53 protein-coding genes, 1 tRNA gene and 1 pseudogene (1 of these 55 cut by a window edge) are annotated in these 57,235 nt (G+C 68.8%); 27 read left to right on the forward strand and 28 right to left on the reverse strand.

Annotated features, from left to right (window positions below):
- Positions 1–74 precede the first annotated feature (74 nt).
- The 12 genes from B3S45_RS10905 to B3S45_RS10960 all read right to left on the reverse strand — a co-directional run bounded on the left by B3S45_RS10905 (position 75) and on the right by B3S45_RS10960 (position 13,156).
- On the reverse strand, positions 75–1,322 hold the full coding sequence (locus B3S45_RS10905; RefSeq protein ID WP_286720611.1) for an IS256 family transposase: 1,248 nt from the start codon (positions 1,320–1,322) through the stop codon (positions 75–77).
- Between the two features lie 188 nt (positions 1,323–1,510).
- Positions 1,511–2,278 carry a VOC family protein gene (locus B3S45_RS10910; RefSeq protein ID WP_286720613.1) on the reverse strand — a complete coding sequence of 256 codons (768 nt, stop codon included), beginning with the start codon at positions 2,276–2,278 and terminating at the stop codon, positions 1,511–1,513.
- Positions 2,275–2,862 (reverse strand): hypothetical protein, encoded by a 588-nt coding sequence (locus B3S45_RS10915; RefSeq protein ID WP_188550612.1) that lies wholly within the window; start codon positions 2,860–2,862, stop codon positions 2,275–2,277. Before B3S45_RS10915 ends, B3S45_RS10910 begins: the two co-directional genes overlap by 4 nt.
- Positions 2,859–3,686, reverse strand: a complete 828-nt coding sequence (locus tag B3S45_RS10920; RefSeq protein WP_188550613.1) for an NAD(P)H-binding protein — start codon at positions 3,684–3,686, stop codon at positions 2,859–2,861. The genes B3S45_RS10915 and B3S45_RS10920 overlap by 4 nt, the downstream gene beginning before the upstream one ends.
- Positions 3,683–4,237 (reverse strand): TetR/AcrR family transcriptional regulator, encoded by a 555-nt coding sequence (locus tag B3S45_RS10925; RefSeq protein ID WP_286720616.1) that lies wholly within the window; start codon positions 4,235–4,237, stop codon positions 3,683–3,685. Before B3S45_RS10925 ends, B3S45_RS10920 begins: the two co-directional genes overlap by 4 nt.
- A gap of 100 nt (positions 4,238–4,337) precedes the next feature.
- The gene (locus B3S45_RS10930) at positions 4,338–5,231 is read right to left on the reverse strand and encodes a hypothetical protein (protein ID WP_188550615.1); all 894 of its coding nucleotides are present in this window, start codon (positions 5,229–5,231) and stop codon (positions 4,338–4,340) included.
- 95 nt (positions 5,232–5,326) lie between these two features.
- Positions 5,327–6,010 (reverse strand): helix-turn-helix domain-containing protein, encoded by a 684-nt coding sequence (locus tag B3S45_RS10935; protein WP_188550616.1) that lies wholly within the window; start codon positions 6,008–6,010, stop codon positions 5,327–5,329.
- Positions 6,011–6,055: 45 nt separating this feature from the next.
- Positions 6,056–6,532 carry a hypothetical protein gene (locus tag B3S45_RS10940; RefSeq protein WP_188550617.1) on the reverse strand — a complete coding sequence of 159 codons (477 nt, stop codon included), beginning with the start codon at positions 6,530–6,532 and terminating at the stop codon, positions 6,056–6,058.
- Between the two features lie 32 nt (positions 6,533–6,564).
- A complete protein-coding gene (gene mobF, locus B3S45_RS10945) occupies positions 6,565–10,134 on the reverse strand; it encodes a MobF family relaxase (RefSeq protein WP_268235185.1) in 3,570 nt (1,189 codons plus the stop codon).
- Between the two features lie 216 nt (positions 10,135–10,350).
- Positions 10,351–10,914, reverse strand: coding sequence for a hypothetical protein (locus B3S45_RS10950; protein ID WP_286720621.1), 564 nt, complete (start codon positions 10,912–10,914; stop codon positions 10,351–10,353).
- Complete coding sequence (locus B3S45_RS10955) at positions 10,911–12,689, reverse strand: DEAD/DEAH box helicase (RefSeq protein ID WP_188550619.1); 1,779 nt, start codon at positions 12,687–12,689, stop codon at positions 10,911–10,913. Before B3S45_RS10955 ends, B3S45_RS10950 begins: the two co-directional genes overlap by 4 nt.
- Positions 12,686–13,156, reverse strand: a complete 471-nt coding sequence (locus tag B3S45_RS10960; protein ID WP_188550620.1) for a MarR family winged helix-turn-helix transcriptional regulator — start codon at positions 13,154–13,156, stop codon at positions 12,686–12,688. The genes B3S45_RS10955 and B3S45_RS10960 overlap by 4 nt, the downstream gene beginning before the upstream one ends.
- 55 nt (positions 13,157–13,211) lie before the next feature.
- Here B3S45_RS10960 and B3S45_RS10965 point away from each other — a divergent pair, with 55 nt between their 5' ends.
- The 10 genes from B3S45_RS10965 to B3S45_RS11005 all read left to right on the forward strand — a co-directional run bounded on the left by B3S45_RS10965 (position 13,212) and on the right by B3S45_RS11005 (position 21,870).
- A complete protein-coding gene (locus B3S45_RS10965) occupies positions 13,212–14,651 on the forward strand; it encodes an MFS transporter (protein ID WP_188550621.1) in 1,440 nt (479 codons plus the stop codon).
- Between the two features lie 452 nt (positions 14,652–15,103).
- Positions 15,104–16,012 carry a bifunctional DNA primase/polymerase gene (locus B3S45_RS10970; RefSeq protein ID WP_188550623.1) on the forward strand — a complete coding sequence of 303 codons (909 nt, stop codon included), beginning with the start codon at positions 15,104–15,106 and terminating at the stop codon, positions 16,010–16,012.
- Positions 16,009–16,710, forward strand: a complete 702-nt coding sequence (locus B3S45_RS10975) for a DUF2637 domain-containing protein (RefSeq protein WP_229745045.1) — start codon at positions 16,009–16,011, stop codon at positions 16,708–16,710. The genes B3S45_RS10970 and B3S45_RS10975 overlap by 4 nt, the downstream gene beginning before the upstream one ends.
- Positions 16,707–17,180, forward strand: a complete 474-nt coding sequence (locus B3S45_RS10980; RefSeq protein WP_286720626.1) for a hypothetical protein — start codon at positions 16,707–16,709, stop codon at positions 17,178–17,180. Before B3S45_RS10975 ends, B3S45_RS10980 begins: the two co-directional genes overlap by 4 nt.
- Positions 17,181–17,267: 87 nt before the next feature.
- A complete protein-coding gene (locus tag B3S45_RS10985; RefSeq protein WP_188550625.1) occupies positions 17,268–18,131 on the forward strand; it encodes a hypothetical protein in 864 nt (287 codons plus the stop codon).
- On the forward strand, positions 18,124–18,495 hold the full coding sequence (locus B3S45_RS14655) for a ParB N-terminal domain-containing protein (protein WP_349675999.1): 372 nt from the start codon (positions 18,124–18,126) through the stop codon (positions 18,493–18,495). Before B3S45_RS10985 ends, B3S45_RS14655 begins: the two co-directional genes overlap by 8 nt.
- A gap of 111 nt (positions 18,496–18,606) precedes the next feature.
- Entirely contained in the window at positions 18,607–19,245 is a 639-nt protein-coding gene (locus tag B3S45_RS14660) for a hypothetical protein (protein ID WP_349676000.1), read from the forward strand.
- 91 nt (positions 19,246–19,336) lie between these two features.
- Positions 19,337–19,978 carry a hypothetical protein gene (locus B3S45_RS10995; protein WP_286720629.1) on the forward strand — a complete coding sequence of 214 codons (642 nt, stop codon included), beginning with the start codon at positions 19,337–19,339 and terminating at the stop codon, positions 19,976–19,978.
- Between the two features lie 18 nt (positions 19,979–19,996).
- Positions 19,997–21,598: a M23 family metallopeptidase gene (locus B3S45_RS11000; RefSeq protein ID WP_188550628.1), complete on the forward strand. Its 1,602-nt coding sequence runs from the start codon at positions 19,997–19,999 to the stop codon at positions 21,596–21,598.
- A gap of 5 nt (positions 21,599–21,603) precedes the next feature.
- Entirely contained in the window at positions 21,604–21,870 is a 267-nt protein-coding gene (locus B3S45_RS11005; protein WP_188550734.1) for a DUF6112 family protein, read from the forward strand.
- A gap of 34 nt (positions 21,871–21,904) precedes the next feature.
- Here B3S45_RS11005 and B3S45_RS11010 read toward each other — a convergent pair whose 3' ends face one another.
- The gene (locus B3S45_RS11010; RefSeq protein WP_229745046.1) at positions 21,905–22,924 is read right to left on the reverse strand and encodes a hypothetical protein; all 1,020 of its coding nucleotides are present in this window, start codon (positions 22,922–22,924) and stop codon (positions 21,905–21,907) included.
- 270 nt (positions 22,925–23,194) lie between these two features.
- Here B3S45_RS11010 and B3S45_RS11015 point away from each other — a divergent pair, with 270 nt between their 5' ends.
- From B3S45_RS11015 to B3S45_RS14685, 15 genes and pseudogenes are all read left to right on the forward strand, one after another.
- A complete protein-coding gene (locus B3S45_RS11015) occupies positions 23,195–23,467 on the forward strand; it encodes a DUF6112 family protein (RefSeq protein WP_188550736.1) in 273 nt (90 codons plus the stop codon).
- A 42-nt stretch (positions 23,468–23,509) separates the two neighbouring features.
- Positions 23,510–24,922, forward strand: coding sequence for a conjugal transfer protein TrbL (locus B3S45_RS11020; RefSeq protein ID WP_188550629.1), 1,413 nt, complete (start codon positions 23,510–23,512; stop codon positions 24,920–24,922).
- A 7-nt stretch (positions 24,923–24,929) separates the two neighbouring features.
- Positions 24,930–26,405: a PrgI family protein gene (locus B3S45_RS11025; protein ID WP_188550630.1), complete on the forward strand. Its 1,476-nt coding sequence runs from the start codon at positions 24,930–24,932 to the stop codon at positions 26,403–26,405.
- Between the two features lie 61 nt (positions 26,406–26,466).
- Positions 26,467–27,396: a hypothetical protein gene (locus tag B3S45_RS11030; protein WP_286720634.1), complete on the forward strand. Its 930-nt coding sequence runs from the start codon at positions 26,467–26,469 to the stop codon at positions 27,394–27,396.
- Between the two features lie 63 nt (positions 27,397–27,459).
- Complete coding sequence (locus B3S45_RS11035; RefSeq protein WP_188550632.1) at positions 27,460–28,290, forward strand: hypothetical protein; 831 nt, start codon at positions 27,460–27,462, stop codon at positions 28,288–28,290.
- Positions 28,287–29,777 carry an ATP-binding protein gene (locus B3S45_RS11040; protein WP_188550633.1) on the forward strand — a complete coding sequence of 497 codons (1,491 nt, stop codon included), beginning with the start codon at positions 28,287–28,289 and terminating at the stop codon, positions 29,775–29,777. The genes B3S45_RS11035 and B3S45_RS11040 overlap by 4 nt, the downstream gene beginning before the upstream one ends.
- A complete protein-coding gene (locus B3S45_RS11045; protein ID WP_229745047.1) occupies positions 29,774–30,358 on the forward strand; it encodes a hypothetical protein in 585 nt (194 codons plus the stop codon). The genes B3S45_RS11040 and B3S45_RS11045 overlap by 4 nt, the downstream gene beginning before the upstream one ends.
- Entirely contained in the window at positions 30,355–32,130 is a 1,776-nt protein-coding gene (locus tag B3S45_RS11050) for a type IV secretory system conjugative DNA transfer family protein (RefSeq protein WP_188550634.1), read from the forward strand. The genes B3S45_RS11045 and B3S45_RS11050 overlap by 4 nt, the downstream gene beginning before the upstream one ends.
- A 182-nt stretch (positions 32,131–32,312) precedes the next feature.
- Positions 32,313–32,864 carry a hypothetical protein gene (locus B3S45_RS11055; protein ID WP_188550635.1) on the forward strand — a complete coding sequence of 184 codons (552 nt, stop codon included), beginning with the start codon at positions 32,313–32,315 and terminating at the stop codon, positions 32,862–32,864.
- Positions 32,865–32,902: 38 nt separating this feature from the next.
- A complete protein-coding gene (locus B3S45_RS11060; protein WP_229745048.1) occupies positions 32,903–37,930 on the forward strand; it encodes a helicase-related protein in 5,028 nt (1,675 codons plus the stop codon).
- Positions 37,931–38,047: 117 nt separating this feature from the next.
- Positions 38,048–39,085, forward strand: coding sequence for a DUF4238 domain-containing protein (locus tag B3S45_RS11065; protein WP_188550636.1), 1,038 nt, complete (start codon positions 38,048–38,050; stop codon positions 39,083–39,085).
- Positions 39,086–39,290: 205 nt separating this feature from the next.
- Positions 39,291–39,764: a single-stranded DNA-binding protein gene (locus tag B3S45_RS11070; RefSeq protein WP_286720636.1), complete on the forward strand. Its 474-nt coding sequence runs from the start codon at positions 39,291–39,293 to the stop codon at positions 39,762–39,764.
- A 15-nt stretch (positions 39,765–39,779) separates the two neighbouring features.
- Positions 39,780–40,415: a hypothetical protein gene (locus B3S45_RS11075; protein WP_229745049.1), complete on the forward strand. Its 636-nt coding sequence runs from the start codon at positions 39,780–39,782 to the stop codon at positions 40,413–40,415.
- Between the two features lie 11 nt (positions 40,416–40,426).
- Positions 40,427–40,627, forward strand: coding sequence for a hypothetical protein (locus B3S45_RS11080; RefSeq protein WP_188550638.1), 201 nt, complete (start codon positions 40,427–40,429; stop codon positions 40,625–40,627).
- Positions 40,628–40,779: 152 nt separating this feature from the next.
- A pseudogene (locus tag B3S45_RS14685) lies at positions 40,780–41,859 on the forward strand (recombinase family protein); the annotation flags it as partial.
- Positions 41,860–42,469: 610 nt separating this feature from the next.
- Here B3S45_RS14685 and B3S45_RS11095 read toward each other — a convergent pair.
- From B3S45_RS11095 to rplU, 10 genes are all read right to left on the reverse strand, one after another.
- Positions 42,470–42,542: transfer RNA gene (locus B3S45_RS11095), tRNA-Ala, on the reverse strand.
- A 103-nt stretch (positions 42,543–42,645) separates the two neighbouring features.
- A complete protein-coding gene (gene rsfS / locus B3S45_RS11100) occupies positions 42,646–43,023 on the reverse strand; it encodes a ribosome silencing factor (protein WP_071043331.1) in 378 nt (125 codons plus the stop codon).
- Positions 43,023–44,012 carry a hypothetical protein gene (locus B3S45_RS11105; RefSeq protein ID WP_286720642.1) on the reverse strand — a complete coding sequence of 330 codons (990 nt, stop codon included), beginning with the start codon at positions 44,010–44,012 and terminating at the stop codon, positions 43,023–43,025. The genes rsfS and B3S45_RS11105 overlap by 1 nt, the downstream gene beginning before the upstream one ends.
- Entirely contained in the window at positions 44,009–44,605 is a 597-nt protein-coding gene (gene nadD, locus B3S45_RS11110; protein WP_071043329.1) for a nicotinate-nucleotide adenylyltransferase, read from the reverse strand. Before nadD ends, B3S45_RS11105 begins: the two co-directional genes overlap by 4 nt.
- 9 nt (positions 44,606–44,614) lie before the next feature.
- The gene (locus tag B3S45_RS11115) at positions 44,615–44,839 is read right to left on the reverse strand and encodes a hypothetical protein (protein ID WP_071043328.1); all 225 of its coding nucleotides are present in this window, start codon (positions 44,837–44,839) and stop codon (positions 44,615–44,617) included.
- 57 nt (positions 44,840–44,896) lie between these two features.
- The gene (locus B3S45_RS11120) at positions 44,897–46,156 is read right to left on the reverse strand and encodes a glutamate-5-semialdehyde dehydrogenase (protein ID WP_286720645.1); all 1,260 of its coding nucleotides are present in this window, start codon (positions 46,154–46,156) and stop codon (positions 44,897–44,899) included.
- Positions 46,157–46,165: 9 nt separating this feature from the next.
- Complete coding sequence (gene proB / locus B3S45_RS11125) at positions 46,166–46,999, reverse strand: glutamate 5-kinase (RefSeq protein WP_071043326.1); 834 nt, start codon at positions 46,997–46,999, stop codon at positions 46,166–46,168.
- Entirely contained in the window at positions 46,996–48,504 is a 1,509-nt protein-coding gene (gene obgE / locus B3S45_RS11130) for a GTPase ObgE (RefSeq protein ID WP_071043325.1), read from the reverse strand. The genes proB and obgE overlap by 4 nt, the downstream gene beginning before the upstream one ends.
- Positions 48,505–48,585: 81 nt before the next feature.
- Complete coding sequence (gene rpmA, locus B3S45_RS11135; protein ID WP_286720648.1) at positions 48,586–48,843, reverse strand: 50S ribosomal protein L27; 258 nt, start codon at positions 48,841–48,843, stop codon at positions 48,586–48,588.
- 18 nt (positions 48,844–48,861) lie between these two features.
- Positions 48,862–49,170 (reverse strand): 50S ribosomal protein L21, encoded by a 309-nt coding sequence (rplU, locus tag B3S45_RS11140; protein WP_071043323.1) that lies wholly within the window; start codon positions 49,168–49,170, stop codon positions 48,862–48,864.
- Between the two features lie 190 nt (positions 49,171–49,360).
- Between rplU and B3S45_RS11145 the strand changes: the two genes are divergently transcribed.
- On the forward strand, positions 49,361–49,633 hold the full coding sequence (locus B3S45_RS11145) for a DUF4031 domain-containing protein (RefSeq protein WP_286720650.1): 273 nt from the start codon (positions 49,361–49,363) through the stop codon (positions 49,631–49,633).
- Between the two features lie 18 nt (positions 49,634–49,651).
- On the opposite strand, the gene B3S45_RS11150 is transcribed toward B3S45_RS11145, so the two are convergent.
- A complete protein-coding gene (locus B3S45_RS11150) occupies positions 49,652–52,027 on the reverse strand; it encodes an Rne/Rng family ribonuclease (protein WP_286720652.1) in 2,376 nt (791 codons plus the stop codon).
- 294 nt (positions 52,028–52,321) lie between these two features.
- Here B3S45_RS11150 and B3S45_RS11155 point away from each other — a divergent pair, with 294 nt between their 5' ends.
- Positions 52,322–52,939, forward strand: coding sequence for a vitamin K epoxide reductase family protein (locus tag B3S45_RS11155; protein ID WP_286720654.1), 618 nt, complete (start codon positions 52,322–52,324; stop codon positions 52,937–52,939).
- Between the two features lie 63 nt (positions 52,940–53,002).
- Here B3S45_RS11155 and ndk read toward each other — a convergent pair whose 3' ends face one another.
- The 4 genes in view from ndk to ileS are tightly spaced (each overlapping or abutting the next) and all read right to left on the reverse strand, a layout consistent with a single transcriptional unit that may run on beyond the window.
- The gene (gene ndk, locus B3S45_RS11160; RefSeq protein WP_071043319.1) at positions 53,003–53,416 is read right to left on the reverse strand and encodes a nucleoside-diphosphate kinase; all 414 of its coding nucleotides are present in this window, start codon (positions 53,414–53,416) and stop codon (positions 53,003–53,005) included.
- A complete protein-coding gene (locus tag B3S45_RS11165; protein ID WP_286720657.1) occupies positions 53,417–53,815 on the reverse strand; it encodes a DUF4233 domain-containing protein in 399 nt (132 codons plus the stop codon).
- Positions 53,808–55,163, reverse strand: coding sequence for a bifunctional folylpolyglutamate synthase/dihydrofolate synthase (locus B3S45_RS11170; protein ID WP_286720659.1), 1,356 nt, complete (start codon positions 55,161–55,163; stop codon positions 53,808–53,810). The genes B3S45_RS11165 and B3S45_RS11170 overlap by 8 nt, the downstream gene beginning before the upstream one ends.
- Positions 55,160–57,235, reverse strand: partial view of an isoleucine--tRNA ligase gene (gene ileS / locus B3S45_RS11175; RefSeq protein ID WP_286720661.1) — the 3' portion only. 1,257 nt of this gene lie beyond the right edge of the window; the window shows 2,076 of its 3,333 coding nt (coding positions 1,258–3,333); the start codon falls outside the window, past its right edge; the stop codon is at positions 55,160–55,162. Before ileS ends, B3S45_RS11170 begins: the two co-directional genes overlap by 4 nt.

Consider the following 57,235-nt stretch of genomic DNA (forward strand, 5'->3'; position numbering starts at 1 on the left):
CAACCTTTGTCAGACACGCCCTAGGTCAAGTCCCTCGTAGTGGTGTAGCGGTGCGTTCCTCTTCGTGGGGTTGATTAGGCGGTCAGTGCTGGCAGGTCATCAGCTCCGATCTCGGGTTCGGTGCCTGCGACGATGTGGACGCGGGAGCGGGCGAGGACATCGAGTCCGAGGTAGCGGCGTCCTTCGGCCCATTCGTCGGTCTGCTCGGCCAGGACGGCGCCGACCAGGCGGATGATGGCGTCGCGGGTGGGGAAGATCCCGACGGCGTCGGTGCGTCGGCGGATCTCGCGGTTGAGGCGTTCGGCAGGGTTGTTGGACCAGATCTGGGTCCAGACGTCCTTGGGGAACTCGGTGAAGGCGAGGATGTCGGCCCGAGCCGCGTCGAGGTGATCGTGGACGGCGGGCAACTTCTGCTCGACATAGTCGAGCAGCCGGTCGAACTGGGCGTGCACCGAGGGCCGGTCGGGCTGGTCATAGACCGAGTGCAGCATCGCCTTGACCGCCGGCCACATCGTCTTCGGCGTCACGCTCATCAGGTTCGCGGCGTAGTGGGTGCGGCATCGCTGCCAGGACGCGCCGGGCAGGTTCGCCGCGACGGCCTCGACCAGTCCGGCGTGGGCGTCGGAGGTGACGAGTCGGACCCCGTCCAGGCCTCGGGCGACCAGGTCGGCGAAGAACTCGTTCCAGGCCGCGCCGGTCTCGCACGTTGCGACACGCATGCCTAACACTTCGCGGCGCCCGTCGCCGTTGACGCCGGTGGCGAGCAGGACGACGGCGTTGATCACGCGGCCGCCTTCGCGGACCTTCATCGTGAGCGCGTCGGCCGCGACGAACGTGAAAGGGCCAGCTTCTGCGAGGGGTCGGTGGCGGAACTCATCGACGATCTGATCCAGATCGGCCGCCATCCGCGAGACCTGCGACTTCGACAGGCTGTCGATGCCCAGGGTCTTGACGAGCTTGTCCATCCGACGGGTCGAAACACCGGCCAGGTAGCAGTCCGCCACGACCGTGATCAGCGCAGTCTCAGCGCGCTTGCGGCGCTCGAGCAGCCACTCCGGGAAGTAGGTGCCGGTGCGCAGCTTCGGGATCGCGACATCGATCGTCCCGACCCGCGTGTCCAAGGGGCGGTGCCGGTAGCCGTTGCGCTGCGCCGTGCGATCCGGGCTGGGGCGGCCGTACTCGGCGCCGACCACGGCATCGGCGTCGGCCGAGAGCAGCGCGTTGATCATCGTCTGCAGCAGCTGCCGCATCAGATCGGGACTGGCCTCGGCGAGGGCTTCACCGAGCAGGCCAGCAGGGTCGACAATGTGTGGAGCGGTCATCGTGTGTCCTCTTCAAGTTGGTTGTGAGAGATCTCTTGAAGAATCACGCGGTGGCCGCGTTCACGTCCACCTCAGGGACGATCTCGACGACCGCGCTACACCACTATCAGGGACTCAACTCGCGACTATCACCGGTTGCGGTTTCCTCGATCGACGACACACGCTCGGGCTACTTGCACGTGTGCCGGTTAGGTTCGCGGTGCCGGTGTCAGCAGAGCGAACTGTGCTCCAGCGGGGTCGGCCAGCACGGCGACGCGTCCGGCTGGGATGTCGCTGGGTTCGGCGACGAGGGTCGCTCCGAGCCGTAGCGCGTTCGTCAGGACTTGGTCGGTGCCGATGGCTGGGTCGACGGTGAAGTAGACGCGCCAGTGCGCCGGACCACCGTCGTGGGCAACGATCTGGTGGCGTCCGGCCACGGGTGCCTGATGTCCGGTCGGCGTCCAGACTGCGTAGTCGTAGGTGTCTGCGTTTCCGATCTGTGTCGAGCCGAGTCCGACGAGCCGAGCGTAGAAGTCGTCGGCGACGCTGCCTCTAGGGGTCAGAAGCTCGGCCCACGCGAACGCGCCGGGGGTGTGACTGGCGAAGCGCCAGCCCGGTCGCGGCTGCCAGAGGCCGGTGATCGCGCCCGTGGGATCAGCGATGAGTGCGACTTCTCCCTGGCCGGGGACGTCTACGGGACCGTACAGAATGCGGGCATCGCTTTCGGCTGTGTGCCTCGTGGCGCGGGCGATGTCGTTCGTGGTCAGGTAGACCGTCCACGCTGCGGGCTGGTCGCCGTCTGTTTGGCGGAGCCCCGCGATCACGGCGCCGTCGAGCGTGCGAGAGTAGCGGTAGCCGGCCGGCGCCTTGTCCTCGATGCGCCAGCCGAACAGTTCGACGTAGAACTGGGCGGCTGCATCGGAGTCGGGGGTTTGGAGGTCGATGAGGTTCGGGACACCGGCGGTGGTCTCGGTCATGGGGCGGGCCTTTCGGGACTGGTAGCTGACAGGTAGGCCCGGCCGCGGGCGGAGAGTTCGTAGCCGGTGGGCAGGCTGCGGGTCAGGCCGTGCTCTTTGAGGGTGCGGATGCGGCGTTTGAGGGAGTCCTTGCCGAGCGGCAGTCCATCGACGAGCTGCCCGGCGGTGATGCCCGGCTGGCCTGCGATCCGGTTCAGCGTGGTGCGTGCCCACGGGGTGCGGGCGTCGAGGCGGTCCAGCAGGGCGTCGATGTCGGCGATATCGGAGGGCGAGAGCACTGCGTTCTCCGCGAGCGCTTCTCGGGCATCGGAGCCGACCCACGCCACAGCGATCCGCCACAGCGGGATGCTGTCGTCCCCGCGGAAGGTGGTGAGCAGCTCCTCGAGGGTGGCGTAGCCGGCGTCCCGCGCGGCAGTGGCGTCGAGCTGTTCGGGGTCGGCTCGGTCGATCGCCTCGATGCGCACGATGCCGGCCACGGTGCGGAACGTCGATCCGGGTGTCACGCGAGGCGTCGTCCAGCGGCGATAAGCGATAGCGACCTTCCCGGTGGCGACATCGTGGGCGATCCGGTTGGTGAGGATCATCGGGCTGCCCTGACGAACTCGGTGACCGGTCGTGGTGCGCGACCCAGAACCTCGGCGGTGTCGGGAAGCACGGGCGCGGCATGGCCGGCGTCGATCGTCGCGAACAGGCTGGTGAGGGTGTTGACGTAGTCGGGGTGCCACCCCAGGTCGAGCGCTGCGCGGCGAAACTCCTCCTCCGAGACCGGCTGATACTGCTCGATCGGAATCGTGGAGTCTCGACAGGCGGCGGCGAGGTCGGTGAAGGTCAGGCTCTGTGGTCCGGTCAGTGCGTACTCGCGGCCGTCGTGATCGCCGAGGAGGGCTTCGACGGCGACGGCGGCGATGTCGCGGGTGTCGATGAAGCTGACCGCGGCATCGCTGGTCGGCAGGCGCAGCAAGCCGTCGTGTGCGTCGGCGAGGGCGCGCAAGGGGCCGTCGGTCAGGTTCTGGAAGAACCAGTTCGGCCGCAGGATCGTCCAGGCCAGGTCACTGCGTTGCAGGTGCAGTTCAACGGCGCGCTGCTCGACATCGGCCGGAGCGTATTCCATGCCCAGGGCGGTCATCAGCACCACGCGCTCGGCACCTCGGCGCTGGGCGAGGTCGAGGAACTCGACCACCGCTGTCCCCAGCCCGGTGACCGAGCGGTGGCCGTCGTCGCCTCCGGGGACGATCAGGAAGACCCGGTCCACGCCCTCCAGTGCCGCCGGCCACGTTGCTGGGTCGCTCCAGTCCAGCGGGATGGCGCTGCGGCGGGACGCTGCCCGCACGTCGACGTCCCGAGATTGAAGCTGTGCCAGCGCTTCGCGGCCGACTTTCCCGCTGGAGGCGGTGACCAGGGCCGTCATGGGTTGGTCCCGAGGACGAAGGCGAGCTGGGCGAGCACCACATCGCGGTAGTCCAGATCGGCCGAGGCTCGGTGCCCTAGCACGAGGGGGTAGAGCAGGCCGTCCATTGTCGCGACCACCACGTCCACGATCGCGGTGACCGCGAACCGGGGAGAGAACGAGCCAGACTCCACCCCACGCTCCATCGCGTCTAAGAACGGTTGTCGGTACTGTTCGGCCAACGCGGCGGCGTGGGCGCGCAGCTCGGCATCGTGAGCGGCGGCGGTCCAGAACTCCATCAGCATCCGCCACGTCGGCACCGGCGTGGACAAGCCGCGGTCGACCAGCGCGACCAACTGCTGCCACGGGTCCTCGAACCCTGCGGCCAGCTCGGCCAAGGCCTCGACCTCGCCCGAGGTCGCACCTTGAAGTGCCTCGATGAGCATGTCCTCACGGGACCCGAAGTAGCCCTGCAATGTCGACACCGCGACACCCGACGCCTGCGACACGTCGGCGAACCGGGTCGCGGCATACCCACGCTCGGACAACACCTCCACGACCTGCTCCAGCACCTGTGCTCGTCTGGTCCCGCCAGCACGCCGCGTCCGCGTCAACCTATTCTCGCTCATGCTCATACCGTATCACCATACGGTATGAGCATGAGCGGTCCTGCTATCGGCCGTTGGCTCGGAGGATCGCCACCGCCGAGACGGTGGCATAGCCGCGCCATTCGAGGGCTGCGGCCTCGGAGTAGCTGGTGAAGTCCACGATCCACCCACCATCGCTCTGCTGCCCGTTCTCCAGACGATCCAGGTCAGCGACGACTGCGGCCTCGTCGACAAGGCTGCGGACCGGACGTCCCGGCTCGGGCGCGAAATCGAGGAGATGGAGCGTCTCACCTGCGGCCCCTCCTTCGACCGGGATCGCACCGTCAGCAGGCACGTATTTGCCAAGGCGCTGCAGGAATTCGTGGGCTTCGGGGTGGCTGTCAGCGGCCGCATCAAGGAGCTGAAGGGCGAACGACAGGACGTAGGCGAAAGGCTTCTCGTCCATCTGGTCAATCGCGTCGAAGCAGTAGCGGGTGACCCGTGCCAGCCAGGGATGCTCGCGCGCTTTCTGAGTGTCGCGGGCGAGGCGATGAGCCTGGGCGGCGACGCCGGCAGTGATCTGCAACGACGACTCCTCCGGGTCGGACTCGACCCAGAAGGGAGCGCAGGCCGCGGGGTTGGCGATCGGCAGTGCGAACGGGAGGCCGCCGTCGGGAAGAGTCACGGAGTCGAGCCAGTCGAACAGTTGGGTCGTCGCCGATGTCGTCTCCGCACCAGCGTCACCGATCGCCTCCAGCGCGTGAAGGGCACCGGCTGGTTGGCTCTCGGGCGCGCGAAGATCGGGCTCGATGCCCCAGCTGTAGCCGCCGTCACCGTTGCGGTAGCCGTCGACCGCAGCCAGCACCGCGGCACGATCGGTCGCGGTCGTCCCTCCGGTGAGCAGGGCAAAGCGTCGTCGATCCAGTACGCGTCCGTGGGCTGCCAGGAACGATGCCGCTCGCCCGATGTCGTAACTCATGCTTCCCACGGTGTCACGGGGGATGCGCTGTGGTCTTGGACGAATCGGTCAGCCCTGAGGATGCTGCCAAACACGGTGGTCGCTTGCAGCGGTCCTTATGCGGCGAGCGCGCCGGGAGTGGTTCCGGCCAGACGTTGGGCGTCGCGGTTCAGGTGGGATTGATCGACATATCCGGCCATCGTGGCGGCCTCGGCGAGCGGGGTGCCCGATCGGGCCAGGTGGAGAGCGTACTGAAAACGGTGGATCGCGGTGAGCGTCTTCGGGCCGTACCCGAACAGCTTGTCGCTGACGCGACGCAGGGTGCGTTCCGAGAGACCGTGACGGTATGCCATGTCCGTCACGCTGAGGCCCGCCCTTGCGGTCTTGTCCAACGACTCGGCGAGTCGAAGCGCAGACGCTTCGGGCGCGGCCTTCTCCCAACGCGTGACAAGAAGGCGCTCCAGCGCCGCCGCGGGATCAGCGTGGGCGCTCTCCGTCACCATGTTCGGCACCGTGATCAGCTCACTCAGATCGAACCGCTGATCGGTCAGCTCGTGTGCGGGAATGCCCATCAGAACATGCGCGGCGCCCGGTGGCAGCCTCAACCCCCACGTCACCCCGCCGGTCTCGGACGACGAGATCATGGCGGTGGTGTCCGCGCCGGCGAACAAGAAGCGACCCTCGGACCACATGAGGTCCATGACTCCATCAGGCAGAATGCGTAGATCGCCGGGCTCGGCCTCGACTCGCCACAGCAACGCCCCGGTGCGGGGGCCACGCCGAGCTGTATAGCTGCCCATTGTCCGCACCTCCCCGCGTAGACAAGATTCTACCGTCGGCCATAGTCAGGAGTCGGTCTCAGTCGAGTTCGCGAGAACTGGCATCGGGCCACTGCGGACGAAGCGGAACCGCGGGGTGCTGTCGTTGACTCGGGTCGCGACGTCCGAGTCGTAGGCGGCAAGAGAGCCGTCTGCGGTGACGACGTGCTGGCCGTAGCGGGCGCCGACGGCGATGAGGATGGTGCCCTCGATGTCGGCCGCTGGCCAGCGGACGGGGTTGAGATGTCCGGCCACGTCGAGGAAGCCTCCTTCGGCGACTTTCGGGATCGCGCGGATGTAGCCGGAGGCATAGCAGGCCCCACCAGCTTCGACGACAAGGCGCTGGCTGATGATCCCGGAGACGATGAGCCTGCCGCCGGTGCGGACGTGGACGCCGCCGTAGGCGGCACCCAGGAGCCGGGTGGGTCCGCTGACGCGCAGGAGCGTCCGTTGGTCGTCGTAGAAGACCACCTCGTCGCCGCTGTCATGGACGCGCTCCGTCATGCTTCTTCACGCTAGCCCGTCTGGCCGGACGTTCACAGGCGGCGGCTCTGGTCGACCCGCTGCGCGTCCCTGCGCGGGATGGGCTGGGCGGAACGCTCGGCGGCGGACTGGGCGCGGCGCAGCGCGGCAGACGCTGCCCGGTACTCGTCCGACTGTTGCGCTCTGGTGATGTCCTTCGGGTTGCCCAGCGGCGCCGGCCCGATGATGTCGTAGCGGTGCCGGTACAAGGCGATGGTCGTGGCGGCGGTGAGCCAGGCATTGCGAGCGCGCAGGTTCGCGCTGGGACGCCCAATGTGCGCGGTCCAGTCCTCCCCCGCATTGATCGCATGGTGGAGAGCCTGTTGGGCGGCGGCCTCGATGAGGGCGGCTCGTTCGTTGAGTGCGGCTCGCATGTCGTTCGGGATCGGTTCGGCGGGAGTCGCGATGAGCCCGGCTGCCCGTCGCGCCCGTGTGCTCCGACCTTCCGGCAAGCGCGTCGTGGCCTGGTCGATACTCGTGGCGAGTTGGGCCGCGGGGTCGGTTGGGTCTTCGCCGGGAGTGAGGGACGGGGCCAGGGCGGTCAGGATCGCGGTGACGTCGTGGCCGGCAGCTTCGTGGCGGGCGAGTGCGCCTTCGAGGTGGTCGTAGTAGGGGCTGGTGAACACGTCATCGGCGACGTCCTCGGGGAACGGTGCGACATCGAGCAGTGCCGCCCACCGGTCGACTTGGGCTTCGCGGGCCAGGACGTCGTACTCGTCCAGCAGCGTGGACAAGGAGGCGTGACGGTCGGCCTCGAGCTTGAGTGTCTCGGTCGCCGACAACTCGGCGTCGCTGCGCGCGAGCACACGTGCCAGTTGCTCGGTCACGGTCGCGGTGTCGGGCTGGTCGAGGTGGGGTTCGACCTCGTGCGGGTCGGGCTGGACGACGTAGGCGTGATTGCTCTCGCGTCCTCGGGTGAGGGCGACGTAGAGCAGCTCCCGCGACGCCTTCTCAGGATCGATGAGTGCATGGGCGGTGTCCACGGTCGAGCCCTGAGCCCGGTGAACCGTCGAGGCGTAGCCAAGCTCCAAGTCCTCGCGCACGTATCCGGCAGGCAGCACGAGCGCCTTCCCGCGCGGAATGTCACCTTTGCCGAGCCGACGCACGGCGCAGGAGCCGTCGTCGTAGCGGTAGGTGATCTGCCAGCGGTCACCGTTCTTCACCCACGATCGCCCGGTGCTCAGGCGCCGGTCGTTGCGACGGGTGACAACGAGATCCCCAACGCCAGCGGCCGTCCCGTCGTGCAACCGCACGCCGTCGGCCTCGACGACGCCCGCCTCGATAAAGTCGGCGCGGGCGCGTTGGTTCAGCTCGGCCACCGTGTCGCCGTTGCCCGCGATCATCAACGTCGAGCGGCCCGCAGCCCGGTCTGCCCGCCAAGCGTCGTAGACGGCATCGAGCATCGCGTCGAGTTCGCCGTCGTGAAGTCGTCCGTGCGTGTCGTAGGTCTCCAGGATACCCGCGTTCCCGTGGCGTAGACCGAGGCTGGCGCTCTTCTCCCACTCGTTCGCGAAGCGGCGCACGTCGGTCAGCTCGGGCACCTTGTGGCGGTGGCGCACGAGCATCCCGAACGCTCCCCCGGTCTCGATCGCCGAGAGCTGCGCCCAGTCACCGATGAGCAGGACCTTGGCGCCGACCTCAGCGGCGTGGGTGGTGATGCGGTCCAGGGCGAGGGTCCCGGCGAGCGAGGCTTCGTCGACGAGCACGAGCTGCCCGGGCTGGAGGTTCCACCGGTCGCGGTGGTGTTCGTAGAGGAACTTAGCCGTGTTCTCGGCCCGGACGCCGAGGGAGTCTCCGAGAACTTCGGCGGCGGCCGCGGACGGGGCCAGACCGATCACGGAGTCCTTGCCGTGCGCGGCCGTCCATGCCCGGTGCAGGGCGCGCAGCGCCGTGGTCTTCCCGGCCCCGGCAGGCCCAACGAGCAGATCGAGGGTGAGTCCGGAGCCTGCGATCACGGTGATCGCCGCCGCCTGGTCCGCCGCGAGCTGGACGCCCTTGATCTTGCGTGAGATGTGCCTGGCGAGCAGCCGTCCGGACAGTTGCGGCGCGTCCGCGGTCTGGGAGTGATGAAGGAGCCGGGTTTCGGCGTCCAGGATGTCTTGGCTCGAGTACGCCACCTGATCGGCGGGCTGGAAGCGAGTCGAGCCGTCCATGCTCCGGTAGTGGTCGGGCACCGCGCGGTCATAGTCGGGTGTGAGCCGCAGGGATGCTTCCTCGGCGCGGGCGACGATCTGGTCGAGCACCGCCGTACGGTCGTCGGTCGTGGCGAACCGCACGCCCATGATCTGGCGCATCGCCTCGGCGTGCAGATTCCACCGTGTCCATGTCGCCCGCCGGTTGCCGACCTCCATCAGCACCACGGCCGCGATGTCTTGCACCTGTTCCAGGCCCACGTCGTCGGCGCGCAACCGCGCCTCCGTCGAGCCCTGCGCCAGGAGAAGTCCTGCCCAGGTCGTCGCGTCCTCACCCAGTACGACGGTTGCGCGCTCGCGCCACTCGGCGGTCAGCTCGGCCAGGGAATGCAACTCCTTGTCCGGCCGCGTCTCCAAGGTCGCTTGCTGGCGCAGCCGCGCAATCGTCGCCGCCGAGGGCTGGCGTCCATGCTCGGCGACGTACTCGGCGATGAGCCGGTTCTTGACCTGCTCGATCCCATCGGCCCCGTCGCTGGTGCCGGTGGTGCGGCGGGAGAACTCTGCGATCAGCTCGGCGGGTACGCCCTCGATCTCCCAGCCAGTGTTGCGGTCCTTCCCGCGGTCCACCGGAGCCCAGGAGACACCGAGCAGGCGAGCGGTGTGATCGGTGAGGAAGGCGTTGTACGACGCCGACATCGCGACCGTGGCGCGGTGCAGGGTGCGCGAATCCAGAGTGCGCCAACGTCCGTCTTCGCCCTGGACCTTATTCGAGACGACCACATGGGTGTGGAGCTGCGGGTCCGCCGCGCGGGAGTCGTAGTGATCGAACGCGCTGGCGATCACCCCGGCGACGGGCATCCGCGCGATCCCACCGCGCCCGACCCTGGTGGCCGCGACGCGCTCCTCCAGCATGGTCATCGTGTCGCGCAGCGCAGAGTGATGGGCCTGCGCAAGCAGCGCTTGCGTCCCGGCGTCGGCGACGCCCCACACTACGCTGAGCGACTTCGGCGGCGAGAACGTCAGATCGAAGCCTGCAACCGCGGTGCGCGGCTTCTTCGCAACCTCTTCCTCACGGATGCGCTCGATGGCTTCCTGCCGTTGCGCACCGGTCAGCGACGCATCCAGCCGCGCAACCCTCGCCGCAATCCGCTCCCGCGGGGGAAGCAGCCGCGGATACGGCGACCCGAGCTTCTTGCCGGTCACCGGATGCACGCCCTCGCCGAGCAGCCTGGCGAGGTGCTCCTCGGTCACCGTGTCGCCGTCCGCGAGCGCTGGACCCTGGCCGGTGTCGAGACTGGACAGGCCCGTGCCAAGCCACGTTCCTGGAGGACAGCCGGACTCGGTGTAGTACCGGGTCAGCGGAGTGCCCATGTCCCGGTCGCCGTCGCCCGCGGCGACTGACCTCAACAGGTATTCGTACCCGCGGCCCGACGACATCACGCGGATCGTCATCACCACGGCCGGCCCCTTCCGAGACGATCTCGGAAGGGGCCGCCTCAGCGGTCAGGTGCGCCCCGCGCGCCCGCTCTGCACCCTTGGTGCCAACCGTGTGGAGGAAATCTACGGGCCTCTGATCAAGCCAGCTGAGCGGACCACCGTCAGGTGGTCCGAAGAGTTCAGCGATGCGTCAGCAAGCAACGCTATGTACTAGCCGGCGCTGGCCCTCGCCTACAGAATGATGGTGGCGTAGAAGGTCCGCGGATCGATGTCGGCTAGCGCGAGCATGTCGTCGGACGCTGATCCCCCCGAGTGCGGCGCGGTCACTCTCGGCATCCGAAGCCGGACGGCGACGACAGGTTCTTCGTCGACCTTCTGGACGAGGGCGTAACAGATAGCGAGGACGTGCCGTCGACTCGCTTCGCCGGTGTCGCTGGTAGCGGTGATCTCACCAATGGGCGGCGTAATCGATACTCCGGCGGAGGTCAGTTCGGTGACGAGGTGGTCGGGCAGGTCGCTGCTCCACGACGACGCGGCTTGGCCGATGGTCCGGGCGACCACGTTCTGTTCTTCACGGTTCCAGGTCGGGATGTTCAGAGTGATCTTGTGCTCGTGGCCGCGTTCGGTGAGCCGAACGGTGACCTGGTTTGTCTCGATGGCCAGGTCTTCGATGGCGCGGCGGGCCAGGGCGCGGGCGCGGGGTAGGTCGCGGTCGGGTGGTCCGGTGATGAGGACGGGTTCGATCATCTTGAGCCAGGCGCGTCCCCATGCGGTGGCGCCGAACTCACGGGTCATGGGGTGGCCCCCAGATTGAGCCGCAGCACCTCATACAGCTCGTCGTCGCCGAGGGTCAGCAGGTCGGCGTCGCTGCCTGTGAGGGCTGCGTCGGCGAGTCCGCGTTTGCGGGCCTGCATGGTGGCGATGTGGTCTTCGACGGTGCCGGCGGCGCGCAGGGTGTAGACCGTGACGGGCTGGTCTTGTCCGATGCGGTGGGCGCGATCGGATGCCTGGTCCTCGACGGCGGGGTTCCACCAGCGGTCGTAGTGGATGACAGTCGTGGCGCGGGTGAGGTTGAGGCCGAACCCGGCCGCGCGCAGCGAGAGCACGAGGATGCTCGGTCCGGTGCCGTCCTGGAAGTCGCTCACGATGCGGTCGCGGCTGGTCGGGCGTAGTCCGCCATGCAGGAACGGGACCGTGATGCCGTGACGCTCGGCGAGGTCGCCGGCCAGGAGCCGGCCCATCGCGGTGTATTGGGTGAAGACCAGGCAACCGGTGCCGGTGGTCAGGGTCTCGTCGAGCATGTCGCTCACGCGGTCGAACTTGCCCGACCGCTTTGCCAGCGGCCCGTCCTGGCCGAGGACCTGGGCAGGGTGATTGCAGACCTGCTTGAGTCGGGTCAGCAATGCCAGGACGTTGGTGCGGCGGGTGGCGCCGAAGCCCAGGCCCGTGTCGAAGCTCTCGGCCAAGGCCCTGTCGTAGAGGCGGCGTTGCTCGTCTGTGATGGTGCAGGCGATGTCGATGACCTGGCGGGCCGGGAGTTCGGGCGCGACCTCGGCCTTGGTCCGTCGAAGCACCAGGTCGCGGGTGTGGGTGGCGAGCCGCTCGGCCGCGGTCGTTGAGCCGCGGCGTTGGATCGGGATCACGTAGCGGTCGCGGAAGCGACTGCGGGTGCCCAAGAAGCCGGGTCGGACGAGGTCACCGAGTGCCCACAGGTCTCCCAGCTCGTTCTCCACCGGGGTGCCGGTGATCGCCAGCCGATAGTCGGCCCGGATGGCCGTGGCGGTGCGGTAGGCGAGGGTGCGAGGGTTCTTGATCTGCTGGGCCTCATCGAACGCCACCACACCCCACGAACACTCGGTGAACCTCGCGGGGTCACGGCGCAGGCGCGCATAGGTCGTCACGGTCACGGTGCCAGACCCGGGCTCGCAGCGGTCGCCGACAATGCGTAGTCCGGGGGCGTGGCGGGTGATCTCGCGTTCCCAGTTCGTGCTCACCGAGGTCGGGCAGATCACCAGATGCGCCTCCTCAGACTTGCCGAGCATGAGGGCGAGGGTCTGGATGGTCTTGCCCAGCCCCATGTCGTCCGCCAGCACCGCGCCGCCCTCGTGACCGGTGAGCCATTGCACGCCTGCGAGCTGATAACCACGCAGCCTCGCCGCCAGCCCCGCACCGACGAGCGTGTCAGTGAGCCGCAGAGCGCTGTGGAGGTGCAGTGTGGTGGCCCCGGCGGTGTGAATGTGAGCGCCGTCGACGGCTACAGCACAGTGCGCCGCCACCGGTAGGAGCGCCGTATCGGCATCGGGGTCTCGCGCCAGGTGTGTCCAGGCCCGCAGCGAGTCACTGTCGGTCTGCGCTGGCTCACGATCACGGAGCCAGCGCCATCCCTCGTGCAGGCTCATCTCTTGGCCGGAGACGTCACGGGCCACGATCTTGTCGCCGTCAGGGATCGCCAGTCGCATCGTCGCCGTGGTGTCGGCGGGTACGCCGGAGTCGAGCGTGGCCGGGTCAGGCGTCCAGAGGAACCAGCTCGCACGCTCGGGCAGGTAGGTCAGTTGTGAATCGGCGGTCACGGACTCTCGTCCAGCAGGGCGCGGGTGTTGTGCAGGCTGGTCTCGATGAATCGTGCGATCACCTCCTGCTCGCGTGCGGTGAACCCGGCCAGGGTCGCGCGGGTCTGCGCATCCAGGCGCCCGTAACGGTCCAGCATCTGCTCACGCACCGCCGGGACGGCTTCGATCAGCACGCGGCGCCGGTCAGCGCCATCGCGGACCCGCTGCACCAGCCCGGTTTCGGTCAGCCGGTCGATCATGTGCGTGATCGCCCCGGTGGTCAGCCGCAGCCTGCGTGACAGCTCGCCGGCCGGCAGTGGTCCGTCCACGATCACTTCGTGCAGACACGCTAGATCAGAGGGACCGATGCCTGCCTCACGGGCGACCGCCTCGTTCACCGCATCGACCGCCGACAGCCACGGGGGCAGGGCGCGTGCGATCCGCTCTACCGCATCGGGCTCCGCCGGGGTCTTGCCGTCACTCGCCATCCCACCAGTGTACCTGAACTACTCATTATCTTAGTCATTCAGGTATTATGTGGGCATGCGCACTCGAACTCTTGGCCTCGTCGCGATCCTGCTGGCAGTCTTCGTCGACCTGCTCGGCGTGACGATCGTGACTGTTGCCCTGCCCTCCATCACCACCGATCTGGACGCCAGTGCCGCCCAAGCCCAAGCGGTGCTGTCCGGCTACACGCTGACCTTCGCGGTCGGGCTCATCACTGGCGCCCGGCTGGGCAGACTGCTCGGCCTACGGCGCGCGTTCGTCATCGGCGTGGTCGGCTTTACCCTCGCCTCCCTAGCCTGCGGACTCGCCGATGCCGCGTGGCTGCTCGTGGCCGCCCGCGTCATTCAAGGACTGTTCGCGGCGCTCATGGTCCCGCAGGTCCTGGCGTTCATCCAGCTCATGTACGAACCGAGCGAGCGAGCCAAGCCAATGGCCGCGTTCTCCGCTCTGCTGGGCATCGCCGCCGCCGCGGGTCCGATCCTCGGCGGCGTGCTCATCGCCCTGGACTTGTTCGGCACGAGTTGGCGGGGCGTGTTCCTGGTCAACGTGCCCATCGGCATCGCCGTCATCATCCTGGCGCTGCGGACCCTGCCGGCGGCACGCTCCGAGACTCGGGTTCAGCTCGACCTGCTCGGCCTGGTGCTCTCGGCCGCGTCCTTGTTCCTGATCCTGCGGGGGCTGGCGGGCCTGGCCGACACCGACACTCCGCTCATCGAAGCCGCCGCCATTGCCGGTGGCGCGGTGCTATTCGTGGTGTTCTTGATCCAGCAGCGCGCCAGCGACCGCCGTGGCGGTCAGCCGTTGGTGCCGTTGGCGTTGCAGCAGCGCAGCACCTTCCGGTCCGCGATGGCGGTCCAGGTGTTGTTCTTCATCCCTGTGATGGGCTTCTCCCTGGTCATGACCCAGTACGTCCAGAGCCATCTCGACTACAGCGCCCTCATGGCCGGCCTCGTCGTGCTGCCCTGGGCGATCCTCACCGGAGTCGGCGCGGGCATCGGCACCACTGCACTCCTGCCACGCCTGGGACGCCTCGTCGTCCAAATCGGCCTTCTCACCATGAGCCTGGGCATGGCGCTGGTGATCGTCGCCGTCCTTCTGGCCTCCGACCAGCCCGCCTTCGCCTCGTTCCTGCCCGGCGCCGCCATCGGCGGGCTCGGCATGGGGCTGGTCGTCGGACCGCTGACCGAGACCGCCCTGGCCCGAGTGAGTCGCGACCACGCCTCGGAGGCATCTGGCCTGTTCAACAGCGTCGGTCAACTCTCAGCCAGCTTCGGCTTCGCCACTGTCGGCAGCACCTACTTCGCCATCACGGCAACCGCAACCGGCCCCTCCGATTCCGCCTACGACCAAGCACTCAGTTTCGCGCTAGGTGTTGGCATCGCTGTCGCCCTCATCGCCACCGTGGTCGCCTTCCGCCTACCCCGGCATCACATCGCCGGCAGCACCCCGACCACAGAACCAGATGCGTATCGGTGACAGGAGCATCACGTGTCCGGGGTGCCTCTCCGATGTGACGCACGCGCGGTGGGATGGTCGAGTCGCAACCACGCGGCGCGACTGTTTCGCCAGTGCGTGGGCGTCAGCCCCGGCCAATACCGGCGCGTTGCGCGGCAAGCCGCGTGAGCTGATGCTCACGATCTGCTCGTCTCCTGGTCTCGATTCCTTCACTCTCAACCGTCGGCGACGCCGGGGCGAAGGGCGGGCTGGTAGTCCGGTAGGGACTCGTCGGGTTCACCGCCGCACCTGACGGTCACTGTCCTTGTCCGTCTCGTTGTCCCGGTGGTCCCGGCGTACCTGAAGGTCATCGAGCCCGATCGGCTCGGTGCCCAGGGGATCGGGAGGAGACCACGATGACAACGAGGGCATGGGAGACAATCGCGACGGCGCATAGGGCGCTGGGGACACGTCTGGTGTTGTGAGGCCGTGCCATGTCTGCCGCCTTCGACGTCCTCGAGCAAGCCAGCCACCTGCGCCTGCCGGAAGCCGCTCGCGTCTATGCGACCGCGGGTGTGCCGGTGTTCCCGTGCGTTCCGGGTGAGAAGCGGCCCCTGACGGAGCAGGGCTTCCACGACGCCACCACCGACCTCACGCAGATCGAAGCGTGGTGGTCGCGCTGGCCGGAGGCGAACGTCGCCCTGCCCACCGGACCTGTCTCGGGCGTCGAGGTGGTCGATGTCGATGTCCACGACAGCGGTTCTGGCTACAGCGCGTGGGAGCGCGCCAGAGACGGCGGGCTGGTCGAGGGGTGGGGTGCGCTGGTGCGCACGCCGTCGGGTGGACTGCACGCCTACTACCCGGCGGGCGGGCGGGAGCAGCGTTCGTGGCAGGCCCCGAGGGCGCATGTGGACTTCCGCGGGACCGGTGGCTATGTCGTCGTCCCGCCGTCCAGGGCCAGCTTTGGCATGGATCAGGTCGGTGTCTACGAGCTGATCGCGACCACAGCCTCTGCGCCGATGCCGGTCGATGCGGTACGTCTTCGGGACTTCCTCGATCCGCGCCCGCCAGTCGCTTCGTCTTCGGTAATGCCGGTGCGTGGGGTGGACGCCGGTCGGCTGTCGCGGTGGGTGTCCGCTCTCTCTGAGGGTGAGCGAAACCAGGGTCTGTTCTGGGCGGCTTGCCGTCTGGCCGAGTCGGGCACCGCGCCGGGTGAGGCCCTGGCGGCGCTCGGGCCTGCTGCCGAGCAGGCTGGGCTCGGCTCGCGGGAGGTCTCGGCCACGATCCGCTCCGCGTTCCGCACCACCGCCCCGCACGCAGGCGGTCAGGGCTCCTCGGCGGGCAAGCAGCACGACGCTCCGCGACGCGCGTCACGGTCTGTCATTGGGCAGGTGCTCTCATGAACCCCGGATCGTCGCCGGTGGTGCGTCGTCGCGGAGGACGCCTGGCCGTGATGACCGCGGTGGCCGGGACGGTGCTGATCGCGTTGGGGGCGTTCTGGCTGTCCTTCACCGCTCTGGCCGATCTGGCCCGGCGTTCGGGCATAGAGGCGGGGCAGGCGTGGGCATGGCCGCTGATCGTGGACGGCATCATCGTCGTCGCGACCGTCTCGGTCGTCGCGCTGGCCGGACAGCGGGGTGCGTGGTATCCGTGGATGCTGCTGGCCGCTGGGGCGATCGTCTCGGTCACGGCCAATGCCCTGCACGCCATCGTCGCCGCGGATGCCGATGTGCCCGGCGTACTGGCTGCCTCGGTCGCTGCCGTGCCGCCGTTGGTGCTGTTGGCAATCACCCATCTGACCGTGATCCTCACCCGGCCCCTTCCCGAACCCGCACGCAGCGGAGTGTCCGTCGAGGACGACGCGGTGCTCCCGCGCGCGGCGGTCCGCGAGCTGGTCACTCCCGATTCGACCGAGACCGGCGCTGAGCCTGCGCCGGTGGAGCGGGACCGGCGTGAGGTCGCCGCCGAACTGCGAGATGCGGGCTGGTCGAACAAAGCCATCGCATCCCGCGTGGGAGTGCACGCGTCCACGGTGGGTCGGTGGTTCGCCGAGCCCACCTCCCTGGAGAACAGCCGCGAAGGCCAGGAGACGCGACCATGAGCGAACAGGACCGAGACGACCAGCAGGTGCCCAAACGGGCGACGCCACCGGACGGCCCTGCCCGACCGGACGTTCAGGAGTCGACGACCGAGGAGTCGAGGGCTACGGCGTCCGAGCAGACGACGGCCCGCGAGCGAGAGGTCTCCGAACTGGCTCGCCGCCGCGACCCCTCGCTGGACGGGAAGGATCCCGCCACGGCGCGTGATGCCGCCCGGTGGGATGCGCGCGGTGTGGCGTGGGTGCGCCCGACCGATCTGGTGGCGCAGTCCAGCGCCCGGTGGGCGGGCCGTGGCATCAGCTTCGAGACCGAGCTGGCCCGACGCATGCGCCGCCTTCCCCTCGAAGCGACCGCCGCGACTCGGACGGCGATCAGCGAGCGTGCGCGCCGGTTGCCGCCGTTGTCGGCGTTCGGCCGCAGCCGCGGGTCCGGCCACTCGGGGACCAGCCGGTCGGAAATCGGGTTGGGGTGACACAGGCCCATGACCACTCCCGGGAGAGCGACGAGCGAGGTTCCTGGGGAGCGCGTGCGCACCTACCGTCCAGGAGGTGCCACCACCATGACCACGACCAACGTCCCATCACGAACGGACTTCACCACCGGCGAAGGCCTGCGCGCCTTGCTGCACCGGCTCCACCAGGGTGGTCCGCGGGCATGGCGCGCCGACGCGGAAGCTGCCGCGCTGATGCACTACGCGGCGGAGAAGTACGCGCCCTTGGCTCGCAAGCACGGTCTGGATGCGTGGGAGGCGGCGTCGGCGGCGTTCGAGGCGATGCGCACCCCGGCAACAAGGCGGGCCGATGACCCGTGGGCGGTGGTCACGCGCGCGGTGCAGGTGACCTGCATCGCCGAGGAACGCGGCAACGGACTGTTGTGCTCGCCGCATCAGGCCAGGCGGGTGCAGTTCTCGGTGTTCCACGACGCGGAGCGCTTCAGCGACCGCGAGAACCCGCTGGCCGACTTCCATCCCGCGTTCCACCATCACGACCCGACCGGCACCGACCTCGCATCAGGACCGGAGCCCACGACGGAGTCGTCCACTGCGGCTTCCAGCGCGGCCGAGGACACGATCGCGCTGTTCACCATGCTCGGCTGGCCCCCACACACCGCCCGCGGCGCGATCGAGTACGTGTGCGAGCGTCTCGCCCGTGCCGGGTCCCGGCACACGGCGTTCGAGGCGCTGCGCCGCGACAAGTCTGCCCGGGCGCTGCTCGACCTGCCTGCGCCCTCGTGGCACGGGCTGCTGCGGACCGTGCTCGGCAACCCCGAACCCACCTATACGGGAACGTCGCTGGGACGGGGTGTGCTGGTGCGGTTGCTGATCGGTGAGCCGTTGCGGGTGCTGCTGCGCGATGACGACCTGGTGCTGACCATCACCGTCGCGGCCCCGAGTTCACCCTCTGGGGGCGAGGGCCGTGGGTAACCGAGACGGGCACATCGAGCTGGAACGCACCGTCGCCTCGATCATCGTCGGACGCCGGCACCGCACGGCATTCGGAGACATCGACCAGCTCGCCGTCTCCATCGACCGCGACGGGATCTTGCAACCGATCACCGTCACCCCCGACGGTGTGCTGGTGTGCGGGGCCAGGCGCCTGGCGGCGATCAAGAAACTCGGGTGGCGGACCGTGAAGGTGTGGGTGCGCGCCGGGATCACCGACCGTCTCGGGCAGCTGCTGGCTGAGCAGGACGACAACCAGCTGCACAAGCCCCTCACCCAGACCGAGCAAGCTGCGCTCTACCAGGAGCTGAAGGCGCTGATGGCCGAAGACGCCGCCAGCCGCTAAGAAGCCTCACGGTTCACCGCCGAAGGACAAAAGCCCAGGTCACACGGTGGGGCCACGGTGGCCCCACCGCCCCGCCCCGGGTCTGGGAAGACACGCGAGCAGGCCGCCCTGATGGTCACGGGCCGCAATTCCTACACGAGTCTGGAGCGCATCTCTCGACTCCAAGACCTCGCGAACGATCCAGCCCAGCCCGCGCGTGTGCGCGAGCGTGCGGCCGCCGAGCTGGAGGCTGTCGACGCTGGTGCGTCTATCACCGCGGCCGTCCAGAACACCAACGCTGAGCTGTCGTGGGCCGAGCTGGACCGGCTCGCTGCCGATGAGTCCCAGCCGGTCATGGTGCGCCGCCGCGCCGAGAGTGAGGCGGCACGGGTGCGTGAGCAGGCCGCACGCGACGCGAAGGCCGCCGAACTGGAGGCTCTCGCCAAGGAAGCCCTCGCCCGGGCCAAGGCGGCCAGCAAGAAGCGTCCTTCCCAGCGCCGCACCCCGGCGACGCCGCTGGAGGGAGTGGTGTTGCCGCCGCGGGCGTTCGTGCACGTCTGGGCCGAGCTGGGCGGCTGGTGGCACCACTACGACCCGGCACAGATCGCCGCCGAAGTGACCGATGAGGACTGGGAACGGTTCGAGGTCACCGTGGCCGGGACGATCGCGTTCGCCGAGCACGTCCGCACCCTGCGCACCCCCGAGACCGACACCGCGGACGAGGACAGCGAAGAGACCGCAACCCATCCGCGTGAGCCGATAGCCGTCTGACACGGCCGCGCGATCCTGCGCCCCTCCTGCCCTGGGTGGCGGTGTGCACCTGTGAGGCATGAACCCCTCTGACCTGACTTCCCGTCGCCGGGTGCTGATTGCCGTGATCGCCGCCGCCGTGGTGCTACTGGTGATCGTCGGCGTCGGCGCCTACGGCCTCATCCGCGGAACCCAGCCCACCGGCCCCAGCGGCGACGACGCGGTGACGCTCGCGCCCGGCCCTACCGGACCGTCCGGAACCTCGGCCACGCCTCGCCCCCTGTACGACACCACCGATGCAGAGGCGTTCGCCCGCTCCGTGGCGGTGTCGTTGTTCACCTGGGACACCACCGGCAGCCACGGACCCTCGGACTACGCCCAGGTGCTCGTCGACGTCGGCGACCCCACCGGGACCGAGACCTCCGGGCTGGCCTCTGACGTCCGCTCCTACCTCCCGGCCACCGACGCCTGGGCACAGCTACGGACGCATCAGACCAAGCAGTGGATCACCATCGAGACCGTCGAGATCCCCGACGCCTGGGCCGATGCCGAAACGCAGGCAGCCCCAGGGCAACTGCTGCCCGGCACCACCGCCTACACGATCACCGGCACCCGCCACCGGGCCGGCATCTGGGGCACCGAACCCATGCAGACCGAACGCCCGGTCTCGTTCACGGTCTTCATCGCGTGTGAGCCCTCGTTCGATGCGTGCCGGTTGCTGCGGCTCTCCCAAGTCGACAACCCCCTGCGTTGAGAGACGGGGTGATCCGGGATGCGTAAGATCCTCACCACCTTCGTTCTCGCCGCGTTTTTCCTTGGCCCCTCGGTGGTGCTGCTGGGTCTGGGGGTGCTGATGAACCCGGCCGCCCGCGCCGAGGCGATCTGCCTACCGGGCACCACTCTGACGGTCGGGCCGATCCCGGACTCCCTGACTGCGACCACCCGCAACGGCGAGGCGGTCACGCTGAACCGGGCCCAGCTCACCCACGCCGCCACGATCATCACCATCGGCGGGCAGACCGAGGGCATCGACGACCGCGGCGTCGTGATCGCGCTCATGGCCGCGTTGACCGAGTCCCACCTGCGGATGCTGTCCAACACCAGCGCCTACCCGGAGTCGGGTGACTATCCCAATGACGGCAACGGGTCCGATCATGACTCGCTGGGCTTGTTCCAGATGCGCCCCGCCACCGGGTGGGGCACCGTCGCGGAGTTGATGGACCCCACCTATCAGGCGCACGCGTTCTACGGCGGACCCGAAGGCCCGAACCACCCGAGCCCGCGGGGTCTACTGGACATCCCCGGCTGGGAACAGATGGACCCCGGCGAGGCCGCCCAAGCGGTCGAGGTCTCCGCCTACCCGGATCGGTATCAGAACTACCAGCCGGTCGCTGAGACCATCCTCGCCACCCTCACACGCCCGGCAGGCGGTGGGGACTCCGGTGTAGTGCCCGAGACATCCCGGGTGCTGTTCCCGCTGCCCGAAGGGACGTGGACCAAGACATCAGACTTCGGGTGGCGCACCCACCCCATCACCGGAGAACGGTCCTTCCACACCGGCACCGACTACGCCGCCGCGGACGGCACACCGTTGTTCGCGGTCGCCGATGGCCGCGTCACCACCGCGGAGTTCTCCGGCGGATATGGCGGGCTGATCGTCATCGACCACACCGTCGCCGGGCAGCGGGTCGCCACCGCCTATGCGCACATGTGGTCCCACGGCATTCACGTCCAAGCCGGTGACACCGTGACCGCCGGACAGCACATCGGCGACGTCGGCTCCTCGGGCAACTCCACCGGACCCCACCTGCACCTCGAAGTGCGCCCCGGCGGACCAGGCGCCGAAGCCGTCGACGCCGCCGAGTGGCTCGCCGAGCATGGCGCCAGCGAACACGACGGCGGCGAGACGGCCGGACCGGGATGCGCGCCCGGCGGGGACACCGGACCGCCCACAGAGTTTCCCGGCGGCGATCCCGACGCGATGGTCGACGACCCCACCAGCGATGGGCAGATCACCGCGCGCACCGCCCACGCCCTCGAACAAGTCCGCGCCGCGTTCCCCGAATCGGCCTGGGCCTGCTACTCACCACGCCCCGGCACCGTCTCCGAACACCCGCTCGGGCGAGCCTGTGACGGCACCTTCGGCAACGCCATCGGCGAACCTGCCACCGGCCAAGCCCTCGAACTCGGCTGGGCCGTCACGAACTGGCTCCAGACCCACGCCGAGTCCCTCGGCGTGGAGTACCTGATCTGGCAGGACCAGATCTGGTCGCTCGCTCGCGCCGATGAGGGCTGGCGCCCCTACACCCGAGGCACCGATGTCACGACCAGGCACCTCGATCACGTCCACGTCACGATCCGAGAAGGGGCCTGATGAGCATGGACGTCTTCCCGGACTTCGGTGCCGTGGGCGGGGCCGATGACCTTCGCGCCGTGATCGGCGCGCTGCTGACATTCGTCCTCATCGTCGCCGTGCTCATGCTGATCGTCTGTGCCATCACCTGGGCGCTCGCCACCGCCAACGGCCACCACACCGCCGCGACCAAGGCACGCGTCGGCGCGTGGACAGCCCTCGGCGCTGCGGCGCTCGCCGGTGGTGGCATCGCGTGGGTGAACTGGCTGCTCGACCTCGGCAGTCAGCTCTGAGCCCGGCCCGTCCCATGGGGTCGGTCTCAGCCGGTCAGATCGAGACATCGATCGCACCTGTGGCGAGGAAGTAGGGCGACGTGACCGGGAGTCGCCGCGAGTGAACCATCCGGAATCGGGCGGCCTGCCACCACGGGCCGATGTCGTGGGTACCGGTCAGGAACACGACTCGGCGCCCGTCGGACCACGGGACGACCGAGGGGCCGCAGACTCCCCGTCCCATCCACGACGGGATACCGGCCACGTCGGTGTCGAGAAGCCGCTGCGGCACTGACCAGTCCGCGCGATCAGGCGACGGCCTCGTCGCCCGCATGAGCCACAGCCCCTGGCTCGGGTAGGGGGTGGTGCCGTGCAGGTTGGTGCCGCGGGCGAGCATCATCTCCCATCCTTGCGGGGTCCGGTAGACCGCGTTGTCGAAGAATCCCTCCTCGGTCGTGGCGAAGCGGCGGGCAGGCTCCCACTCGATACCATCGACGCTGTCGGCCACGTGAAGCTCAAAGTCGGGCTGCTCGCCGGGGGCGACCTCGTGCGGAGTAGCCAGGAACCACATCCGGTAACCGCTCTCGACCGCGACCACGAGTGGCTCGAGAACACTGGCCCGGCCCGGCCATCCGGCCAGCGCCGGCACGTCCCGCCGCAGCCATTCACCTCGGACCCCGCGCGTGAGGACGCCGATGGCGTACGCGCTGCCCTCGCCGTAATGCCGCGCGCTTGCGCGGCCGGCGTAGTAGATCCGCGCATCACGGCCCTTGTGAGGTGGGACGTAGCTGGGGGTGTGCATGCCGCCTGCGTCCCACGAGCCCTTGGGCGGGTCGGGGGTGATCGGGTGCCGGTCGAGCATCCATCCCGCATGTCCTGGTTCGGCGCCGACGGGTAGGCGCGCCCGATAGAGGCGGTTGCGGAAGGTGGCGGAGAACCCGCCGATGAACATCACCCAGCGGCCGTCGATTAGATGCACGTCCGGATCGCTGAGGCCGAGGACGCCTCTCGGCATCCGGGAACCGAGCATGTCCCAGATCGGCTCGGCGATGAGTGGGCTCGGCGTGAATGACATGGCGGCCTCCGTGGTGAGCGCGCTTGAGCGCGGACTCCCCTGAGTGCCAGGTAGGTCATCACCAGCGTAGCGAATCACCGGTGTGGCGATCCCAGCGATCCATGTGCCTTGCGTGACTACTGCGAAGCTCATCGGCGATCAGTCAAGCCGGGAACGAGGGTGCACCTGTCCGACGAGAACCACCTCTCGTCGAGCTTGAAGGAGCACCCCGCCGTGAACACTCTGACCCTCATCACCGAAGCCGCCGCCCTCTACGGTTCGGCGTTGCCGATGCAGATCGACATCAACCCCAACGACTCCGGCCTGCCGGGCATCGGCCAGCTGCGCACCATCGTGGGCGCGGTCATGACCGTCGGCCTGATCCTGTCCGTCCTCGCGCTGATCGTCTCGGCGATCGTCTGGGGCTTCGGCGCCAACAGCTCCAACCCCCATCTCGCCGGACGCGGGAAGGTCGGCGTCCTCGTCTCCTGCGGGGCGGCGATCATCTGCGGCGCCGCGGTCACGCTCATCAACTTCTTCTGGAACGTCGGCCAGCAGGTCTGAGCCCACCCACCAACTCGACTCTGCGTGAAGGAGTGATCTGCGGTGGGTGTGTGCGATGTCCCCATCATCTCGTCCGTGTGCGATGTGGCCGGTGAAGCCGCTGCCACCCTCGTCTCCGCCCCATTCGACTGGCTGGCCTCGGCGATGGGTGCCGCCGCGGGCTGGCTCTTCGAGGCCGTGTGGGCGGTGTTCGACACCACCACTCTGGTCGACGTCACCAGCGATGAGTACGTCGGTGTCTACAACGTCCTGTTCGGCGTCGCGATCTTCATCATGCTGATCTTCTTCTGCCTCCAGCTCATCACCGGACTCATCCGCCGCGACCCCACCGCACTGTCTCGCGCTGCGCTGGGGCTGGCGAAGTCCGTGCTCGGGTCGTTTCTGGTCATCACGATCGTGGCGCTGCTGCTGGAGATCACCGACCAGCTCACCATCGGGATCGTCCAGGCCACCGGGAACACGATGGAAGGCATGGGCGATCGCATCGCCCTGCTCGCCGCCGGACTGGTCGGCATCAACATCGCCGCCCCCGGTGTCGGAGCGATCATCACGATTTTCCTCGCCGGGCTCGCGATCAGCGCGGCAGCGATCGTCTGGTTCTCCCTGCTGGTCCGCAAAGCCCTTTTGCTGGTCGCGATCGTGTTCGCGCCCATCGCTCTGGCGGGTTCGTCGTGGGATGCGACCAAGGGTTGGTTCTCCAAGTGGGCGGCCTTCGTCCTGGCGCTGATCGTCTCCAAGTTGGTGCTCGTGGTGATCTTCCTGGTCGCGATCACCCAAGTCTCAGCACCCATCGAGGCCGACCTGGCCTCGATCAGCGACCCGATCGCCGGGATCGTGCTGATGTTCATCGCCGCGTTCGCGCCCTACATGACCTACAAGTTCATCTCCTTCGTCGGCTTCGACATGTACCACGCGATGAGCAGCGAGCAGGAGGCCAAGGGCGCGATGAACCGGCCCATCCCCACCCCGTCCAAGCCTGCCGGAGAAGGACCGAAGAAGATCCTCGACGACACCTCCGGTAACGGCGGCAAGGGCGACGGCGGTGACGGGGGTGGGGGTGGTGGGCCGACGCCGCCGAAGACCACCCCGAAGAACGCGCCAGCCACCGCCGAGGCAGGCAAGGGAGCGACCGCCGGCAAGACCGCGGGAGCCGGTGCCGGATCTGGCGGCGCCGGTGCCGCCGGTGGTGGTGCGGGTGCCGGTGCTGCGGCCGCGGGGCCGGCTGCCGCCGCGGTGGTGGCGGCGAAGGTCGCCAAGGACTCCGCGACGGCCGGTCCGAAAGCTGGTGCTGCGGTCGGCGGTCATGCCGAGGCCCAGGCAGGGGCGGCGGACCAGACGGCGAGCACCCCGCCACCGGCCACTACTCCTGCGCCGGTGCCACCAGCCCAGCAGACGAAGCCGCCCGCGCCGTCGTCGAAGCCTGTCCCACCGCCGTCCTCGAAGCCGAAGGAGTGACCCTGTGATGGCACGCAAGCACAGCGATCACGATCAACGCGACGACGGCGTGCTGACGCCGGCCAAGTTCTCCCGCCTCACCCGTCGCGGCGTTCTGCTCGGGCTGTCGTTGCCGCAGCTCATCACCCTCGGAGCTGGTGTGCTCTCGGTCGTCGGCGCTCTGTACGCCGGTGGCGGCGTCCTGCTGGTCTACACCGCCCCCGTCTGGGTGGCCTGCGCGGTGCTGACCTGGGTGCCCGTGGGTGGCAGGAAGCTGATCGAGTGGCTGCCGGTCGCCTTCCGGTGGGTCTGGCGTGTCACGGGCGGGCAGCTCTTGTATCGCCGGACGGTGGTCAAGCCGCGCCCCGCCGGAACCCTGGCACTTCCGGGTGATGCCGCGAACCTGCGGGAGTTTCTGGACCTCGAGACCGGGGCGGCGATGATCCACGACCCGCACGCGAACACCCTCACCGCCATCGTCGGGCTGTCCCACCCGGCGTTCGTGCTCCTGGACCCCGGTGAGCAGGAACGCCGCGTCACCGCCTGGGGCCGCGTCCTGGCCACCGCCTGCCGCTCCGGGCGCATCGCCCGGCTCCAGGTCACCGAACGGACCCTGCCCGACTCCGGGACCGGCCTGGCCGAATGGTGGGCCGAGCACGGCACCGACGACGGTTCGTGGACCGCAACCACCTACGGCGAGTTGATCGAGCGCGCAGGACCGGCCGGGGAACGCCACGCCACCACGCTGTCGCTGGCGTTGGACATGAAGAACAGCTCCCGGCAGATCAGGACCGCAGGCGGCGGACTACGGGGAGCCGCCGCCGTCCTGCGCCAGGAGATGACCACCCTGGTCGCCGCGCTGCGTGCTGCAGACCTCACACCATCTGAATGGCTGACGCCAGGTGAGGTGGCGGTGATCCTGCGGGGTGCCTATGACCCGGCGATCGCGGCTACCCTGGAGCGCCACGGCGAACTGGGACGCGATCTGGCCACCGCCGGACCTGTCGCCCTCACCGAAAGCTGGGACCACCTACGCTCCGACAGCGCACATCACGCGGTGCTGTGGATCTCCGAATGGCCGCGCTCGATGGTCTACCCCGGCTTCCTCGCACCGCTCCTGCTCTCGACGGGCATCCAGCGCACGTTCTCCCTGGTCTGCACCCCGATCCGCTCCGACCAAGCAGCGCGGGACATCCGCAAGAAGAAGACCGAGTACATCTCCGACGCCGCCCAACGGGCGAAGATCGGGCAGATCGAGGACGCCTCCCAGACCGCGGAGTACCAGGACGTGCTCCAGCAGGAGGCCGACCTGACCGCCGGCCACGGGGTGCTGCGGTACACCGGCCTCATCTCCGTGTCCGCACCCACCGTCGACGAGCTGGAGGCCGCAGTCTCGGCGGTCGAACAGGCCGCGATCCAAGCCTCCTGCGAGACCCGCCGCCTGGTGGGCCAACAGGCGCAGGCATTCGCGGTCGCGGCCCTGCCGCTATGCCGGAGTGTGTAGTCCCCGTCGGGAACGCCTGGTGGTCGATGATGGGGAGACCATCGACGAGACGGAGACACCTATGGCGGACCTTCCCGACCATGAAGAGCGAGCCATCCGTGACTATGTCGACAGTCAGTCCCCAGCCGACGATCGCGCAGAGCTCGTGCAAAAGGTCGGTTCGCACCGCGTGCTGGGTCATGTGCATGAGGTGTACGACGTGCACTGCACTTCAACGCGCTGGTGGGTCATGACGAACCCAACCAATCTCTACCTCCAGTCCGATTTCCCGCAGGCCGAGCAAGCCCTGATCTTCCATATCGGCCTTGGCGCATTCATGGCGGAGCGGAGCCGAGCCGAGCTTGATGAAGACGCGGAAGAGCACGTCTCCTCGTCATGGCGACGGTTTCGTCAGGCGCTCGAAGCGATGGACGAGGCTTCAGAGTCAGAGGACTTCCAAGCTGTCGGGATCAAGTGCAGGGACGCGCTCATCGCTCTTGGAAAGTCCCATATGGACGCGCCGTGGCTTGGCGAGGTTCCGGGAGCGCCGAAGGCAGCGGACTTCAAGGGTTGGGCGAGCATCTACGCTGAACGCCTCACAGATGGGCGGATGCGTAACTACCTCAAAGCTCTGGCGGACAAGACCTGGGACTTGACGGTCTGGCTCCAGCACTACAGCAATGCCACGCCTGTCGACGCTGACATCGTGCTTGAGGCTACTGCTCACCTCATCGGTACGTTTGGCAAAGTCATCCGGCGACGTGAAGCAGGAGAGCCGGAGCGGTGCCCGCGCTGCGAGTCCTACCAGTTGGCTGAGGACATTCAGCACGACGCGGAACAGCGGGGCTTCTTCGCTTCGACAGTCTGTGGCGCTTGCGGCTGGCGCTCGGATGTGGACTTCACCCCGTGGGCGGAGCATTTCGAAGGATCTGACATCGAGGGCTATCTCTCCAGTCCCGGACTCGGCATCTCGGATCGACTTCATCCCGAAGGAGATGACTCCGCCGGTTAGGGGCTGGCTGGCGAGCGTGCGCACCTGACAGACGTCAACCGTCTGTGAGAAAGGGCGCCGCTCATGCCTACGTTCGATGATCCGATCAGCGACGCCTCGGAGGCATCGGCTGCGCTGCGTGGTCTGGCCCACGCGACCCGTTCCTTCGACGACCCGGCTGACACCTATGCGCTGATCGGTGACCTGCTGGCCGGGGTGCGATCGCTGCGCCAGGTGTTCGATCAGCTCGCTGCCGCGCACCTGTCCCATCAGGCTCGTGCGCACGATGACGACGGTGTCCATGCCGCCGGTGCACGCGATGCGCAGATGGCGGCCGACGACCTGCATCAGGCCGCCGCGCTCGTGGACGGCGCCGAGGAGCGCCTGAACCGGGCGTCGCAGGCGTCGGGGCGGGTCGCGTGGCATCCCGAGCCCGAGCCCGACCACACGATCCCGGAGCCGCGGTGGGTGAGCGTGGTGTTCCTGCAGGGCTCCGAGGCCGACCCGGTACTGGAAATGATCGACCGCGACGGCACCGACACGGCCATCGACCACCTTGCCGGGTGGGACGACGGCGAGGAGACCACGCAGGCGGCACTGGAGAACGGCTACGTCTACGACACGCCTCCGTCTGGTCGGTGGGATCGCGCCGTCACCCGCGGTGACTACACGCTGACCTACGACTACCTGCACGGCCACGTCGGACTGCTGCGCGCCCACGTCCCCGAGCCCGAGTACGCCGAACCCGAGCGATCCGGCGGCGCGCACGCAGGGGCGTTCGGGGTCGGTCAGGGGTTCAGTCAGCGTCGCGCATCGCGGCCGGTCGACCAGGCCGGTGCTCCGAGGCCGGGTCGCTCTGTATCGCCCGTGCGGCATCCGGCCTCGCGACCCGAGGTGCGGGGGTTGGGACTGTGAGCGCCGAGCGTGAGCGGCTGCACAGCACGGTGCTGGTTGGCCCCAGTGGTGAACCTCGCCGGTACCGCAAGGCCCGCCGTCGGGCGGCAGCAGCGATCGAGACGGACGCTAAACGGGTCCGGACCGCCGAGCTGAAGGCCAAGGCCGAAGCCGAGCGTGCCGAACGCCGAGCCACGACCTACCTGCCCCGGGCCGGTGAGCCCGGCGCCGCCGCGTTGCGGACACCGGGACGGTTTCGGCTGCCTCGCCATCAGGACACCTCCGCGACGTTGGCCGGGGCCTATCCGTTCTTGGCCGAGGGCGGCCTGGGCTCTGAGGGCGTGTTCGTCGGCCAGGACCTGTACTCGGGCGGCAGCTTTGTCTACGACCCGTGGGTGCTGTACCAGCGCGGCATCATCACCGCCCCCAACGTCGTGCTGGCGGGGATCGTTGGCTCAGGCAAGTCCTCGCTGGCCAAGTCCCTCTACACCCGCTCGATCCCGTTCGGGCGCCGCGTCTACGTCCCCGGTGACCCCAAGGGCGAGCACACTCCGGTCGCCGAGCTCGTCGGCGGTAAGGCGATCGTGCTCGGTCATGGGCTGGCGAACCGGCTGAACCCGCTCGATGAGGGGCACCGACCCTCGGGGGTCTCGGACCTGGAGTGGACCACCCAGGTCGCCTCCAGACGTCGTGACCTGATCGGTGCGCTGGCCGCGACCGTGCTGGAGCGGTCGCTGTCGCCGTTGGAGCACACTGCGATCGATGTCGCGCTGACCGCCGTCGTCGCGGGCAACGACGTGCCGATCCTGCCGATGGTCGTCGACCACATCCTCCAGCCCCGCGCCGACGACGACAGCGACGGGCGGCTGGCTGAGGACGGTCGGATGGTCGGCCACGCGCTGCGCAGGCTCGTGGCCGGTGACCTGCAAGGACTCTTCGACGGACCGTCCACGGTGGCGTTCGACCCGAGCTTGCCGATGATCTCACTCGACCTGTCCCGGGTGGCGGAGAACTCCACCCTCATCAGCGTGTTGATGACGTGCAGTAGCGCGTGGATGGAGTCGGCGCTGCTGGACCCGGCCGGTGGGCAGCGGTGGGTAATCTACGACGAGGCCTGGCGGCTGATGTCCCATCCCGCGTTGTTGAAGCGGATGGATGCGCAGTGGCGCCTCGCGCGGCACTACGGGATCGCGAACATGCTGATCTTCCACAAGCTCACGGACCTGGACAACGTCGGCGACTCCGGCTCGGCCATGCGCGCGCTGGCCTCCTCGCTGCTGGCCAATGCCGAGACCAGGATCATCTACCGCCAGGAGTCCGATCAGCTCGGCGTCACCGCTTCCACGCTCGCCCTGACCGGCACGGAGCAGAAGCTACTGCCCGGGCTGGGCACGGGTCAGGGGTTGTGGCGGATCAAGGACAGGTCCTTCGTCTGCCAGCACCAGCTCCATCCTGCCGAATTGGAGGCCTTCGACACTCGGCTCCGGATGACCGGGGGCCAGTCATGAGCCGCCCCCGCTACCGCCGCTCCGGCAACCCCGGTGAGCCGGACGCCGGCCGGACACAGGACCACGACAAGTCGGCGGCGCCGGTGGTGCTGCCGCATGTTCTGGTGCGGGTCGACGACGACGGCACACTCGCGGTCACCGTGGACGGTGAGCCGTTCGAGCCCGAAGAGTTCGCCCCGCCCTGGCGGCGCTCGGGCTTCGGGACGCTGATCGATGCGGTGACCGGTGACCGGCGGGTGCCGGTGCGGGTGGAGGTCCGTGAGGTCGACGGCACCGCGTTCACCGACATCATCACCGCCGCCCGACGGCGCCCCGCCCCCGAACCCGAAGGCGAGTCGGCGCCCGAGGAGGCGACGGCGGCGGTCGAACTGGTGGAGGTCACCGGTGAGGGCTTCGTGCCGGGCGAGGATGTCGCGGTCGCGGTCATCGTCGCTCACACCGACGCCACACCGGCTGGCAACGCCCGCGCGCTGATCGACGCGGCCCAGCTCGACGCCGCCCGCTTGGCCAGTGCTGGAACCGGTGAGGTGTTCCTGCTCGGCAGGGTCTCGGGTGTCCAGGTGATCGTGAGGCCGCGATGAGTGCGCCGCGGACGCCGGGGACGGGTGACGGTCTGGCGAATCTCGCGATCGGCGCCCTGATCGGACTGGCGGGACTGGCTGGGGTGCTGCGCTTGGCGGGCACGATCGCCGCGTTCCTCACAGGCGCCCCACAACCGCGAGCGGGGGTCGCAACCGGGTTCATGGTCCTGGTGCAGCCTGGCGATCCCGGCGCCGCTCTGGACGCCGAGGGGCTGAGCGCGGTGGCGTACTGGATCACCGCGGTCATGCTGCTCGTCGGTTTGGGGGTGCTGGCGTGGTGGGTGTGGGGTCAGGTCCGCGACCATGCCCGCCGGGTCGAGGTCGATCCGCGACGACTGGCGGGCACAGCGACTCGTAGTGAGGTTGCCCGCGCCGCCTCCGGGCGTGCGCTGCTGGGTCGCGCGTCGACGTTGCGGCCTTCGCTCGACAAGCCCCAGACCGGGGATGTCGGCTACCTGCTGGGGCGTTCGCGTGGCGCGAGCGTGTGGGCGAGTGTGGAGGACTCGATCCTGCTCGTCGGCCCACCTCGTTCGGGCAAGGGCCTGCACGTGGTCATCAACGCCATCCTCGATGCGCCCGGCGCCGTGGTGACCACGAGTACCCGGCCGGACAACCTCACCGCGACGTTGAAGGCGCGTGAGCGTGATGGGCGGCCGGTGGCGGTGTTCGACCCCCAGCACTTGGCTGAGGGTGTGCCGGCGGGGTTGCGGTGGTCTCCGGTGCGCGGCTGTGAGGACCCGCTGACGGCGATGATCCGCGCCACCGGTCTGGCCTCTGGCACCGGCCTGTCGGCTGGTGGTGTGGAAGGTGGCGGGTTCTGGGAAGGCAAGACCCGCGCCGCACTGCAAGCGCTCCTGCACGCCGCCGCCCTCGACGGGCGTCCGCCATCGGAGCTGTTCCGGTGGACCCTCGACCCCACCGCCGCCGCCGAGGCCGTCAGCATCCTGTCGAACTCCTCCCAGGCCGCGACCGGGTGGGCCGAGTCGTTGGAGGCGATGATCGAGGCCGACCCCCGCACCCGCGACTCGATCTGGCAAGGCGTCTCCCTGTCCCTGGCCGCGCTGGCCGACCCGCGGGTGCTCGACGCGGTGAGCCCACGGGCAGGTGAGCACTTCGACCCCCAGACCTTCCTCACCGGCTCGGGCACCCTGTATCTGCTGGCCACCGGCGCGGGGGCGGGGGCGTCGTCGGCATTGGTGGCGGCGTTCGTCGAAGACCTCGTGGAGACCGCACGGCGCATCGCGGCCCGATCGGCTGGCGCGCGGTTGGACCCGCCGCTGTTGCTGGCGCTGGATGAGATCGGCAACCTCGCACCCCTGCCGTCGCTGCCGACGTTGATGGCCGAGGGTGGCGGGACCGGGATCACCACCCTGCCCGTCCTGCAGTCCCTCGCCCAAGCGCGGGACAAATGGGGTGAGAACGCCGCGAACGCGATCTGGGACGCCGCGATCGTGAAGATCATCCTGGGTGGGGCGTCGAACTCGCGTGATCTGGCGGACTTGTCGACCTTGATCGGCGAACGCGACGAGTACACCGACTCCACCACCGTCGGCGACCACGGCTCCCGGTCGGCTCAGCGCTCGGTACGCCGGGTGGCGATCCTGCCCCCGGACCGGCTCCGGACGTTGCCGTTCGGCACCGGCATCACCATGCTCCGCTCCGCGCCCCCGATCGTGACCGACCTGCGCCCCTGGACGAGCCGCGACGACGCCACGACGTTGAAGACCGACCGGGGCGCGGTCGAAGCGCTGCTCAGAAGCGAGCGCCCGTGAACCCCCGTCACTGGCGCCAGAGCGGGTGGCACTGATGGCCGCCCGCAGGCGCACGCCCCCGCCGGGTCAGCTCGAGCTGGACCTGTGGGGACTGGACGAGAGCGCGGCCGACGGCGCAATTAGCGACGCGCCGATCGCCGATGACGACGGAGCACCGGCTACGACGAGTCAGGGAGTCGATGATGAACCACTACGCGATCCGGGTCCGGGAGCACTGGACCCTGCACGCCCCGGACCGGGTGGCGGCGCTGGAGGACCCGGAGCGGTTCTTCAGCGACCTGGGGGCGCAGATCGCCGCCGAAGTGGCGGACCTGGCAGGCAGACTGCAGCACAGTCCGGCGTTGACCGTGGAGATGAGGCGCTCTTCGGGGCAGACTTACTTGCAGGACGCATCTCGTCGGATGACGGCGCGCAGGATCGCGGAGGAGATCGTGATGAACCAGCACCTGGCCTGGGCCGGCGATCCGAGCCTGCCGCTGGATCAGGCCCGCGAGGAGTGGGAGCAGACGCGCCCGGCCGACGAGAACCTGATCGCCTGGGCCGAGCGGACGCAGGACTCCCCGTACCCGATCTACTCGACAGCGGAGCTGGAGGACAAGGCGACCGAGTGGGCGCTGCCGACCGAGTTCCTGACCGGGCTCCTGGAGGCGGAGATCCCCCGGATGTACCTGGAAGCGAACCGGGAGATTCTCGCGGAGGCCGCGACTATCCGGTTCCTGCGCGAAGTCCACTAGCACCAGTCGGCGGGCCTGCGGCGGGTGCGCAGCGGTTCGTGCCGTCCTCCCAGGACGACCTGGCCCCCTCGGGTGCGAAAGCACGGTTCGAAGCGAACGTCGCCGCGATCCGCCTCGCCCGCGCACTCACCAAGGAAGACAGGACGGCGACGGCCGAGGAGCAGCACGTGCTGGCCCGGTGGTCCTCCTGGGGTGCGATCCCGGAGGTCTTCGACAACGCCAAGTCGGAGTGGGCGGGCGAGCGTACCGAGCTGCGTGAGTTGTTGAGCGACAGCGAGTGGGATGCTGCCGCGCGGACGACGATCAACGCGCACTACACCGACCCGGCGATCGCACGGCAGATGTGGCGCGCGCTCGGCGCGCTGGGGTTGGACAGCGGGCAGGTGCTGGAGCCGGGCTCGGGGGCGGGCACGTTCATCGGACTGGCGCCCGAACAGGCCCAGGTGACCGGGGTGGAGTTGGACCCGATCACCGCGGCGATCAGCCACGGCCTCTACCCCCACGCCACGATCCGTGCCGAGTCGTTCGCTGACACCCGCCTGCCCGAGGGCCACTTCGACGCGGCGATCGGCAACGTGCCCTTCGCCAATGTCAGGCTGCATGATCCGGTGCACAACCCGACGGGTCAGTCGATGCACAACCACTTCATCCTCAAGTCCCTGCACCTGGTCAGGCCGGGCGGGCTGGTGGCGGTACTGACTTCGCACTACACGATGGATGCCCAGAACCCCGGCGCCCGCCGGGAGATGAACGCTCTGGCCGATCTGGTCGGCGCGATCCGCCTCCCCTCTGGTGCGCACCGGCGGGCTGCGGGCACCGAGGTCATCACCGACCTGCTGATCCTGCGCCGCCGCGAAGACGGCCAGCCCCCGGCCGATGACCTGTGGGAGAGGGTCACTCCGATCACCATCGACGGGCAGCGGATCAAGGTCAACGCCTACTTCGATCACCACCCGGAGCACGTCCTGGGCGATATCAGCATTGGGCAGGGCATGTACGGAGGCGACAGCCTCCTCGTCACCGGCGACCTCGACCGGCTCGACGCCGCCCTGGCCGATGCGATCGACCAGGTGACCTTCACCGCCCGCCGTGGCGGGCTGTCGATGACCGCCCGTTCCGCGGTGCAAGAGTCGCGGCGGGCGGCGTTCGTGCCCTCGCCTCCGGAGCTGTGGGACGGCAGCATCACCACCACCGAAGGTGGCGGGTTCGGCACCGTGGCCGCCGGGACCGTCGAGCCGCTACCGGTGCCCAAGTCCGCGGCGAGCGAGCTGCGCGCACTGGTCGGGCTGCGCGATACCGCGATCCGGCTGTTGACACTGGAAGCCGCGAGCGTCGACGACACCGACGACATCGCCACCGCCCGCGAGGAGCTACGCCGCGGGTATCAGAAGTACCTCGGCACCTACGGACCCTTGAACCGGTACACGCTGCGACGCACCGGCCGCACCAATGAGGCCGGGGAGGACACCTACGCGCGGATCGTGCCCACCCCGATCCGGCTCCTGCGAGGCGACCCCTTCGGGGCGCTGGTGATGGCCCTGGAACAGTTCGACGACACCAACCAGAGCGCCACCCCTGCGGCGATCATGACCCGCCGGGTGGTCGCACCGCGCGCCGAAGTCCAGGGAGTGGAGACCCCGGCCGATGCGATCGCGGTCAGCCTGGACAAGACGGGCGGGATCGACCTGGCTCTGATCGCCGACATGCTCGGTATGGGCGAGCCCGAAGCCCGCCAGGCTTTGGAGGGGCTGGTGTTCACCGACCCCGGCACCGACGACCTCATCCACGCCCCGGCCTATCTGTCCGGGGACGTCCGCACCAAACTGGATGCTGCCAAAGCCCGCGCCGCCGACGAGCCCGCGTTCGGGACGAATGTGGAGGCGCTGGCCGGGGTGCTGCCCGAGGCGCTCGGGGTCGAGGACATCACCGCCCGGCTCGGGGCGGTGTGGATCAGCGCGGAGGTCCACGAACAGTTCCTGAACGAGTTGCTGCGCACGAGCGAGGTGCGGGTGGAGAACCCGCTGCCGGGGATGTGGGAGGTCCGCGGCGGACGCCAAGGGCTGCTCGCGACCAGCGAGTGGGGCACCGAACGCCGCCCGGCACCGGACATCGCGCAGGCCGTGATGGAACAACGCACCCTGCTGGTCTACGACGAGGTCGAAGACTCAGGCGGCCGCAAACGCCAGGTCCTCAACCCGCTGGAGACCACCGCGGCACAGGAGAAGGCCGACGCGTTGGTCGAGCGGTTCGCCGAGTGGGTGTGGGAAGACCCCGAACGCGCGGCAGGCCTGGTGACCGAGTACAACCGGCGGTTCAACTCCATCGTGCTGCGCGACTACACCGGCGCTGGCGAGTACCTGTCCCTTCCCGGTCTGGCGGCGACGTTCACGCCCCGCCCGCACCAGCGGGCCGCGGTCGCACGGATGATCGCCGAACCTTCCGCGGGCCTGTTCCACGAGGTCGGGGCGGGCAAGACCGCGGAGATGATCATGGGCGCGATGGAGATGCGCCGGATGGGCCTGATCGACAAGCCCGTGGTCGTGGTCCCGAACCACATGCTGGAGCAGTTCGGCCGCGAATGGCTCCAGATCTACCCGCGGGCGCGGGTTCTTGCCGCCTCCAGCCAAGACCTGAGCGCCGAGAAGCGTCGGCTGTTCGTCGCCCGCGCGTCGGCCAACGAGTGGGACGCGGTGATCCTCACCCAGGGGGCGTTCGCGAAGATCCCGCTGCGGGCCGAGACCCAGACCGCGTACATCCAGGGGCAGGTCGATCAGGTCAAGCAGGTCCTCGACGACGCCCAGGGTGAGGACCGGATGAGCGTCAAGCGCGTCCAACGCAAGCTGCTCCAGCTGGAGAACAAGGTCAAGGCACGCGTCGACACCGGCCGGGACGCCGGGGTGTGCTTCGAGGACACCGGGATCGACTACGTGATCGTCGACGAGATGCACATGTACAAGAACCTCGCCACCGAGTCCAACATCCGCGACGCCTCCATCGAGGGCTCCGCCCGCGCCTCGGACCTGCACATGAAACTGGACTACCTGCGGTCCCAAGGCCGCGAACGCATCGTCACCGGCGCCACCGCGACCCCGATCTCCAACTCGGTGACCGAGGCGTACGTGATGCAGCGCTACCTGCGCCCCGACCTGTTGGAGGCCGCCGGGATCGGGGCATTCGATGCCTGGGCGGCGACGTTCGGACAGACCGTCACGAGCATGGAGATGGCACCGGCCGGGAGTAACACCTTCCGGATGAAGACCCGGTTCGCGAAGTTCTCCAACGTGCCCGAGATGTTGAAGATGTGGTCGATCTTCGCCGACGTAAAGACCGCCGACGACCTCGACCTGCCCACCCCCGACCTTGCCCCACGTGGCGACGGCAAACGCGCCCCGGCCACCGTCGCCGTGCAGCCGACCGTGGAGCTGGAGCAGTTCATTGAGCAGCTCGGCGCCCGGGCCGAGAAGGTTGCCAACAAGAGCGTGTCTCCGGATGAGGACAACATGCTCGTCATCTCCACCGATGGCCGCAAGGCCGCCCTCGATGTCCGCATGATCGTCCCCAACACCCCATCAGGGCCGACGAAGGTCGACGTCGCCGCCGACGCGATCCACCGGGTCTGGGAGCAGACACGCGACCACGAGTACCTCGACACCCTCACCGGACAGCCCTCACCCATCCGCGGTGGGTTGCAGCTGGTGTTCTCCGACATCGGCACCCCCAACGTCGACCGGTGGAACGCCTACGACGAACTCCACGCCCAGCTCGTCTTGCGCGGGATGCCCGGCGAGGCGATCCGGTACATGCACGAGGCGAAAACCGACACCGACAAGGCCCGACTGTTCGCCGCCGCCCGCAACGGCCACATCGCAGTCCTCATCGGCTCAACCGAGAAGATGGGCGTCGGCACCAACGTCCAGAACCGAGCCGTCGCGCTCTATCACCTGGACTGCCCCTGGCGACCGTCCGATATCGCCCAACGCGAGGGCCGCATCCTGCGGCAAGGCAATCAGAACCCCGAGGTCGCGATCGTCCGGTTCGTCACCGAACGATCCTTCGACTCCTACATGTGGCAAGGCGTCGAACGCAAAGCCACCTTCATCGCCCAGCTCATGCGCGGCCGGCTCGACACCCGCGAGATCGAGGAGATCGACTCCACAGCGTTGTCTGCCGCCGAGGCTAAGGCCATCAGCTCTGGCAACCCGCTGCTACTGGAGCACTCCACCATCCAGAACGAGGTCACCCGGCTGCGCCGCCTGGAACGGGCCTACCACCGCAACCAGTCCATGCTCGTCCACACCCGCGACCGCGCTACTGACGATGCTCGCCGCACCGAAGCCGACATCACCGCCCTACAAGCTGCGCTCCCGAGAGTGCGCGATACCTCGGGCGACGGGTTCCGCATCGACCTCGCCGAGAAGAGCTACACCTCGCGGGCCGATGCCGCCCACGCGCTGGCCGAGTGGTCACACAGCTCGGACCTGAAGTGGGCGCCGCGCTACCAGTCCCGTGACTACGGCACCATCGGATCTATCAGCGGCTTCGACATCACCGTGTCCACCCGGCCCGCGCTCGGTGGCGACCTGGTCGTGAATGTCGCGCTGGCCGGGGTACCGCGCAGCGGGTTCATCGTCACCCGCGAGGCGTTCCTCGACGGCGGCGTCGGTCTGATCCAGCGCATCGAGAACCGCGCCTCCGGCATCCCTGCCCTGCTCGACCACGCCCGCGACGACCTCGCCGAAGCCGAGCAAGCAGCCGCCGATGCCGACCAGCGCATCGGACAACCCTTCCGGCACGCCACCGCGCTGGCTCACAGCGAGGAAGACCTCGCCCGCGTCGAGACACAACTGGCCGCGATGCAAGAAGAGACCGACCAACCCTTAGAACCCCAACCAGCACCCGAAGCCGGACCGTCGTCCTCGCCGGCTGACGCGCTGACCGTCGAGGAGGTCAAGGCCCACCGACCAGCCCTCGGCGTCCGTGCCGACCGGAGCCGCACCGCGATCGCACGAGCGGCCGGGGCAGACAGCTCAGCGGTCACGATGCGGCACCGCGGTCCGGCGTTCTGAATCGGACTCCTGCGCTGAGGTCCGTCTTGTGTTCGATCTGTCGGCGCGAAGTGCTCCCGAAGTCGAGCAAGCGGCACGCTGCCCAACCTGCTCGTTCGGCGGGAGATCATTGGGGATGTGAGCGCTCGCCACCACCTCGTCCCGCAGTTCTACCTGCGGAACTTTGCCAACGGCAACCAGCAGCTCGCCCTGGTCGATCGAGCCCGACCAGACCGAGCGATCAGAAACGCGGTCCGCAAGGCATGCTCGGAAGTTGGCTTCTACCGGATCGAGACCGACGTGCTCGCCCGCGAGCAGGACCGAATCGGTCACGACCCCGAGGTGGTCGAGCACCACTTGAGTCAGTTCGAGCGCGCGGCAGCGCCCGCCATTTACAAGTTGATCCGGACCGGCCTCTCGGACTTCACCAAGGAGGACTGGTACCACCTGATCAACCACATCGCGCTCCAGACCGTTCGCGGGCATCGGTGGCGCGAGGACTTCAACGCGGCTGCCACCCATCAGATGCGGCTCCACCTGGGGCAGACCGTCACCGACGAGCAGATCCGTGCCTGGCTTCGTGAGAGCGATCGGCCGATCACCGACGAGGAAGTGAGCGCGTTCCGAGTTGAACTGTTAGGCCCGAAGGGTCCCAGATTGGTTGCGCCCGAAGCGGTGATGGTTCAGGAGAGCCTCAAACTCGCCCTGAGCGGACTTGGGGAACGCCTGGCAGACGGGATGCACTGGACCCTGATCCGCAGCGACGAGGCCCCGGTCCTGACCTCTGATGAGCCAGTCTGTTGGTGGTCGCCGGGCGATGGGCCGGTTGGATATGCGACGGCCAACGTCGTGTGGTTCCCTCTGAGCCCGCGGTTGATCCTGCAACTACGTGACCGAGACCTCGACCAGCGGGCCCTCGGCCTTCCGACGATCGACACTGCCGCCGGGAGAGATGACCTGATACGCCTCATCAACGGTCAGGTCGGAGGTCAAGCGCACCGCTGGATCATCCACCACCCCGATGACCGTCCCCTCGACCGCCTCCAACTGGCACCCCGCACGAAGTGGGGAGATCAACTCGTGAGTTCCACGCATGAAGGAAGTACGCGTCGCGAGCTCTGGTACCACCGCCGCCTGCCCGAACTGGATGACGGAGACTCCACCTCCAGGAAATGATTCGGAGTGCGGCCACGTCGACCGACATGCACCCGCACATGTATCGCCATGTCGGGTACGACCTCGTCGCCCGAGAGTTCCTTCCGTGGTCGCCTCTGTCCCGACGCAACTGGGCAGGCGTGTGGCGGTCACGCGGGTGCACCTACCAGTCGAGAGACAGTCGCGCCCACTGCGGTCTGTCGCCGACGAGGACAGGAGCAGACCGATGGCTATTCGCACGCAGCAGTCTCTGACGGGGTTCATCGCAACCGATCCGCAGCTGACTTACACCGAGAAGGGCGAAGCGCGGTTCTATGCGCGGGTCGGGCAGGAGAACTACCGGCGAGAGACCGACGGGTCGTTCACCAAGCTGGAGCCGGACTTCCACAACCTAGTGATCTACCGCGCCAGCGCCGAGCGCGCCTATGAGCGGTTCGCCAAGGGCGACAGCTTCGTCGCCGAGGGGTACGCCCACGAGTACTCCTACACCCGCGACGGCCAGCAGATCGAGGGTGAGGAGTTCGTAGCCAAGAAGATCGGCCACGACACGGCCCGCACCACCTACGAGGTCGCGCGCACCCGCCGCGAGGAGCCCACCGTCGAGCGGGCTGCCGAACGCGACGGCCCCGCCCGCAACGCCACGGCCCCTTCCCGCGCGAGCAATGCCAGCGCGAGCCGGCAGCCCGCGCTCGGCCTCTGACCCCGAGACCCGACGATGAATGAGCACACACCACCGAAGCCGCCGGACCTGGACGAGCCCGAACCTGACACCCCGCCTCCTTCTGAAAGCGGTCCGGCTGGTGGTGCGCGGGTGCTGGACGAGCCGCCGCACCCGGTGAACTGGAACCTGCTGACCGCCAAGCAGGCCGCGATCGAGTGGCGGGAGCTGAACGCCTGGGTGGACTGGCTGCGCCACGCCTACGGTCTGCCCGCCAGTGTGGTGCCGCCGTTCTGGTACCGCCACCCAGAGTTGGTGTGGGAGCTGTCGGCGCTGCACGTTCATTGGCTGTGTAGCTACGACCCCGAGCAAGACGGGTCCGCGGGGCTGGGGTGGCATCACGACTTCGCCGAAGCGAGGCTCCGGCTGCGCGACTGGGTCGCCGCGTCCGGAACGCGGGTGGACCGTGACCGGCCGACCCGTCAAGCCGTCTGGCCCGGCCAGGACGCTCCCGAGCCGGTCGAGGAGACCGTGATCGCCGACCGGGATGCGGACTTCGTGGCGTTCGTCAACGTCGACCTCGCCCGCCGTCGCGACGCCGAAGAGGCGTACTACGCCTCCCTGATCGCCCACGCCACCGACGGAGACGGTTTCGGTGAGCAGACCGGGCGCTCCGGCTCCGAGGCCGAGTAGGTGCACGGGCGATGGTGCGTTCCTATGACCGCAAGACCGACCGGGCCGGCGCGGACCGGCCGGTGCGGGTCCGGTTCGTCAGACGCGAGGAGATTGATGCCGAGAAGGTCGCCGAGGTCCTCATCCGTCTTGCTCTGCGCGCGGCCGGGGATGGCACCGCCACCGGACGGGCCGGTGAGCACCTCCGCGGTCTGCTCGAACCGCGGCGGTAGACTGGCGGGGTACGAACCACGATCACGGCGCCCACTGGCACCCGACCGTAAGCCCCACTGATGGGGTGTTCTTTTCGCATATCTGACGTGACCGCCACCCCGGCGCCCCAGCCGCCCGACCCTTGTCGGGCCTCTGAAAGGCGGTCACACCGATGACGCTCACCGACCACACCACCGGCCTGGACCTACGCGCCTTGCGCGCCCTGGCCGCCGGCACGACTCGTCGCGCCGACCACAGCGAGGAGCCGCCGGCCGACGGTCTGGTGCCGGCAGTGTCCTACCTGCGGGTCTCGACCAAGGACCAGGCCACCCGCAACGGCCTCGAAGAGGGCCTGTCCATCCCCGCCCAGCGTGATGCCGCCGCCAGGAAGGCCGAGCAGCTCGGCGCGGTCATCGTCAAGGAGTTCATCGAACCCGGCGAGTCCGCCAAGACCGCCAGGCGTCGCGCGTTGCAGGAGATGCTCGACTACCTGGCTGCGAATGCGGTGCAGTACTGCATCATCAACAAGGTCGACCGCCTCGCCCGCAACCGGCTCGACGACGCAATCATCCACGCCACCCTGCGCGGTGCCAACATCACCCTGGTCTCGGTCACCGAGAACATCGACGAGACCCCTTCCGGGATGCTGATGCACGGCATCCTGGCCTCGATGGCCGAGTTCTACTCCCTCAACCTCGCCCAAGAGGTCACCAAGGGCATGGTCCAGAAGGCCACCCTCGGCGGCACCCCCACCAAGGCCCCACTCGGCTACCTCAACGTCCGCACCACCGACGCCAAGGGCCGAGAAGTCCGCGACGTGCAGGTCGACCCCGAGCGTGCCGAGCTGATCCGGTTCGCGTTCACCGCCTACGCAGGCGGCGAGCACTCCCTCTCATCGCTGGCGCGGGAGTTGAAGACCCGCGGCCTGACCACCCGCCCCACACCGTCCCAGCCCGCCCGGCCCGTGACGACCACCGCGTTGCACAAGATCCTGACCAACCCCTACTACCAGGGCACCGTCACCTTCCGCGGCATCACCTACGACGGCGCCCACACCCCACTGGTGGATTCGGAGACCTGGCTGCGCGTGCAGACCCAGCTCGATGCGAAGAACGCCGTCGGAGAACGCCCGCAGAAGTACGACCACTACCTCAAAGGCAACCTCTACTGCTCCTGCGGCGCCAAGCTCATGATCGAACGCCCCCGCGACAAGAACGGCGAACGATACGAGTACTTCACCTGCTCCGGCCGCCGGAAGAAGACCGGCTGCACCCGCTCCGCCGTCCTCGCACCGCGAGTCGAGGACCGGATCGACCGGGACTACGGCACCAACGGCCTCACCACCGCCGAAGCCGAACAGATCGCCTCGGTGCTGCACCATGTGTTCGCCCAGCTCGAAGCCTCCAGCGACGACGAACGCAAGCTCCTCCAGACCCAGCGCGACAAGCTCGACGCCGAACGCCTCAAGCTCGTCCAGGCCCACTACGCCGACGCCATCCCCCTCGACCTGCTCAAGGCCGAACAGGACCGCATCCGCACCAGCCTGGACGCGATCACGAACCGTCTCGACGGCCTCGCGACCACCTACCGCGACGCACACGACGGGCTCGATCAGCTCCTCGGCGTCCTCACCGACCTTGGCGATCTCTACGCCCGATGCGAACCCACTGAACGCCGGATGCTCAACCGCGCCCTCTTCAAGCGCATCGTCGTCGACGAAGACGAGAACATCACGTTCTTCCCCACCGAGCCCGCAGCCACCGTCCTCGCCCACGCTCGCAGCGGTGGGACCACCGAACCCAGCCCGGACGCGAAACTGCCCCGTCATCAGACGGGGCAGGTTTCGAATTTCTCGACTTACGTGGACCTGAGGGGACTCGAACCCCTGACCCCCTGCATGCCATGCAGGTGCGCTACCAGCTGCGCCACAGGCCCAGATCGTTTCCCGCTCCGGCGGGACAACTCGATCAGCTTACAACATGTTCCCGGTCTCTTCGAACCGTCGCCGCCCCGGGCGTGGCGCGCGACGCGACGTGAATCACTCGCCAGCCGAGGCTCCGGCAAGGACGATGGGGACGACGGGGCAGTCCTTCCACAGGCGTTCGAGCCCGTAGTACGACCGCTCCTCCTCATGGAAGACATGCGCCACGAGGTCGCCGAAATCGAGGAGGATCCAGCGGGACTCCTCGCGTCCTTCGCGCCGGAGCCGCTTGTGGCCTGCCTCGAGGAGCTTCTCCTCGATCTCATCGGCGATGGCGGCGACATTGCGCTCGCTGCGCCCGGTGACGATGAGGAAGACGTCGACGAGCGGCAGCGGATCGGACACGTCCAGGGCGACGAGGTCCTCACCGCCGGTCGCGTCCGCTGCGGCGGCGGCGATCTGGAGCATCTCCCGCGACTGTTCCGTCGCCGGCATCAGATCGCTCCCGTCACGAACGCGAGGATGAGCACGCCCACGAGGGCGAGCGCCAGGACACCGGCGGTGATCGCGAGTGTCAGCATCAGCCGCCCACCCTTCTCGGGGGTGGGGGGCTTGATGACGTCGCCGGGCTGCTTGTGGGTGCTGATCGCGGCGCTGGCGGCGATCGGCGTCGGTGACGAATGCGCCGGCAGCTCACCGTCGACGAGAACCGCGTCCACCTCTTTGCCGTCCGCCGTCCCACGGGCGTGTCCGGTGGATCCGAAGCCCTCCGGCAGGTCGTACGACCCCGTGAGGATGACCTCGCCCGTCGAGGCGACAGGCGAGGCGAGCGTCGACGGCGTCTGAGACATGATGAGCGCGTTGGGAGTGCTGACCGAGCCGCTCGACGAGCGCGTCAGCAGCTGATCGAAGGACGCCGGGGCCCCCGCAGCCTCCTGCACGCCCCCGGCGAGGAGCCCTGCCCCGAGAGCCGGGTTCACCACGGGCCGCTCGGACTCGTCCGCGACCTCTCGGCCAGCCTCGCCCGAATCGTTCTCGGCCGGTGCATCCGCACCCTCGGGGACGGAGGCGACGATGGGCGTCGGCTCGCCCAGGGCGGGGTCGACCGGCGCCGCGGTCCACACGGGCTTCTTCGCCGCTGTGGTGTGTTGAGCAGCCACCTCCGGTGTGATCACCGGCACCGAGGCGGTGCGTATCTTCTCCTGCTGGCGCGCCTGCCGGCGCGTGAGCGGCGCCTCACCGAGGTTCACACTGGAGTCGGGGGCCGGCGCCGGCGACACATCGGTCGGGGGCGCCGGCCGGGGCAGGCGCGGCTTCGGAGAGGCGACCGGTGCCGCCTGCGCGGGCGCGGCGTCGTCGGTGTCGGCTGTGGCATGGGCGTCGGCGTCCGGGGGTGTCACGACGGGCGTCGAGCCGGTGTTGCGGATCTCCCGCAGCTGACGGCGGGTCAGCGGCTTGTCCGCGGGGTGCTCGGGTGTGCTCATTCCATGCTCCGGTAGAGGTGATGCTTCGCAATGTATTGGACAACCCCGTCGGGGACGAGGTACCACACCGGGTGACCTCGACGAACCCGGTCTCGACAGTCCGTCGACGAGATCGACAGCGCGGGGATCTCCAGCTGGCTCACGTTCTCCGACGGCAGTCCCTCGGTGCTCAGCACGTGGCCGGGACGGGAGACGGCGACGAAGTGGGCGAGTTGCCACAGTTCATCATGGTCCCGCCAACTGAGAATCTGCGCCACGGCGTCGGCGCCGCTGATGAAGTACAGCTCCGCGCCCGGTCTCTCCGCCTGCAGATCGCGCAGTGTGTCGATGGTGTAGGTCGGGCCGGCCCGGTCCACGTCGACGCGGCTCACGGTGAATTGCGGGTTCGATGCCGTCGCGATGACGGTCATCAGATAGCGATGCTCGCTGGAGGTCACGCTCTGCTTCTGCCAGGGGCGTCCGGTCGGAACGAAGACGACTTCATCGAGGTCGAAGGACTGCGCCACTTCGCTGGCCGCGACGAGGTGCCCGTGGTGGATGGGATCGAACGTCCCGCCCATCACTCCGATCCGAGGGGCTCGCGCCGTGGACATGCAGCGGGCCTAGTGCCCGTGTCCCGCCTTCTGAACGTCGTTCGCGTGCGCCTTCGCGTAGGCCTCCGCCTTATGTGCGTGGCGGTTCGCCACGTTACGATACGACGCGGTCACGAGCGCCAGCAGACCGAAGACGGCCAGGGCCACCGCACCGTACCAGAAGGTCTCGAGCGCGACGTTGCCGTGGTGCTCGGTCTCCTCCGCCGCGAGGATGACGATCTCAGCCAGTGTCATTCGTGCTCCGTTTCGGGTGGGCCCGGGATGTCCGGACGCCGACCAGTCTATTTGGGATCAGGCTCGGACGTGGCCTTCGCCCCGCCCGATCCACTTCACGCTCGTGAGTTCGGTCAGGCCCATCGGCCCTCGGGCGTGCAGCTTCTGCGTGGAGATGCCGACTTCTGCCCCGAAGCCGTACTCTCCGCCGTCCGTGAAGCGTGTCGACGCATTGAGCATCACCGCCGCGGAGTCGACCTCGGCGAGGAAGCGCTCGGCCGCTGCCGGGTCATCGGTGATGATCGCCTCGGTGTGGTGCGTCGAGTAGGTTCGGATGTGCGTCAGCGCCTCGTCGATCCCGTCGACGACGCGCATGGCCAGATCCAGACTCAAGTACTCCGTGGACCAGTCGTCATCGGTGGCCGCCACGACGCGAGGCGAGAGTCCTGAGATCGTCTCGTCTCCATGCACGGTCACCCCCGCCCCCTCGAGCGCGTCCAGCAGGTCGGGGACGAGTCCGAGAGCATCGCGGTGCACGAGGACCGTTTCGACGGCGTTGCAGACGCTGGGTCGCTGCGCCTTCGCATTGACGATGATCTCCCGCGTCCAGTCCGCGCGCGCGGTGGCGTCGACGAAGATGTGCACGACCCCCGCGCCGGTCTCGATGACGGGCACGGTCGATTCCGTCACGACCGTTTCGATGAGCTGCGCGCTTCCCCGCGGAACGAGGATGTCGACCAGCCCTCGCGCGGTCATCAGCTCGCGTGCGCCGTCGCGTCCGAACCCATCGATCGTCTGCACCGCTTCGGAGTCGATGCCTGCAGATGCGAGGGCATGCCGCATGGCTGACACGAGGGCCCTGTTCGTGTTCTCGGCCGCGCTGCCGCCGCGCAGGACGACCGCGTTCCCCGACCGCAGGGCGAGGGCCGCGATGTCGACGGTCACGTTCGGCCGGGCCTCGTAGATCGCGCCGACGACGCCGAAGGGCACGGCGACCTTCGTCAGCCGGATGCCGCCGCCGATGATGCGCTCGTCGAGGACACGTCCGACGGGGTCGGGAAGGTCGGCGATCTCCCGCACGGCGGCGGCGAGAGCGGCGACGCGCGGGGCGTCCAGGCGCAGGCGGTCTCGCAGGCCATCGGCGAGCCCGCTCGCCGCACCGCGTGCGAGATCCTCGGTGTTCGCGGCGACGATCTCGGCCGAGGCCGCCTCGATCGCGTCGGCGATGGTCCGCAGCGCGTGCGACTTCGCATCGTCGTCCAGGAGCGCGACGGCTCGGCTGGCATCCTTCGCCCGCTGCATCCGCTCGCGTGCCGAAGCCTCCGTCACCGTGGTCATCGTTCCAGCCTACTGATTCCCGGCCGCCCGCACGGGCCCCGTGGCGGGCGCCGCATCCGGTGCCGGATCCGGCTCGAACCACGTGCCGACGTGACGCCCCTCGAGCGCCTCGGCCACGAGGTCCGCGCTCGTCACGAGCACGCCGATGCCCGCTGCCGAAGCAAGCTTCGCGGCCGAAGCCTTCGTCGCGGCACCGCCGGTTCCGAGGCTGTTGACGACCGTTGCGCCGAACTCGTAGTCGTCGAGATCGTCGCCCCAGGCCACACGATCGATCGGGCGAGCACCCGGCTCGCCCGGCGGGCGCGTGTAGAGGCATTCGATGTCGCTGAGAAGAACCAGCGCGTCGGCACCGATCAGGCGGGCGACCAGCGCTGCCAGGCGGTCGTTGTCGCCGAAGCGGATCTCGTGGGTCGCTACGGTGTCGTTCTCGTTGACGATCGGCAGGATGCGCAGTCCCAGAAGCCGCTCCATCGCGCGGCGCGCATTCGATCGCGGTGTCGCGTTCTCGAGGTCGCCTGCCGTCAGCAGCACCTGCCCGGCGACGACACCGAAGGGGCGCAGCGCATCCTGGTAGCGGTAGATCAGCACGTTCTGCCCGACCGCCGCGGCCGCCTGCTGGGTGGCGAGGTCGGTGGGACGCTCGTCGAGGGTGAGGTACGGCATTCCGGTGGCGATCGCTCCCGACGAGACCAGCACGACCTCGGCGCCGCGAGCATGGGCGTGGGCGAGCGCTTCGACGATCGGGGCGATCTTGCCGCGATTCGCACCGCTGATCGACGAGGACCCCACCTTGACCACCACGCGGCGCACGGTGGCGAGACCGGAGCGGTCGACGACGCTCACCCGTCGCTCTCCTCGCTCCACCCGGACGACGAGAGGCGCTCGGCCTCGAGATCGGCGCGCGCCTCGGCCTTGGCATCCATGCGTTCGCGATACTGCTCCCGCCGCTGCGACGTCGTGCGGCGGTTCGACGGATCGATACGGGGATCGGTCCCCCGCGGAGCGGTCATGAGTTCGGCAGCCGAGCTCAGCGACGGCTGCCAGTCGAAGACGACGCCGTCGCCCTCCCCGATCACCACGGTCGCACCCGGGGTCGCACCGGCGCGGAACAGCTCGTCTTCGACACCGAGCTTGTCGAGGCGGTCGGCCAGGAAGCCGACGGCCTCATCGTTGCGGAAGTCGGTCTGCTGCACCCACCGCTCCGGCTTTGCGCCGACGATGCGGTAGAGGTTGCCGTAGGTGCCGCCCTCGACCCGAATGGAGAACTCCTTCTCGGAACCGCGCGGGCGGATGACCACGCGCTCCTGCGGCCCCTCGTCGGCTCGCGTCGCCCGATGGCCGGCGATGATCTCCCCCAGAGCGAACGTGAGCTCACGCAGCCCCGAGCGAGCGACCGTGGAGATGTCGAAGACGCGGAAGCCGCGAGCCTCGAGGTCGGGGCGCACGAGATCGGCGAGGTCCTTGGCCTCGGGCACATCGAGCTTGTTGAGCGCGACCAGCTGTGGCCGTTCGAGCAGCGGCACCTGATCGTCCGCGACCGGGTAAGCGGCGAGCTCCGCGAGAATGACGTCGAGATCGCTCAGCGGATCGCGGCCGGGGTCGAGGGTGGCGCAGTCGAGCACGTGCACCAGTGCCGTGCACCGCTCGACGTGCCGGAGGAACTCCAGGCCCAGCCCGCGGCCCTCGCTGGCACCCTCGATGAGTCCAGGGACATCGGCGATGGTGTAGCGCGTGTCACCGGCCTGGACGACGCCCAGGTTCGGATGCAGTGTCGTGAAGGGGTAGTCGGCGATCTTCGGTCGCGCGGCCGAGACCGCCGCGATCAGGCTCGACTTGCCGGCCGAGGGGAAGCCGACCAGCGCCACATCGGCGACGGTCTTCAGCTCGAGGACGACATCGCCCTCCCAGCCCGAGGTGCCCAGCAGCGCGAAGCCGGGCGCCTTACGCTTCGGTGACGCCAGGGCGGCGTTCCCGAGACCTCCGAGGCCGCCCGGGGCGGCGACGAAACGCATCCCGGGGTGGATGAGGTCGACGAGGGTCTCACCATCGGGCGCCTTCACCACGGTCCCGACCGGCACAGACAGCTCGAGGTGCTCTCCCGCCGCGCCGGACCGGTTGTCGCCCATGCCGAACCCGCCGTTGTCGGCGCTGCGGTGCGGAGAGTGATGATACGACAGCAGCGTCGTCTCCTGCGGGTCGGCGACGAGCACGATGTCTCCGCCGTGTCCGCCGTTGCCGCCGTCGGGACCGGCGAGGGGCTTGAACTTCTCCCGTCGCACCGACACGCAGCCGTTGCCGCCCTTGCCCGCGCGCAGGTGAAGGGTCACCCGATCGACGAAGGTGACCATGTCATTCCCCTCAGGATGTGGATACAGATGAGGGGCGAGCCGAAGCCCGCCCCTCATCGAAGACTTCTCGTGAGCCCCGGATCACTCCGCAGCTGCGACGATGTTGACGACCTTGCGACCGCCCTTGCTGCCGAACTCGACCGCACCGGCGGCGAGGGCGAACAGCGTGTCGTCGCCGCCCCGGCCGACGTTGGCGCCCGGGTGGAAGTGGGTTCCGCGTTGACGGACGATGATCTCGCCCGCGCCGACGACCTGACCGCCGAAGCGCTTCACGCCGAGGCGCTGCGCGTTGGAGTCACGACCGTTGCGAGTGGAGCTTGCGCCCTTCTTGTGTGCCATCTCAGCTTCTTCCTGGAGTTACTTGATGCCGGTGACCTTGACGCGCGTGAGGTCCTGGCGGTGCCCCTGGCGCTTCTTGTAGCCGGTCTTGTTCTTGAACTTCTGGATCACGATCTTGGGGCCGCGCTCCTCACCGAGGACCTCGGCGGTCACCGAGACCTTCGCCAGCTTGTCGGCGTCGGTCGTGACGGCGTCGCCGTCGACGAGCAGGACGGCCGGAAGCTGCACCTTGTCACCGATCTGAGCGGCCAGACGATCGAGAACGACGATCGAGCCGACCTCGACCTTCTCCTGCCGGCCACCGGCGCGCACAACTGCGTAAACCACTTCACACCTTGTTTCGTCTTGGGGAGCGCACGGCTCCGGTTGTCTTGAAAGACGGGTAACGGTGCGGAAGCCATGCTCTCGGCGTGTCGCCATGAGTATGCGGCACGCTACGCACCAAAGGAATACTTTACCGGATGCCGCAGCCCCGCGCAAAGCGACGCCGCCGGAGTCCGCGCCGTAGGATCGCGGGATGGCGATCCTGATCGATCCACCTCGCTGGCCCGCGCACGGACGCTTGTGGTCGCACCTGATCAGCGATGCGAGCCTCGACGAACTGCACCGCTTCGCAGCGGCGAACAGCATCCCCCGGCGCGGTTTCGATCGCGATCACTACGACGTTCCCGACGACGCCTACGACCGTCTCGTGGCTGCGGGCGCTCACGCCGTCGGAGGCCACGAACTGGTCCGGCGCCTCATCGCCTCCGGACTGCGCGTCACCGCTCGCGAGCGCCGCGGGCGGTGACGCGCGACCTCCGCGACGTCAGTCTTCGCTCGGCGGGGCCGGCGTGACGGTGCTCACCGGCGTACCCGTCAAGGCGGCGGTGGTCACCCGGCGCCGACCGCGTCCCTGACCGGGGGCCTTCGGCTCGGGGAGCGCATCCAGAACGGAGTCCAGGAGGACGTCCGTCTCGGTGCGGGGACCCTTCGATGACTCGGGCTTCTTGCGGCGGGGCTTCTTGCCCCGATCCGCGTGCTCGGCCCGGGATCCGTCCTTCGGGGCAGGCTGGCCGTCCTTGGGCTCGGGCAGCACGACATCCACCTGTCCACCGGCGGCGGGGGCGTCCTCCCCCTGCGACGGGTGGATCGTCGAGGCCGCGATCTGCGCCAGCGCCGACTTCACGCCCTCGGTGATCGTATGCGTGCCGCCGCCCTGGGACGACGACGATCCGTTGCCGTTGCCCTGCGAGGGACCGCCGTTGCCGTTCTGGCGCTGTCGACGGCCGCTCGAGGACGACCCCGATGACCGATGCTTGACCACCGGGTCGTGATGGACGATCACGCCGCGGCCGGCGCACACCTCGCACGCCTCGCTGAAGGTCTCGAGCAGCCCGAGACCCAGCTTCTTGCGCGTCATCTGCACGAGTCCGAGCGACGTGACTTCGGCCACCTGGTGCTTGGTCCGGTCGCGACTGAGGCACTCGACCAGACGCCGCAGCACGAGATCGCGGTTGGATTCGAGCACCATGTCGATGAAGTCGACCACGATGATTCCGCCGATGTCGCGCAGCCGCAGCTGCCGCACGATCTCCTCGGCCGCCTCGAGGTTGTTCTTCGTGACCGTCTCTTCGAGGTTGCCGCCGGAGCCGACGAACTTGCCGGTGTTGACGTCGACGACGGTCATCGCCTCAGTGCGGTCGATGACGAGCGATCCGCCCGAGGGCAGCCACACCTTGCGGTCCAGCGCCTTCTCGATCTGCTCGGTGATGCGGAAGCGGTCGAACGGGTCTCGGTCCTCCTCGTAAGACTCGACGCGATCGAGGAGGTCGGGAGCGACCCCTTCGAGATACGCGGTGATGGTCTGGTGCGCATCCTCACCCTGGATGAGCATCTTCGAGAAGTCCTCGTTGAAGACGTCGCGCACGATCTTGACCAGCAGATCGGGCTCCGAGTGCAGCAGCGCCGGGGCCTGCTGGGATTCGACCTGGCGGCCGATGTGCTCCCACTGCGTCGTGAGCCGGTTGACGTCACGTGTCAGCTGCTCCTCCGTCGCGCCCTCGGCGGCGGTACGCACGATGACGCCGGAGGACTCGGGCAGCACCTCTTTGAGGATCTTCTTCAGACGCGCCCGTTCGGTGTCAGGGAGCTTGCGCGAGATGCCGTTCATGGCGCCGCCGGGCACGTACACGAGATAGCGCCCAGGGAGCGAGATCTGGCTCGTCAGTCGCGCACCCTTGTGTCCGACCGGGTCCTTCGTCACCTGCACGAGCACCTTGTCGCCCGATTTCAGCGCGAGCTCGATCCGTCGCGGCTGATTGCCGGTCTCGACGGCGTCCCAGTCCACTTCACCGGAATAGAGCACGGCGTTTCGTCCCCGGCCGATGTCGACGAACGCGGCCTCCATGCTGGGAAGCACGTTCTGCACGCGACCGAGATAGACGTTCCCGATGAGAGACGAGTCCTGATTGCGGGCCACATAGTGCTCGACGAGGACGTCGTCCTCCAGCACCGCGATCTGGATCCGGCCGTTCTTCGATCGCACCACCATGACCCGGTCGACCGCCTCACGGCGCGCGAGGAATTCGGCCTCGGTCACCACGGCACGACGGCGACCGGCCTCGCGCCCGTCACGGCGGCGCTGCTTCTTCGCCTCGAGGCGCGTGGATCCCTTGATCCGCTGCGGCTCGGTCACGACCTCGACGGCCCGCTTGCGGCCGGAGGACCGGGGCGATTCGTCGTCGCCGTCGCTCTTGTCGTTCTGGCCGCCGCCTCCGCGACGTCGACCGCGGCGGCGAGAGCTGCCCCCAGACTGCTGCTCCCGGTCGCTCTCGACGTCGTCATCGGGCCGCGCCGGCAGCACCGCGATCTCGGGAGCGTAGAAGTGCAGCTGCGTCGACACCGCGGAGACGAACTGCTCCGGCAGGAGACCGAGACTGACAGCGGTCAGTCTCTCCGGTTCGGAAGGTTCTTCGGGCGGAGCCGGAGGAACCTCGGGCTCGGCCGAGGACTCGGGCTCAGGGGACGGCGCCGGCTCGGAGGACGCTTCCTCCTGGGTGGGCACCGTGACCTCGGCGGCCCCTGCGGGTGCCGAGAGTTCCTGCGTCCCAACCTCGGGCGACTGTTCCGCCTCTACGTTCGTCTCCACCGGGGCGTCCGGTTCGGAGTCTGCTGGGACGTGTGCATCATTTCCATCGGCCATCTCTGGCGTACTCCCCGCGGGTGACACCGCGCGTCACCCGTCGAAATCTCGTGCGTGGCGCCCATCCCTGGGAAGGGGCGTCCCCGCGAACTCACTCGGTGTGTCGTCGCGCCCGGTCCAGCGGGTTCCGCGACGACGATAGGGCGTTCATCGCCCGAAGTCTTCTGTCGATGCCCGTGGCGGCGCGGCCGCCGTGCATCGCCGTTCATTATCGCACTTTCGCTCCGATAATGCGCGACCGCGGCCGCAGTCGGTCCACAGCAGACCCATAGCGGACGATGAGAGGGTCGCCGTATGGCTTCGCCCTCGTCGCACACCCGCCCGACCGGCCTGGCGATCTGGCTGATCATCGCGGGGGTGATCGGGTGGTTCGCCGCCTTCAGCCTCACGGTCGAGAAGATCGAGCGACTGGCGGACCCGAGCGCGTCGGCGTCGTGCGACTTCAGCGTGCTGGTGCAGTGCAGCGCGAATCTCGACTCCTGGCAGGGCAGCGTCTTCGGCTTCTCCAACCCGATCCTCGGCCTCACCGGGTGGGTCGCACCGATCGTCGTCGGCGCGGCGATCCTCGCCGGAGCACGCTTCGCGCGTTGGTTCTGGTGGTGCTTCTGGGCGGGCATGGCGTTCGCGTTCGGGTTCGTCGTCTGGCTGATCGCGCAGAGCATCTTCGACCTCGGCACGCTGTGCCCGTGGTGCATGGTGACCTGGGCGGTGACGATCCCGTCCTTCTACGCGGTGACGATCCACCTGCTGCGGTCAGGCGTGGTGCCGGTTCCTGCGCGCGTGCGCAAGGCCGCCGCAGGCCTCATGGCCTGGGTGCCGCTGATGGCGATCCTCAGCTATGCGGTCGTCGTGCTGCTGGCTCAGGTGCAGCTGAACGCCCTTCCGAACATCTTCCAGACGATCTTCGGCTGAGCTGCAGCGCGAAGGCGCCGATCCCCAGGGGGATGCGGCGCCTTCGTCGGGCTGAGGAGAGGGTCAGAACCAGATGGCGAGTTCTCGGGCCGCCGACTCGGGGCTGTCAGACCCGTGCACGAGGTTCTGCTGCACCTTCAGGCCCCAGTCGCGGCCGAGGTCGCCGCGGATCGTGCCGGGTGCAGCCGTGGTCGGGTCGGTTGTTCCCGCGAGCGAGCGGAAGCCTTCGATGACCCGGTTGCCGGCGACCCGGATGGCCACGGAGGGGCCCGACATCATGAACTCGAGCAGCGGCTCGTAGAAGGGCTTGCCCTCATGCTCGGCGTAATGGCGCTCGAGACGCTCGCGCTCGGGCTCGACCAGGCGCAGGTCGACCAGCGCGTAACCCTTCGCTTCGATCCGGGCGAGGATCACGCCGGTGAGACCGCGGGCGACGCCGTCGGGCTTGACGAGGACGAGGGTTTCTTCGGTGGCCATTCAGTCTCCGTTCGTGGGTTCCGCGTCTGCGGCACGCGAGGCGTTCCGGCGGTCCAGCGCCGCCCCCTTGATGGTCGCATACGCCCACATCGCTCCGAAAATGAGACCGACCAGCACCAGCGCGGGAACGAGGAATCCGCCGAGGACGACGACGACCTGGAGGGCCCACCCCAGCACGATCCCGGCACGGTACCGCAGCAGACCAGCGGTGACGACCATCGCCAGTGCGACGACCGTGCCGCCGACGATCCCCCACCACGGCGGGATCGACCCCGGGAAGGCGCGCAGTCCGAACACGACCAGTCCACCGAGGAAGACGATGATCGATTCGAATCCGAGCACCACCGCGCCGAGCGACTCGGCCGCTCCTCTCGAACGCCTCACTCGGGGCTCACGCATCGGCGCCACCGCGCTTCCATCCCTCGGCGACCGATACCGCGATCGCTTCGCCCGCGAGCACCACCGAGCCCGCGATGACCACCGCACGCTGAGCGGACTCGACCGCCCAGGCCCGGGCTTCGTCGGCGGCGGTCGGAAGATCACCGTGCACGGTGACGTCCAACCCCGCGGCCTCCGCGAGATCGGCCAGGGCGTCTGGGTCACCGGCGCGGTCCGAGGCGGGTGCGGTGACGAAGACGCGCGTGGCGATCGGTGCGAGGGCCGCGACGATGCCGGCGGCATCCTTGTCGGCGAGCACGCCGAGCACCACGCCCCACTCCTCGAACGCGAAGGACTCCCGCAGCGCAGTGGCCAGCGCTGCGGCGCCGTGAGGGTTGTGGGCCGCGTCGACGAGCACGGTCGGCGCGGTGCCGAGCAGCTGCAGCCGGCCCGGAGAGGTGACGACGGTCAGCGCCTCGGCGAGCACGTCCTCCGCGATCGCGCGTCCGCCGGCACCGAGAAGCATCTCGACGGCGGCGATCGCCAGAGCGGCGTTTCGCCCCTGATGCGACCCGTACACCGGCAGGTAGGCCCCTTCGTAGCGCCCCGCGAGTCCCTGCACGGTCAGCTGCTGGCCACCGACGGCGAGCCGAGCCTCGGTCAGGGCGAACTCACGACCCTCGAACGCGACCCTGGCACCGCGCGCGGTGGCCGTGGCGCGGATGACCGCCTCCACCTCGGTGTCCTGCCGTGCCGAGACCACCAGCGCGCCGTCCTTCACGATCCCGGCCTTCACGGTCGCGATCTCGGCCGGGGTCTCGCCGAGGCGGTCGGCGTGGTCCATGCCCACCGGTGTGAGCACCGCCACATCGCCATCGGCGGTGTTCGTGGAGTCCCACGAACCCCCCATGCCGACTTCGACGACCGCCACGTCGACGGGGGCATCGGCGAACGCGACGAACGCGAGCACCGTCAGGAGCTCGAAGAACGTCAGCGGGTCCTCCCCCTCGGCGACGAGTTCGGCATCGATCATCCCCACGAAGGGATCGATCTCGTCCCAGGCGTCGGCGACGGCCGCGTCGTCTATCGGCTCACCGTCGACCAGGATGCGCTCGGTGAAGCGGTCGAGGTGGGGACTCGTGAACAGGCCGGTGCGAAGCCCGTGCGCACGCACGAGCGCCTCGATCATGCGGGCTGTCGAGGTCTTTCCGTTCGTGCCCGTGATGTGCACCACGCGATAGGTGCGCTGCGGATTGTCGAGCAGGTCGAGCACCCGCTGAGTGCGCTCGATCCGCGGCTGCACCCATCGCTCACCGGCGCGGTCGAGAAGCGCCGCGTAGACGGCGTCGGCTCTCTCGCGATCGGTCATCGAATCGCCTCCATCCGGGAAACGCGGACCGTGACGACGCCGGCGTTCGCGTAGGTGCCCGCAGTCACGGTGGTCTCGAACTCCATCGACGATCCGGTCGCGCTGTCCCCGAGGACGTGCTCACGGGCGAGCGTCTCGCCGGCGACGTCCGCGATCTCGAACGCCGACTCCACCTTGGCCAGATCGCCCGCGTCGGCGAACAGCAGCTCCAGGCGGATGCGGTCGCTCACCTCGAATCCTGCCGCCTTGCGGGTCTCCTGAACCGCCCTGATCATGTCGCGGGCCAGTCCCTCCGCCTCCAGCTCGGGGGTCGTGACGGTGTCCAGCAGGACGAAGCCGCCGTCGGCAAGCAGCGAGATGGCCACGCCCTCGGCGACGCCTCCCGCCTCCAGCGTGAGGTCGTACTCGCCGCTTTCGAGCGCGATGCCGTCCACGACCACCGCGCCGTCGATCTCCTCCCAGACGCCGGCTCTGGCGCCGGCGATCACGTGTTGAACGCGTCTGCCCAGTCGCGGGCCGGCGGCTCGGGCGTTCACGCTCAGCCGGCGGCTGATGCCGTACCGCTCGGCGACGGCCTCGTCGAGCTCGATCAGTTCGACGGCCTTGACGTTCAGCTCCTCGCGCAGAATCGCCTCGAACGGCACCAGCGCGGCGGCGTCTCGCACGACGACCGTCAGCGCCGCGAGCGGCAGCCGCACGCGAAGCCCCTCGCGCTTTCGCAGGGCGTTCGCCGCGCTCGAGACCTCGCGCACGGCATCCATCGCCGAGCGGATGTCGGACGCCGGGGCGAAGGCCGAGGCATCCGGCCAATCCTGCAGATGCACGCTGCGTCCGCCGGTCACGCCCTTCCAGACGTGCTCCGACACCAGCGGCAGCAGGGGCGCCGCAACCCGCGCGAGGGTCTCGAGCACCGTGTACAGCGTGTCGAAGGCGTCTCTGCTGGCGGGATCGTCGGTCACGCCCACCCAGAACCGGTCCCTCGAGCGGCGGATGTACCAGTTGGTCAGCACTTCGGCGAAGTCACGCAGGCGCGCGGCGGCCGTCGTGGAGTCCAGTCCCTCGAGATCGTCGGCGACGCCGCGCACCAGGTCGCCGGTGAGCGCCAGGATGTATCGGTCGAGCACATCGGTGCTGTCGGTGCGCCACGTCGCCTCGTATCCGCGCACCCCGCTCGCGTTGGCGTAGGTGGCGAAGAAGTACCAGGAGTTCCACAGCGGCAGGAGGAACTCCCTGACCCCCGCACGGATGCCCTCCTCGGTCACGACCAGGTTCCCGCCGCGCAGCACCGGACTCGACATCAGGAACCAGCGCATGGCGTCCGAACCGTCGCGGTCGAAGACCTCGCTCACATCGGGGTAGTTCCGCAGCGACTTCGACATCTTCTGCCCGTCGCTGCCCAGCACGATGCCGTGACAGGAGACTCCGGTGAAGGCAGGGCGGTCGAAGAGGGCGGTCGAGAGCACGTGCATGACATAGAACCAGCCGCGCGTCTGCCCGATGTACTCGACGATGAAGTCGGCGGGCGAGTGCTCGTCGAACCAGGCCTGGTTCTCGAACGGATAGTGCACCTGCGCATACGGCATCGAGCCGCTGTCGAACCAGACGTCGAGCACGTCCTCGATGCGCCGCATCGTCGAGCGGCCCGTGGGATCGTCGGGGTTCGGGCGGGTGAGCTCGTCGATGTACGGCCGGTGCAGGTCGACCTCGCCCGACTCGTTGCACGGGAGCCCGCCGAAGTCCCGCTCGAGCTCCGCGAGTGAGCCGTACACGTCCACGCGCGGGTGCTCGGGGTCGTCGCTCCGCCAGACCGGGATCGGCGTCCCCCAGTAGCGGTTCCGGCTGATCGACCAGTCGCGTGCTCCGTCGAGCCACTTGCCGAACTGCCCGTGCTGCACGTTCTCGGGCACCCACGCGATCTGCTCGTTGCCGGCCAGGAGACGGTCCTTGATGTCGGTCACGCGCACGAACCAGCTGGAGACCGCCTTGTAGATCAGCGGATTCCGACAGCGCCAGCAGTGCGGATACGAATGCTCGTAGCTCGCCTCCCGAAGGATGCGGCCGGCCTGTCGCAG

It is taken from the genome of Microbacterium sp. UBA1612, from assembly GCF_002321605.1.
GTDB classification, from domain to species: domain Bacteria; phylum Actinomycetota; class Actinomycetes; order Actinomycetales; family Microbacteriaceae; genus Microbacterium; species Microbacterium luteum.

Bases quoted from the DNA above. Each gene is read 5' to 3' on its own strand.
- B3S45_RS10905 (WP_286720611.1), bottom strand. From the start codon at position 1,322: ATGACCGCTCCACACATTGTCGACCCTGCTGGCCTGCTCGGTGAAGCC.
- B3S45_RS10910 (WP_286720613.1), bottom strand. From the start codon at position 2,278: ATGACCGAGACCACCGCCGGTGTCCCGAACCTCATCGACCTCCAAACC.
- B3S45_RS10915 (WP_188550612.1), bottom strand. From the start codon at position 2,862: ATGATCCTCACCAACCGGATCGCCCACGATGTCGCCACCGGGAAGGTC.
- B3S45_RS10920 (WP_188550613.1), bottom strand. From the start codon at position 3,686: ATGACGGCCCTGGTCACCGCCTCCAGCGGGAAAGTCGGCCGCGAAGCG.
- B3S45_RS10930 (WP_188550615.1), bottom strand. From the start codon at position 5,231: ATGAGTTACGACATCGGGCGAGCGGCATCGTTCCTGGCAGCCCACGGA.
- B3S45_RS10935 (WP_188550616.1), bottom strand. From the start codon at position 6,010: ATGGGCAGCTATACAGCTCGGCGTGGCCCCCGCACCGGGGCGTTGCTG.
- B3S45_RS10940 (WP_188550617.1), bottom strand. From the start codon at position 6,532: ATGACGGAGCGCGTCCATGACAGCGGCGACGAGGTGGTCTTCTACGAC.
- mobF (WP_268235185.1), bottom strand. From the start codon at position 10,134: ATGACGATCCGCGTGATGTCGTCGGGCCGCGGGTACGAATACCTGTTG.
- B3S45_RS10950 (WP_286720621.1), bottom strand. From the start codon at position 10,914: ATGACCCGTGAGTTCGGCGCCACCGCATGGGGACGCGCCTGGCTCAAG.
- B3S45_RS10960 (WP_188550620.1), bottom strand. From the start codon at position 13,156: ATGGCGAGTGACGGCAAGACCCCGGCGGAGCCCGATGCGGTAGAGCGG.
- B3S45_RS10965 (WP_188550621.1), top strand. From the start codon at position 13,212: ATGCGCACTCGAACTCTTGGCCTCGTCGCGATCCTGCTGGCAGTCTTC.
- B3S45_RS10970 (WP_188550623.1), top strand. From the start codon at position 15,104: ATGTCTGCCGCCTTCGACGTCCTCGAGCAAGCCAGCCACCTGCGCCTG.
- B3S45_RS10975 (WP_229745045.1), top strand. From the start codon at position 16,009: ATGAACCCCGGATCGTCGCCGGTGGTGCGTCGTCGCGGAGGACGCCTG.
- B3S45_RS10980 (WP_286720626.1), top strand. From the start codon at position 16,707: ATGAGCGAACAGGACCGAGACGACCAGCAGGTGCCCAAACGGGCGACG.
- B3S45_RS10985 (WP_188550625.1), top strand. From the start codon at position 17,268: ATGACCACGACCAACGTCCCATCACGAACGGACTTCACCACCGGCGAA.
- B3S45_RS14660 (WP_349676000.1), top strand. From the start codon at position 18,607: ATGGTCACGGGCCGCAATTCCTACACGAGTCTGGAGCGCATCTCTCGA.
- B3S45_RS11000 (WP_188550628.1), top strand. From the start codon at position 19,997: ATGCGTAAGATCCTCACCACCTTCGTTCTCGCCGCGTTTTTCCTTGGC.
- B3S45_RS11005 (WP_188550734.1), top strand. From the start codon at position 21,604: ATGGACGTCTTCCCGGACTTCGGTGCCGTGGGCGGGGCCGATGACCTT.
- B3S45_RS11010 (WP_229745046.1), bottom strand. From the start codon at position 22,924: ATGTCATTCACGCCGAGCCCACTCATCGCCGAGCCGATCTGGGACATG.
- B3S45_RS11015 (WP_188550736.1), top strand. From the start codon at position 23,195: ATGCAGATCGACATCAACCCCAACGACTCCGGCCTGCCGGGCATCGGC.
- B3S45_RS11025 (WP_188550630.1), top strand. From the start codon at position 24,930: ATGGCACGCAAGCACAGCGATCACGATCAACGCGACGACGGCGTGCTG.
- B3S45_RS11030 (WP_286720634.1), top strand. From the start codon at position 26,467: ATGGCGGACCTTCCCGACCATGAAGAGCGAGCCATCCGTGACTATGTC.
- B3S45_RS11035 (WP_188550632.1), top strand. From the start codon at position 27,460: ATGCCTACGTTCGATGATCCGATCAGCGACGCCTCGGAGGCATCGGCT.
- B3S45_RS11045 (WP_229745047.1), top strand. From the start codon at position 29,774: ATGAGCCGCCCCCGCTACCGCCGCTCCGGCAACCCCGGTGAGCCGGAC.
- B3S45_RS11050 (WP_188550634.1), top strand. From the start codon at position 30,355: ATGAGTGCGCCGCGGACGCCGGGGACGGGTGACGGTCTGGCGAATCTC.
- B3S45_RS11055 (WP_188550635.1), top strand. From the start codon at position 32,313: ATGAACCACTACGCGATCCGGGTCCGGGAGCACTGGACCCTGCACGCC.
- B3S45_RS11070 (WP_286720636.1), top strand. From the start codon at position 39,291: ATGGCTATTCGCACGCAGCAGTCTCTGACGGGGTTCATCGCAACCGAT.
- B3S45_RS11075 (WP_229745049.1), top strand. From the start codon at position 39,780: ATGAATGAGCACACACCACCGAAGCCGCCGGACCTGGACGAGCCCGAA.
- B3S45_RS11080 (WP_188550638.1), top strand. From the start codon at position 40,427: ATGGTGCGTTCCTATGACCGCAAGACCGACCGGGCCGGCGCGGACCGG.
- rsfS (WP_071043331.1), bottom strand. From the start codon at position 43,023: ATGCCGGCGACGGAACAGTCGCGGGAGATGCTCCAGATCGCCGCCGCC.
- B3S45_RS11105 (WP_286720642.1), bottom strand. From the start codon at position 44,012: ATGAGCACACCCGAGCACCCCGCGGACAAGCCGCTGACCCGCCGTCAG.
- nadD (WP_071043329.1), bottom strand. From the start codon at position 44,605: ATGTCCACGGCGCGAGCCCCTCGGATCGGAGTGATGGGCGGGACGTTC.
- B3S45_RS11115 (WP_071043328.1), bottom strand. From the start codon at position 44,839: ATGACACTGGCTGAGATCGTCATCCTCGCGGCGGAGGAGACCGAGCAC.
- B3S45_RS11120 (WP_286720645.1), bottom strand. From the start codon at position 46,156: ATGACCACGGTGACGGAGGCTTCGGCACGCGAGCGGATGCAGCGGGCG.
- obgE (WP_071043325.1), bottom strand. From the start codon at position 48,504: ATGGTCACCTTCGTCGATCGGGTGACCCTTCACCTGCGCGCGGGCAAG.
- rpmA (WP_286720648.1), bottom strand. From the start codon at position 48,843: ATGGCACACAAGAAGGGCGCAAGCTCCACTCGCAACGGTCGTGACTCC.
- B3S45_RS11145 (WP_286720650.1), top strand. From the start codon at position 49,361: ATGGCGATCCTGATCGATCCACCTCGCTGGCCCGCGCACGGACGCTTG.
- B3S45_RS11150 (WP_286720652.1), bottom strand. From the start codon at position 52,027: ATGGCCGATGGAAATGATGCACACGTCCCAGCAGACTCCGAACCGGAC.
- B3S45_RS11155 (WP_286720654.1), top strand. From the start codon at position 52,322: ATGGCTTCGCCCTCGTCGCACACCCGCCCGACCGGCCTGGCGATCTGG.
- ndk (WP_071043319.1), bottom strand. From the start codon at position 53,416: ATGGCCACCGAAGAAACCCTCGTCCTCGTCAAGCCCGACGGCGTCGCC.
- B3S45_RS11165 (WP_286720657.1), bottom strand. From the start codon at position 53,815: ATGCGTGAGCCCCGAGTGAGGCGTTCGAGAGGAGCGGCCGAGTCGCTC.
- B3S45_RS11170 (WP_286720659.1), bottom strand. From the start codon at position 55,163: ATGACCGATCGCGAGAGAGCCGACGCCGTCTACGCGGCGCTTCTCGAC.